Annotated in this window: 54 protein-coding genes, 1 rRNA gene and 1 riboswitch; of the genes, 46 read left to right on the top strand and 9 right to left on the bottom strand. The window is 41.4% G+C overall.

The features are described 5' to 3' along the window. Positions 1 to 75, top strand: a 5S ribosomal RNA gene (gene rrf, locus MM817_RS17685); the annotation flags it as partial. Positions 76 to 225: 150 nt separating this feature from the next. Here the strand turns inward: rrf and MM817_RS12945 are convergent. Together MM817_RS12945 and MM817_RS12940 are read right to left on the bottom strand one after the other, a co-directional pair. Next, a complete protein-coding gene (locus MM817_RS12945) occupies positions 226 to 573 on the bottom strand; it encodes a rhodanese-like domain-containing protein (RefSeq protein ID WP_241715870.1) in 348 nt (115 codons plus the stop codon). 285 nt (positions 574 to 858) lie between these two features. Then, complete coding sequence (locus MM817_RS12940; protein WP_241715867.1) at positions 859 to 2,256, bottom strand: hypothetical protein; 1,398 nt, start codon at positions 2,254 to 2,256, stop codon at positions 859 to 861. Positions 2,257 to 2,555: 299 nt separating this feature from the next. On the opposite strand from MM817_RS12940, the gene MM817_RS12935 reads away from it, so the two are divergent. From MM817_RS12935 to MM817_RS12915, 5 genes are all read left to right on the top strand, one after another. Then, positions 2,556 to 2,975, top strand: a complete 420-nt coding sequence (locus MM817_RS12935; RefSeq protein WP_241715865.1) for an acyl-CoA thioesterase — start codon at positions 2,556 to 2,558, stop codon at positions 2,973 to 2,975. A gap of 63 nt (positions 2,976 to 3,038) precedes the next feature. Then, complete coding sequence (locus MM817_RS12930; protein WP_241715863.1) at positions 3,039 to 3,368, top strand: toprim domain-containing protein; 330 nt, start codon at positions 3,039 to 3,041, stop codon at positions 3,366 to 3,368. Between the two features lie 74 nt (positions 3,369 to 3,442). Next, complete coding sequence (locus MM817_RS17285; RefSeq protein ID WP_241715861.1) at positions 3,443 to 4,087, top strand: GNAT family N-acetyltransferase; 645 nt, start codon at positions 3,443 to 3,445, stop codon at positions 4,085 to 4,087. A gap of 49 nt (positions 4,088 to 4,136) precedes the next feature. Continuing rightward, a complete protein-coding gene (locus tag MM817_RS12920; RefSeq protein ID WP_241715859.1) occupies positions 4,137 to 4,829 on the top strand; it encodes a CoA transferase subunit A in 693 nt (230 codons plus the stop codon). Positions 4,830 to 4,845: 16 nt separating this feature from the next. Further along, a complete protein-coding gene (locus tag MM817_RS12915; protein WP_241715857.1) occupies positions 4,846 to 5,502 on the top strand; it encodes a 3-oxoacid CoA-transferase subunit B in 657 nt (218 codons plus the stop codon). Here the strand turns inward: MM817_RS12915 and MM817_RS12910 are convergent. Further along, positions 5,497 to 6,144 (bottom strand): hypothetical protein, encoded by a 648-nt coding sequence (locus MM817_RS12910; protein ID WP_241715855.1) that lies wholly within the window; start codon positions 6,142 to 6,144, stop codon positions 5,497 to 5,499. The two genes, MM817_RS12915 and MM817_RS12910, sit on opposite strands and share 6 nt — an antisense overlap. Before the next feature lie 91 nt (positions 6,145 to 6,235). Here MM817_RS12910 and MM817_RS12905 point away from each other — a divergent pair, with 91 nt between their 5' ends. From MM817_RS12905 to MM817_RS12825, 17 genes are all read left to right on the top strand, one after another. Next, positions 6,236 to 7,168, top strand: coding sequence for an RluA family pseudouridine synthase (locus MM817_RS12905; RefSeq protein ID WP_241715853.1), 933 nt, complete (start codon positions 6,236 to 6,238; stop codon positions 7,166 to 7,168). A gap of 39 nt (positions 7,169 to 7,207) precedes the next feature. Continuing rightward, on the top strand, positions 7,208 to 8,275 hold the full coding sequence (locus tag MM817_RS12900; RefSeq protein ID WP_241715851.1) for a zinc-binding metallopeptidase family protein: 1,068 nt from the start codon (positions 7,208 to 7,210) through the stop codon (positions 8,273 to 8,275). Next, entirely contained in the window at positions 8,257 to 9,282 is a 1,026-nt protein-coding gene (locus MM817_RS12895) for a M42 family metallopeptidase (RefSeq protein WP_241715849.1), read from the top strand. Before MM817_RS12900 ends, MM817_RS12895 begins: the two co-directional genes overlap by 19 nt. Beyond that, a complete protein-coding gene (locus MM817_RS12890; RefSeq protein ID WP_241715847.1) occupies positions 9,282 to 10,280 on the top strand; it encodes a M42 family metallopeptidase in 999 nt (332 codons plus the stop codon). Before MM817_RS12895 ends, MM817_RS12890 begins: the two co-directional genes overlap by 1 nt. 152 nt (positions 10,281 to 10,432) lie before the next feature. Next, positions 10,433 to 11,605: a chorismate synthase gene (gene aroC, locus MM817_RS12885; RefSeq protein WP_241715834.1), complete on the top strand. Its 1,173-nt coding sequence runs from the start codon at positions 10,433 to 10,435 to the stop codon at positions 11,603 to 11,605. 1 nt (position 11,606) lies between these two features. Continuing rightward, on the top strand, positions 11,607 to 12,722 hold the full coding sequence (gene aroB, locus MM817_RS12880) for a 3-dehydroquinate synthase (RefSeq protein ID WP_241715832.1): 1,116 nt from the start codon (positions 11,607 to 11,609) through the stop codon (positions 12,720 to 12,722). 266 nt (positions 12,723 to 12,988) lie between these two features. Continuing rightward, positions 12,989 to 14,014 (top strand): anthranilate phosphoribosyltransferase, encoded by a 1,026-nt coding sequence (gene trpD / locus MM817_RS12875; protein ID WP_241715830.1) that lies wholly within the window; start codon positions 12,989 to 12,991, stop codon positions 14,012 to 14,014. Continuing rightward, positions 14,011 to 14,808, top strand: a complete 798-nt coding sequence (gene trpC, locus MM817_RS12870) for an indole-3-glycerol phosphate synthase TrpC (RefSeq protein WP_241715829.1) — start codon at positions 14,011 to 14,013, stop codon at positions 14,806 to 14,808. Before trpD ends, trpC begins: the two co-directional genes overlap by 4 nt. Next, positions 14,805 to 15,467 carry a phosphoribosylanthranilate isomerase gene (locus tag MM817_RS12865; protein ID WP_241715827.1) on the top strand — a complete coding sequence of 221 codons (663 nt, stop codon included), beginning with the start codon at positions 14,805 to 14,807 and terminating at the stop codon, positions 15,465 to 15,467. Before trpC ends, MM817_RS12865 begins: the two co-directional genes overlap by 4 nt. Then, positions 15,457 to 16,647: a tryptophan synthase subunit beta gene (gene trpB, locus MM817_RS12860; RefSeq protein ID WP_241715825.1), complete on the top strand. Its 1,191-nt coding sequence runs from the start codon at positions 15,457 to 15,459 to the stop codon at positions 16,645 to 16,647. The genes MM817_RS12865 and trpB overlap by 11 nt, the downstream gene beginning before the upstream one ends. Next, a complete protein-coding gene (gene trpA / locus MM817_RS12855; protein ID WP_241715823.1) occupies positions 16,644 to 17,477 on the top strand; it encodes a tryptophan synthase subunit alpha in 834 nt (277 codons plus the stop codon). Before trpB ends, trpA begins: the two co-directional genes overlap by 4 nt. A gap of 40 nt (positions 17,478 to 17,517) precedes the next feature. Next, positions 17,518 to 18,642 carry a prephenate dehydrogenase gene (locus MM817_RS12850; RefSeq protein WP_241715821.1) on the top strand — a complete coding sequence of 375 codons (1,125 nt, stop codon included), beginning with the start codon at positions 17,518 to 17,520 and terminating at the stop codon, positions 18,640 to 18,642. 207 nt (positions 18,643 to 18,849) lie between these two features. Further along, positions 18,850 to 20,478 carry a helicase-associated domain-containing protein gene (locus MM817_RS12845; protein WP_241715818.1) on the top strand — a complete coding sequence of 543 codons (1,629 nt, stop codon included), beginning with the start codon at positions 18,850 to 18,852 and terminating at the stop codon, positions 20,476 to 20,478. A 178-nt stretch (positions 20,479 to 20,656) separates the two neighbouring features. Continuing rightward, positions 20,657 to 21,211 (top strand): YpiB family protein, encoded by a 555-nt coding sequence (locus tag MM817_RS12840; RefSeq protein WP_241715816.1) that lies wholly within the window; start codon positions 20,657 to 20,659, stop codon positions 21,209 to 21,211. Positions 21,212 to 21,284: 73 nt separating this feature from the next. Further along, positions 21,285 to 21,418: riboswitch (cyclic di-AMP (ydaO/yuaA leader) on the top strand. A gap of 106 nt (positions 21,419 to 21,524) precedes the next feature. Next, the gene (locus MM817_RS12835; protein WP_241715814.1) at positions 21,525 to 22,010 is read left to right on the top strand and encodes a hypothetical protein; all 486 of its coding nucleotides are present in this window, start codon (positions 21,525 to 21,527) and stop codon (positions 22,008 to 22,010) included. 96 nt (positions 22,011 to 22,106) lie between these two features. Beyond that, positions 22,107 to 22,763 carry a creatininase family protein gene (locus MM817_RS12830; protein ID WP_241715812.1) on the top strand — a complete coding sequence of 219 codons (657 nt, stop codon included), beginning with the start codon at positions 22,107 to 22,109 and terminating at the stop codon, positions 22,761 to 22,763. Positions 22,764 to 22,827: 64 nt separating this feature from the next. Continuing rightward, positions 22,828 to 23,451: a DUF1405 domain-containing protein gene (locus MM817_RS12825; RefSeq protein ID WP_241715872.1), complete on the top strand. Its 624-nt coding sequence runs from the start codon at positions 22,828 to 22,830 to the stop codon at positions 23,449 to 23,451. On the opposite strand, the gene MM817_RS12820 is transcribed toward MM817_RS12825, so the two are convergent. Both MM817_RS12820 and MM817_RS12815 read right to left on the bottom strand, forming a co-directional pair. After that, the gene (locus MM817_RS12820; protein ID WP_241715810.1) at positions 23,428 to 24,252 is read right to left on the bottom strand and encodes a YitT family protein; all 825 of its coding nucleotides are present in this window, start codon (positions 24,250 to 24,252) and stop codon (positions 23,428 to 23,430) included. The two genes, MM817_RS12825 and MM817_RS12820, sit on opposite strands and share 24 nt — an antisense overlap. A 40-nt stretch (positions 24,253 to 24,292) precedes the next feature. After that, positions 24,293 to 25,354, bottom strand: coding sequence for a YkvI family membrane protein (locus tag MM817_RS12815; protein ID WP_241715808.1), 1,062 nt, complete (start codon positions 25,352 to 25,354; stop codon positions 24,293 to 24,295). Positions 25,355 to 25,457: 103 nt separating this feature from the next. Here MM817_RS12815 and MM817_RS12810 point away from each other — a divergent pair, with 103 nt between their 5' ends. After that, the gene (locus tag MM817_RS12810) at positions 25,458 to 26,243 is read left to right on the top strand and encodes an undecaprenyl-diphosphate phosphatase (RefSeq protein ID WP_241715806.1); all 786 of its coding nucleotides are present in this window, start codon (positions 25,458 to 25,460) and stop codon (positions 26,241 to 26,243) included. A 128-nt stretch (positions 26,244 to 26,371) separates the two neighbouring features. Here the strand turns inward: MM817_RS12810 and ylbJ are convergent, their stop codons facing one another. Beyond that, positions 26,372 to 27,631 carry a sporulation integral membrane protein YlbJ gene (gene ylbJ / locus MM817_RS12805; RefSeq protein WP_419723397.1) on the bottom strand — a complete coding sequence of 420 codons (1,260 nt, stop codon included), beginning with the start codon at positions 27,629 to 27,631 and terminating at the stop codon, positions 26,372 to 26,374. A 112-nt stretch (positions 27,632 to 27,743) separates the two neighbouring features. Between ylbJ and MM817_RS12800 the strand changes: the two genes are divergently transcribed. The 14 genes from MM817_RS12800 (at position 27,744) to MM817_RS12735 (ending at position 42,340) form a co-directional block, all read left to right on the top strand. Then, the gene (locus tag MM817_RS12800) at positions 27,744 to 28,082 is read left to right on the top strand and encodes a nucleotide pyrophosphohydrolase (RefSeq protein WP_241715802.1); all 339 of its coding nucleotides are present in this window, start codon (positions 27,744 to 27,746) and stop codon (positions 28,080 to 28,082) included. Between the two features lie 28 nt (positions 28,083 to 28,110). Further along, positions 28,111 to 28,854: a 4-hydroxy-tetrahydrodipicolinate reductase gene (gene dapB / locus MM817_RS12795; protein ID WP_241715800.1), complete on the top strand. Its 744-nt coding sequence runs from the start codon at positions 28,111 to 28,113 to the stop codon at positions 28,852 to 28,854. Between the two features lie 75 nt (positions 28,855 to 28,929). Beyond that, complete coding sequence (gene mgsA / locus MM817_RS12790) at positions 28,930 to 29,334, top strand: methylglyoxal synthase (RefSeq protein ID WP_241715798.1); 405 nt, start codon at positions 28,930 to 28,932, stop codon at positions 29,332 to 29,334. A 38-nt stretch (positions 29,335 to 29,372) separates the two neighbouring features. Continuing rightward, a complete protein-coding gene (gene bshB1 / locus MM817_RS12785) occupies positions 29,373 to 30,074 on the top strand; it encodes a bacillithiol biosynthesis deacetylase BshB1 (protein ID WP_241715796.1) in 702 nt (233 codons plus the stop codon). 20 nt (positions 30,075 to 30,094) lie between these two features. Next, the gene (bshA, locus tag MM817_RS12780) at positions 30,095 to 31,240 is read left to right on the top strand and encodes an N-acetyl-alpha-D-glucosaminyl L-malate synthase BshA (RefSeq protein ID WP_241715794.1); all 1,146 of its coding nucleotides are present in this window, start codon (positions 30,095 to 30,097) and stop codon (positions 31,238 to 31,240) included. Then, positions 31,237 to 32,499, top strand: a complete 1,263-nt coding sequence (locus MM817_RS12775) for a tRNA nucleotidyltransferase/poly(A) polymerase-related protein (protein ID WP_241715792.1) — start codon at positions 31,237 to 31,239, stop codon at positions 32,497 to 32,499. The genes bshA and MM817_RS12775 overlap by 4 nt, the downstream gene beginning before the upstream one ends. 6 nt (positions 32,500 to 32,505) lie before the next feature. Further along, positions 32,506 to 33,330, top strand: a complete 825-nt coding sequence (locus MM817_RS12770) for a biotin--[acetyl-CoA-carboxylase] ligase (protein ID WP_241715791.1) — start codon at positions 32,506 to 32,508, stop codon at positions 33,328 to 33,330. A 14-nt stretch (positions 33,331 to 33,344) separates the two neighbouring features. After that, positions 33,345 to 34,220: a 3-methyl-2-oxobutanoate hydroxymethyltransferase gene (gene panB / locus MM817_RS12765; RefSeq protein WP_241715789.1), complete on the top strand. Its 876-nt coding sequence runs from the start codon at positions 33,345 to 33,347 to the stop codon at positions 34,218 to 34,220. Further along, on the top strand, positions 34,217 to 35,086 hold the full coding sequence (gene panC / locus MM817_RS12760) for a pantoate--beta-alanine ligase (protein ID WP_241715786.1): 870 nt from the start codon (positions 34,217 to 34,219) through the stop codon (positions 35,084 to 35,086). The genes panB and panC overlap by 4 nt, the downstream gene beginning before the upstream one ends. A 50-nt stretch (positions 35,087 to 35,136) precedes the next feature. Continuing rightward, positions 35,137 to 36,642, top strand: a complete 1,506-nt coding sequence (locus tag MM817_RS12755) for a tetratricopeptide repeat protein (protein WP_241715784.1) — start codon at positions 35,137 to 35,139, stop codon at positions 36,640 to 36,642. Positions 36,643 to 36,678: 36 nt separating this feature from the next. Further along, positions 36,679 to 39,498, top strand: a complete 2,820-nt coding sequence (locus MM817_RS12750) for an ATP-dependent DNA helicase (RefSeq protein WP_241715782.1) — start codon at positions 36,679 to 36,681, stop codon at positions 39,496 to 39,498. A 37-nt stretch (positions 39,499 to 39,535) separates the two neighbouring features. Beyond that, the gene (locus MM817_RS12745; RefSeq protein WP_241715780.1) at positions 39,536 to 40,168 is read left to right on the top strand and encodes a redox-sensing transcriptional repressor Rex; all 633 of its coding nucleotides are present in this window, start codon (positions 39,536 to 39,538) and stop codon (positions 40,166 to 40,168) included. A 46-nt stretch (positions 40,169 to 40,214) separates the two neighbouring features. Then, positions 40,215 to 40,997, top strand: a complete 783-nt coding sequence (gene mtnP, locus MM817_RS12740) for an S-methyl-5'-thioadenosine phosphorylase (protein ID WP_241715778.1) — start codon at positions 40,215 to 40,217, stop codon at positions 40,995 to 40,997. 35 nt (positions 40,998 to 41,032) lie between these two features. Continuing rightward, entirely contained in the window at positions 41,033 to 42,340 is a 1,308-nt protein-coding gene (locus tag MM817_RS12735; protein WP_241715776.1) for an amidohydrolase, read from the top strand. On the opposite strand, the gene MM817_RS12730 is transcribed toward MM817_RS12735, so the two are convergent. Continuing rightward, complete coding sequence (locus MM817_RS12730; protein WP_241715774.1) at positions 42,322 to 42,474, bottom strand: hypothetical protein; 153 nt, start codon at positions 42,472 to 42,474, stop codon at positions 42,322 to 42,324. The genes MM817_RS12735 and MM817_RS12730 overlap by 19 nt on opposite strands. Before the next feature lie 88 nt (positions 42,475 to 42,562). Here MM817_RS12730 and surE point away from each other — a divergent pair, with 88 nt between their 5' ends. From surE to MM817_RS12690, 8 genes are all read left to right on the top strand, one after another. Then, a complete protein-coding gene (gene surE / locus MM817_RS12725) occupies positions 42,563 to 43,318 on the top strand; it encodes a 5'/3'-nucleotidase SurE (protein ID WP_241715772.1) in 756 nt (251 codons plus the stop codon). A gap of 19 nt (positions 43,319 to 43,337) precedes the next feature. After that, positions 43,338 to 43,511 carry a YpmA family protein gene (locus MM817_RS12720; RefSeq protein WP_241715770.1) on the top strand — a complete coding sequence of 58 codons (174 nt, stop codon included), beginning with the start codon at positions 43,338 to 43,340 and terminating at the stop codon, positions 43,509 to 43,511. After that, on the top strand, positions 43,508 to 44,044 hold the full coding sequence (locus MM817_RS12715) for a cell wall elongation regulator TseB-like domain-containing protein (RefSeq protein WP_241715768.1): 537 nt from the start codon (positions 43,508 to 43,510) through the stop codon (positions 44,042 to 44,044). The genes MM817_RS12720 and MM817_RS12715 overlap by 4 nt, the downstream gene beginning before the upstream one ends. A 108-nt stretch (positions 44,045 to 44,152) precedes the next feature. Continuing rightward, positions 44,153 to 44,680 carry a hypothetical protein gene (locus tag MM817_RS12710; RefSeq protein WP_241715766.1) on the top strand — a complete coding sequence of 176 codons (528 nt, stop codon included), beginning with the start codon at positions 44,153 to 44,155 and terminating at the stop codon, positions 44,678 to 44,680. After that, the gene (locus MM817_RS12705) at positions 44,677 to 46,236 is read left to right on the top strand and encodes an AAA family ATPase (protein ID WP_241715764.1); all 1,560 of its coding nucleotides are present in this window, start codon (positions 44,677 to 44,679) and stop codon (positions 46,234 to 46,236) included. The genes MM817_RS12710 and MM817_RS12705 overlap by 4 nt, the downstream gene beginning before the upstream one ends. Positions 46,237 to 46,375: 139 nt before the next feature. Continuing rightward, positions 46,376 to 47,671, top strand: coding sequence for an asparagine--tRNA ligase (asnS, locus tag MM817_RS12700; protein ID WP_241715762.1), 1,296 nt, complete (start codon positions 46,376 to 46,378; stop codon positions 47,669 to 47,671). A 128-nt stretch (positions 47,672 to 47,799) separates the two neighbouring features. Then, the gene (locus tag MM817_RS12695; protein WP_241715760.1) at positions 47,800 to 48,579 is read left to right on the top strand and encodes a DnaD domain protein; all 780 of its coding nucleotides are present in this window, start codon (positions 47,800 to 47,802) and stop codon (positions 48,577 to 48,579) included. A gap of 522 nt (positions 48,580 to 49,101) precedes the next feature. Further along, positions 49,102 to 49,794: a polysaccharide deacetylase family protein gene (locus tag MM817_RS12690; RefSeq protein ID WP_241715759.1), complete on the top strand. Its 693-nt coding sequence runs from the start codon at positions 49,102 to 49,104 to the stop codon at positions 49,792 to 49,794. A gap of 15 nt (positions 49,795 to 49,809) precedes the next feature. Here the strand turns inward: MM817_RS12690 and MM817_RS12685 are convergent, their stop codons facing one another. Both MM817_RS12685 and MM817_RS12680 read right to left on the bottom strand, forming a co-directional pair. Then, a complete protein-coding gene (locus MM817_RS12685; protein ID WP_241715757.1) occupies positions 49,810 to 50,556 on the bottom strand; it encodes a flagellar motor protein MotB in 747 nt (248 codons plus the stop codon). Positions 50,557 to 50,712: 156 nt separating this feature from the next. Further along, a complete protein-coding gene (locus MM817_RS12680) occupies positions 50,713 to 51,894 on the bottom strand; it encodes a G1 family glutamic endopeptidase (protein WP_241715755.1) in 1,182 nt (393 codons plus the stop codon). Positions 51,895 to 52,027 lie beyond the last annotated feature (133 nt).

The following is a 52,027-nucleotide window of genomic DNA, read 5'->3' as shown; positions in this document are numbered from 1 at the left end:
AACACGAAGGTTAAGCCCTCCAGCGCCGATGGTACTTGGACCGCAGGGTCCTGGGAGAGTAGGTCGTTGCCAGGCAAGTGCACGATACGAGAACGAGAGAGTCTAAGGTTATGAAGCCCTAGACTCTGTCGTTCTTTTTTGCATGGGTATGAATCTTACTTTCAATTAGGTAAAAACCATCACCATATCATCTATGGGATGGTTGTTACTCAATTGTTTCATTTATTATTCTTTTCTCACAGGTTTTTCCTCGCGTTTCCACTTGTCCATTCCACCTTTTAGATGGGATACATGAATAAATCCAAGTTTAAATAATTCATTTGCTGCTGCTTGACTGCGATGGCCAGTTTTACAAATAAGAATTATATGATCTTCTTTTGAAAAATGGTTAAGAATTTCATGTTCTTGACCTAAAGGATAATGTTGTGCACCATCAATATGTCCAGATTGATACTCACCTTTAGAACGAACATCTATGATATAAGATGCTCCGTGAACAGATTTATTTTGAACTTCTTGCGGTGTTAGATCTATTAATTGATTTGGGTGACGAAATAAATTTAATAAATTCAAATGAACTCCACCTTTATAGGTTAACCTAAGCAATATTACAATAATAATATTATGTTAACTTAGATCAACATCATTATTTGTTTTCATCCCCATATTACTTTTCATTATAGCCGTTATGTATGTAGTATAAAAAATAAGGTGTATTTATGAACCAGTAACACAAAATAGTTGTTACTGGTCATTTAGTATAGGGTTCCCTAAAGCAGAGAATTTATTTGTCCAATAAGGTATTACATGTTGCTTTAATCAATCGTAGAAGTAGGGAGGATTGCATCATAAGATTCTCTACTTCATAAGGGTCTCCATCTCTTGTTTTAGATGAGCATATATTGGACTTGTGGTTGTGATTGCCCAATTTGTTGTATCAGGTGTATACCAACGTATTCCGATCGTGTGTAAAGAACGAACGATATCAGAGTCAGGTATTGGAACTCCATGTATGCTGATCATTGCATCAGATGGGTCTTTTAAAGTAAAGGTGATGCCGTGTAGTTGACTGACAGTTGGTATAAAGTCACCATTTACAGGATCAATAATTTGAGTGATATTAATGTCGGTAGTCCCAGTCGATGCATGATATAGAATTTGATCACGTAATCCTTGTTGCATGAGATTATATTGCAATAAGCGACTAGTACTTGCGACTAGAATCAATCCGTGATCTTGCATATGCGAAAGATGAACTAATGCCTCGATTGTAGAATAATTAAATGGAAATAGATTAGCATTACCCTCTAAATGGGTTGCGATAATAGTGTATCCGCCTGATTGTACTAATGCATTTAGGCGAGAAGAATCTAACTGTTCTCCTAAGTCTGCTGGATTCCACATCGTATCCCAATTGGCAACCTGACCTAGTCCGGGTTCATATGCCACTTTTCGCGTTCCTGTGAAGCGATAAAACCCCCACATTTTCGAGCCGTCTCGCAATGTAATAGGATAAATCATGGACGGATAGCTAAATTGATCGCCAAAGTGATCTGACCATACATAACGAACTCCCTCTTGCTCTAGTAGGTCTGTGATATAATACTTCGATTGTGGGTTATCACCCTCCATATATTGATCAAATGCGGTATATGAACCAAAGTTTGCAACGTTTGATTGATTTCCATGATCAGTGAAAACAGTAATTGGAACCTCGTTTTGCTTCTTTAAAAAATTGAGAGCATTGATTTCGAGTTCTCGCGAAAATATAGTTGTACTTGAGTTGACACGTGAAAAATCGCCTGCACTATGGAAAGTATCAATCCATCCATGGCGAATATAGTACAGTAGTATTGGTGCATCCGCTGATGGAATATTAGATATTCCATCAAACATAGTCATCTCATTTTTTACAGTTTCACCATTGTAATCAATTTTACGTGGTTCATTAGAGCCGTTGTATAGAAAAAACGAGTCCGAAATGTCTAGTCCTAAACCTTGTCCGAGCATCGTTTCGGATTTTGTATTTAAAAATTCATGGATGATATTAAACTTTCTAAGATCGGTGTGGTCCGCATCAGATTCAATAGCAAGCATTGCATGGTAAGGCCATGGAAACTTTCGCTCAGTTACTGTTTGCTTTGGCATCAGGTGTACTTGTGATGCAAATGCATGTTGTTTTATCTGACTTGTACCTACTAGTGACGCCACTACTAAACCCACAACAAGTGTGCCTGTAACGATTTTTTTATTCATCTCATGTTCCTCCGCATACATCTCTTTGTAACCTCAATGTCATCTTACGATATATGCAAGAAGATGAACAGCCCATTTTGTAATGTTTTTGTAATAAAAAATAATGTGTACGTAATATTAACCGCTAAATTAAGGCTTTTCCTTGTCTCTCTGAAAATTATTTTGAGTAACGTTATAATACAGATGAGTTTAGATGTCTCTTTGATTCTTAAACATAGCTGTATGGCTCAAACACAGAGTAGTACATAGTGACAATACGATTATCATTTTCTGTTTCACAACGAAGGAGGAGATTAGCGATGTTTACAAAACAAATAAATGTACGATTTAGTGAGTGCGATGGTTTAGGTCATGTGAATAACACGACATATTATGTGTATATGGAGGAAGCACGAGTTGATCTATTTTCATTATTTATTCCAACACTAGACCTCAACGAATGGAATTTAATTGTAGCTTCAACGAGATGTGACTATTTACGGCAAGTCACATTTGCAGAAACTATTACGGTATACACATGGCTTAGCCGCATTGGTTCATCGAGCATGATGATTGAACACGCATTGCAAAATGCTGATGGTTTATGGGTTGCACGAGGGCAAGCAGTCATGATTAGCTATGATTATAAAGACCAACAGGCTACACCGATTACAGCTGATGTCCGAGAGATTTTATCAAAGCACATGAGTGCCCCAGACGGCGTACCAGACATACGGTAATCACTAAAAAGCAAGTACAATTGCTTGAACTCACTGCGCTTGTACTTAAAGGAGTGTTGCGCTATGCATGAAAATATTATCATCGTAGAAGGCAAACACGACAAAGAACGTTTAGCTTCTTTAATTAAAAGAGATACTTTGGTTCTATGTACTTACGGAATTCCGACACATGAACACTTAATGCAACTAAAAAATGCGATTGGTGATGCAAAGGTGTATGTATTTACTGATCAAGATCAAGCGGGCAGAAGAATAAGAGGGATACTCACTGAAGAAATTCCAGATGCCATCCATTTACACACGAAGGCTGAATATGGAGGTGTGGAAAAAACTCCAATTGTTTATCTCATGCACATTTTAGAGCGATATGAACTTTTGTCAGAAATCAGCTGACGATACACATGTGCCCAAGCTCCCTTGCGTAAAATCCAACAATACCGCAAATTACGTTAAGGGAGCGAAAGCATGTGCCGCGTAAAGCATATCCAAAAACACAGAAGAAAACTCAGAGACATCAATTAACCAAAAACAAGAAAACTCCTCAGACAACGACGAAAATCTCATTACAACCAGTCCATACAACGACTTATGTTGCGCGACCATTTCAATTTATGCGCGACCGCGAACGCGTTGAACAATACCACACGGAGATTGTTGTATTACAAAATGACATGTGGAGAAAAATGGCTTTATTACCACACGATGCACAAGAAACGAGGCGTATGTTACGCAATCGTCAAGAGGCAGCCACATTCGTTTCTCAGATCAATCGAATGATGACTCAAAATGAAGGACTAGCGCTGATGATTGAAACTGCTTCTGGTGAAAATGTCGGGTATGTCTTTATTACAGAGTCTTTAGATCCACTTAGCATGGAGAGGATCGGAATCATTGGTGAAATGTATATGGAAGAAACATGGCGTGGGCAGGGAGCCGGAACCTTTGCACTACAAGAATCTGAAAAATGGCTATCTAACCGCGGAACTCGCGCCTTTCAAATTTTCGTAACAAAAACGAATGTCGACGCAGTTCAATTATATCAAAAAAATGGATACGCAATTGTTGACTATCGCATGATAAAAAGATCACCTATTACAAGCACTAGCACATGACGGACTGTCTCTTGATATGATAGTATGATGAAGAGAGGAGGAGTGATTCTTGGATAAGGTTTACCCATCAGCATTAGCAGCTATAGCCGATATAAAACCAGGTAGCACACTATTAGTTGGGGGATTTGGTCTAGTTGGGATCCCGGAAAATTTAATTGCAGCTATTCAAGAAAGCGGTATCAGTGATCTTACGTGCATTAGTAATAATTGCGGTGTCGATGATTTCGGACTTGGTCTCCTGCTACAAAACAAGCAAATTAAAAAAATGGTTTCTTCTTATGTAGGAGAAAATAAAACGTTTGAACGTCAGTATTTGAGTGGTGAACTAGAAGTTGAACTGGTACCACAAGGTACACTTGCAGAAAGAATTCGTGCAGGTGGAGCAGGTATTGGCGGATTTTATACACCTGCAGGAGTAGGGACGCCGATTGCAAAAGGAAAAGAAACACGCGAAATAAACGGTAAAGAATACTTGCTGGAATATCATATCACCGCGGATTTTGCATTAATTAAAGCATGGAAAGCAGATCGTTTAGGTAATTTAATCTTTCACGAAACAGCTCAAAACTTTAATCCTATGATGGCTACAGCGGGTAAAATTACCATTGTCGAAGTCGAAGAAATTGTAGAGACAGGCGAATTGGATCCGGCTCAGATTCACACACCAAGTATTTACGTACAACGCGTCATAGTAGGTGAACATTATGAAAAGCGAATTGAACGACGGACAATTCGGGCTTAGAGGAGAGTAAACTTACATGGCACTTACACGTGAACAAATTGTACAACGTGCAGCAAAAGAAATCCCTAAAGGCTCTTATGTTAATCTTGGCATCGGTATGCCTACGCTTGTTGCAAACTACATACCTAGTGATGCAGATGTAATTTTGCATTCGGAAAATGGACTACTTGGTATTGGTCCCTATCCGACAGATAATCAAGTTGATCCGGATTTGATTAACGCAGGGAAGGAAACAGTCACTATTGTAAAAGGCTCATCCTTTTTTTCTAGTGCAGAGTCTTTCGCAATGATTCGTGGTGGGCATATCGATGTAGCCATTTTAGGTGCTATGGAGGTATCTGAAACAGGTGATCTTGCCAATTGGATGATTCCAGGTAAGATGGTAAAAGGCATGGGGGGAGCTATGGACCTAGTACATGGCGCAAAGCGACTCATCGTCACTATGGACCATGTCAGCAAAAATGGCGACCCGAAGATTCTTAAAACCTGTGCGCTACCGTTAACAGGGAAAGGTGTAGTGAATCGCATTATTACTGATTTAGCAGTTATCGATGTAACATCTGAAGGGTTAGTACTTCTTGAAATTGCACCAGGACATACAGAACAAGAAGTGAGGAACCTTACAGGTGCCCCACTGCTCGTTGTTCATCCAATAACAGAGATGGCTTTATAGAGCGACTTGTCCTCTTGCAGCATGTTCTACAGTTTGTACTGGAAGCGATATAATCAAATCTTGCGATTGCGCATCGTATCCTACCAGACGGTATTCACCAAACGTTTTTTCAATATAAAGTGCATCTTTATGGCTACTTACATGTACGCCATATTGTGCACCCTCATCAGAGATAGCTGTGAGTAACCACGGAGTAGGAACCGGTAATCCGTCAACAGAACCATGTACTTGACTAAGCATAAAATAACCATGGTACACATTGGGGACCCCTTGAATGGATACTGCAACTTGTACAGGAAATTGGGTAAAAGGATGAACGTTTAAATGGATAGAAACTTCATCGCCAACCATCCCTAGTTGTAGTTTACTAGACGAACGCCACGAGAGAAACTTGTCCAATGGAAAGTAAAGTTGTACCCTGCTATTATTTGATCCTTGGTCAGGAGCAATTGCAAAAACAGAAGTTTGCTGAGCCTTTTGCTCTAAATAACGAAGAGTACCTACAGCAAATAGAACAAGAGTAACTAATACAATCAGTATTCCTGTAAAAAAACCTGCTACGAAACTTTTTTTCGTAATACTTGCAACTTGTTTTTTTTCATAATCACGTGATTGATTGATGTTTGGATTTCTTGAATTCATGTGTAACACCTCGCAAAAGCTAGTCATGAATAGGCATTTGTACAAGTATACACACGAGTGGACAACACATGCCATAAAGGCGGTTCGTTTAGTGCTTTATTTCGAAAAAATTGTGACTGCAGATGAAGATGGTCTGATGGTCAAAAATGTACTTAGCCACCTTGCTTTAAGCAAAAGGCTACGCCGCGATCTACTCAATGCTGGGCATATTCAGTTAAATGGGAAGCCCATATTTTTAACAAGTCGAATTCATACTCATGACAAAATCACAGTATTACAGGTGGATGAAATAGAAGTACATTTTCCACCTGAACCAATTGCTTTAGATATCGCATATGAAGATGAGCACCTTCTTGTCGTCAATAAACAAGCTGGCTTGCTTGTTCATCCTACAAGTCGAGAACGAACGGGAACACTTGCCTCCGCCGTTGCATTTCACATGTGCAGTCGAGGAGAATCGTATCGTTTTCGTCCTGTGCATCGCCTCGATCGCAATACATCAGGATTGCTCATGATCGCTAAGCATAAACTTGCCCATGAAAGGCTATCTCGTGCTCTACGCAAGCGGGATATTCACCGCGAATATCTTTCTTTCGTGTATGGCCTTATGGAAAATGATGATTTGACTATCGATACACCAATTGGAATAGCGCAAGACCAAACGGTAAAACGCATAGTGGATGTAACTGGTGATCTTCCATCTGCCAAACCTGCAGTGACACATGTTAAAGTCTTATGTAGATATGAACAGGGATACGCAACAAAAGTACGTGTGATATTAGAAACAGGGCGAACTCATCAGATTAGAGTGCACCTTTCTTCCGTAGGGCATTCAGTTCTAGGGGATACTCTATATGGCGAGGAGATCTCTTCTATTCCATTTATATCTAGACAGGCTTTGCATGCTTATCAGCTTACCTTTGTACACCCTGTTACAAAAGAGTACATTGTATGCGTTAGTGAATTACCTGATGACTTACAACAACTCGAAAAAAAACTAGCACATCAAGTACATGAATCATAACTGACCGCTGCAAATATGCAGCATATGGAGGGTATCAACTTGCTGGATGGCAAACAACTGCTGATCCGCTTGACAGAAACAGCAGGTGGTTCAGGAGACGAGGCGCGCGTCACTCGTGTCTTAGAGGAGGCAACACACGCTTTAGTCAATGAGAGCACCACAGATTCAGTGGGTAATCTTACACTCCTTGTAAAAGGTGAAGGGGAATCTATACACCCGCGTGTCATGATTGCTGCACATACAGATGAAATCACCCTGATGGTTTCTAAAATTGAAAAAGGCGGTTTTTTGCGAGTAGCACAAGTTGGAGGTTTTGATCCGCGAACACTACTCGGGCAAGAAGTAGTTGTTCATGGAAGGGATTCTCTCATCGGCATTATAGGCTCAAAGCCACCACATCTTTCGACATTAGAAGAAAGACAAAAATCAATTCCGCTACATGAACTATTTATTGATCTTGGTATGAGTGAGGAGCATGTTTTAGAAGTGGTAACGGTTGGTGATCGTATTACAATGCATCGTAATACGATGCAACTTCTTGGGGATCGCATGAGTGGTAAAGCGATGGATAACCGTGCTAGTGTTACGGCTATGGCTATATGCCTTGATGAATTGCGTAAACTTCGTCATACGGCTGATGTATTTGCAGTCGGTACAATGCAGGAAGAAATCGGTAGCAAAGGGGCGCAGACAGCTGCTTTTGGCCTCATGCCTGATATAGCTGTAGCAATTGATGTTTGTCACGGGGAAACGCCAGGTGTCACATCCGATCTAGCTAAGAAACTTGGGGCAGGACCTGTTTTAACACTTGGACCACGCATTCATCCGAAACTTTTTACCGCGTTAAAAGAGATCGCACAATTAGAAAACATCCCATTACAAATTGAAGTGAGTCAAGGTCCTACATGGACGGATGCAGATCCTATGCAAATTGTTCAAGTGGGCATTCCTACTGCACTTCTGTCTATCCCACTTCGCTATATGCATACATCAGTAGAAACGCTTGATTTTGAGGACGTACGGCTTACCGGTGTTTTACTAGCACGCTTTATTGCGAAAATTGACGCTGCGTTTGTGGAGGGGCTCACATGTTACTTAAACGATTAACAGAGGCATCCGGACCCTCTGGATTTGAAGATGAGATTCGTCAAGTCATCTATGAAGAGGTCAAATCATACAGCGAAAACATCTACACAGACGCATTAGGTACATTAATTGTAGAGACTAATCCCAAAGCAAAAGGACCTAAGATTTTACTTGCAGCACATATGGACGAAGTTGGATTTATGATTGTAGACATCGATGATCATGGTTTATTGCGCTTTCGTCCGTTGGGTGGCGTAGATCCGCGCATCTTAGTGTCTAAACCTGTACTAGTTGGTAAAAAAAGAATGTTTGGCGTGATTGGATCAAAAGCTGTGCATTTACAACAGCCACAAGAACGCGAACACCCACTAGAATTGAATCAATTGTATATCGACATTGGAGCTCACTCACGAGAAGAAGCGGAAAAATATGTGGCACCAGGTGATCTTGCTATATTTGCTACTACGTATGAGGAAGTGGGAGATCGTCGTGCGAAATCCAAATCCTTCGATGATCGAGTGGGATGTGCTGTACTTGTCGAGACGTTAAAGAAACAATTTGACTTGCCTATCGTTTACGCCTTTACCGTTCAAGAAGAAACAGGTTTACGTGGCGCGGGTCCTGTGGCTTATCGGGTACAGCCTGATCTTTCAATTGTTATTGAAGGCACAGTTTGTTTTGATGTTATCGAGACACCTTCACATGGTCAATCAACGATTCAAGGAGCAGGCCCAGCAGTTTCGGTAGTTGACGCCCGCACGATCGGACATCGTGCGTTTAGAGAGCACATTATAAAGGTTGGTAAGCAAGCAGGTATTCCCGTACAGCTACGCAGAACAGTAGGTGGTGCAAACGATATTGGAGCCATTCATCTCACGGGGATGGGAATAGTCAGTGCGGCTATTAGTGTACCTACTCGCTATATTCATGCACCATCGCAAATGATTAGCCTTGACGATTATGATCATACTGTAGAACTTTTAGAAGCTGTACTTCGCAGCATTGAACAAGGAGGTTTTACTGCATAATGAAAGATCTCATTCATACACTTACTATTCCATCAGGTCCATCCGGGTATGAACTCCCTGTAAAAAATGTGATTGAAGAACTTATTCGTCCTTTTGTAGATGAATGCTATGAAGATGTACTTGGCAATCTCTACGCAATTAAAAAGGGATCATCGAGTACACATGAAAAAACAGTCATGATCGTGGCACATATGGATGAACCGGCTCTTAGTGTGATCGACATTGATGATGTAGGTTTTTTGAGAATATCTCCGCTAGGACCGTTGCGTCCCTCGGCTCTCGTTGGGGCACGCGTGGTATTTGCACGCACGGGAAGAAGAGGTATTGTTGGTGCGGAGCACGGAATTGCTATGAAGGATTTAGAGTTTTCACATCTTTTTGTGGATATTGGAGCCAATAGCCAATCAACTGCGCAAGAGTTTGTTGAGATAGGAGATGCTGCAACGTTCGCCTATGGTTTTGACGAAGTTTCTGAGCAACTTTTGGTTGGTCATGCACTCGATAACCGCGTAGGATGCGCGTTATTAATCGATGCCTTGCAACATGCACAGAGTAACCACACAATTGTAGGTGTATTTTCTGTACAAAAAGAAGTAGGGTCACGTGGGGCGAAAGTTGCTGGGCATCGTATTCACCCATCTGTTGCTGTAGTTCTTGATGTAAGTCCTACTGGTGATACACCTAAATCCGAGAGACTAGCACTTTCCTTAGGTCAAGGTGTTGGTATTAAAGTTCTTGATGCAGGAATGGTCGTAGCTCCAAAATGGCGTGATCAGTTAGTAGATGCAGCGAAAGCAGTCGAAGCTTCTTATCAAATTGAGGTGTCACCGCGAACGACAAGCGATGCAGGTGCTATTTTTCTTACTCAAGATGGCATTCCTACTTGTGGCTTAGTTGTTCCCGCACGTTATGTCGGGACGCCATCGCAAATGGTGCACTTAGAGGACGTCACAAGCGCTAAAAAAGTATTAGGGAGCTTTTTAGGTCGACTTTCTTAACCTATATGTGTTTCTGAGTACACGTACACGGGAGGGGATGTATGCAACCTCCTGTGTAGTTCAATCTCATTTCTTCATGTATCTAGGTAAAGTACATCACAATGATCGTAGTTTGTAGTATAATGTGACAAATCCCAAAAGGAGGGCCAGCGATGTTACGCTACTTAACTGCCGGAGAATCTCATGGCCCTGCACTCATGGCCATCATTGAAGGGCTACCAGCCTACTTATCTATAGATAATGAACAAGTCAATTATGAATTATGGCGTCGCCAGCAAGGATATGGTCGTGGATATCGAATGAAAATCGAAACAGATCAAGTTGAATTTACGTCTGGTTTACGGTTTGGTAAAACACGTGGTTCACCGCTTTCTTTTACTATTGCGAATCGCGATTATAAAAACTGGGGACCACGGATGTCTCCTACTGGGCTACCGCCAAATGACTTGCAAGTTGTTACAAAACCTCGACCTGGGCATGCAGACCTAGCGGCTGCTTTGAAGTACGATTATTCAGATATACGAGATGCTCTAGAACGGGCGAGTGCGCGCAATACAGCAACACTTGTCGCAGTTGGAGCGATTGCACGACAATTACTGGCTGCTTTTCATATCCATCTGTTCTCCCATATCATCCAAATCGGACATGAATCCGTGAATACAGAGACTCTTCATACCATGACGATGGAAGAAATGGCGCGACTTGCAGAACAGTCCCCTGTACGCACAGCTGATCCAGAGGCTGAAAAAAGGATGATGGCCGCCATTGATGCTGCTAAAGAGCAGGGGAATACAGTGGGTGGTATTTTCGAAGTGATTGTAACTGGAGTGCCGGTAGGACTTGGTAGTTATGCGATGCCGGATCGAAGATTAGATGGACGTATAGCCGGTATGTTGATGGGCGTTCAAGCGATTAAAGGTGTCGAGATAGGATCCGGGTTTGAGTCTGCCCGTCAACTTGGATCTACCGTGCATGATGCTATTTACTATGAAACGCAACGTGGCTTTTATCGTACGACAAATGGTGCAGGTGGTATTGAAGGTGGTATATCAAACGGCGAAGCTATTGTCATACGTGCGGCTATGAAGCCGATCCCTACTCTCTACAAACCTCTTCCAAGCGTTGATATGGTAACAAAAGAACCCTATCTTGCCACTATAGAGAGATCGGATGCATGTGCGGCACCAGCTGCAGCCGTTGTGGGTGAAAATGCGGTTGCGTGGGTAATCGCCGAAGCTTTTATGGAGAAGTTTGGTGGAGATTCGATAAAAGAAGTGAAACGGAACTTTGAAAGCTATCTTTTACAATTAAAGGAGCGCTCCTGACGTGCAGTCTCATCTTGAACAAGAGCCAAAACAACTTCATATACAAGCGCAGCAAGGGGATTATGATGTTTTGATTGGTGTGCACCTTTTGGAGAATGCACACCGATTTTTAGCGCCAGTATTAGATCCAACAGCCAGTGTGATGATTGTTTACGATGAGGCATTAGCTAAACTAGGTTATGTCGATCGTATGGTTAAAGGTCTTGCCCCTATGCAGTCTAACGTATATACAACAGCTGTACAGTCAGGAGAAGCATCTAAGTCATTAGCATGTGCAGAAGAGCTATATCGAGCTTTTATTGCAGCAGGCCTTGATCGCAGATCGACAATTATTGCTCTTGGGGGCGGAGTCATAGGAGATGTAGCTGGCTTTGCTGCAGCAACATTTATGCGTGGTATTCCATTTGTACAAGTGCCCACCACACTTTTAGCACATGATGCGAGTATTGGTGGAAAAGTAGCAGTGAATCTGCCTGAGGGGAAAAACTTAGTTGGCGCTTTTCATGCGCCAAGACTTGTTCTCTATGATGTATCTACACTGGAAAGTCTGCCTTTATACGAACGAGCTAGTGGATTGGCGGAAGCCATTAAACACGGGGTAATTTATGATAAGGAATTATTTGTATTCATCGAGGAACATATCGATCATATTGTAGCGGGAGATACGGAACTTCTTACAACCTTACTATACCGTTCATGTAAAGTTAAAGCGGCTATTGTGAGTTTAGATGAACGCGAGGCGGGTATTCGTGCCATTTTAAATTTTGGACATACGATCGGTCACGCGATAGAAGCTGTACAGTATGGTGTATATACACACGGTGCAGCTGTTGCCATTGGTATGGTGTATGAAACACAGATTGCTCGCGCTCTAGGAATGGTCGAAGAAGAATTGGCAGATCGGTTACTTATACTTCTTGAAAAAGCCCAACTTCCTACAAAATTACCTGCTGTTCAACGGACAGAGGAAGCGATCTCTACATTACTAGAGCATATGCGTCGCGATAAAAAAGCACGTTCGCGCAGTCTTTCGTTCATTTTACCGCAGCATTTAGGCTCTGTCATATTGAATGAGTCAGTAGATGAAGATCTTGTCAAAAGGGTATTAGCGGATTGACCAGTCATACATTTCGTAGTACGATGAAATCTGTTACTAGATGTACTACGCACAACCGTATGAGGCGGTAGTGGTAGTGATAGAAGAGTAGATAGACGAGATGATCGTCTTAGTCCGTGAGCGGAGTAGAGCTGAGCAAAGGTATGAGTTCGTATAAGAGATATTGGAGACGATCTCTTTGCGTATGAGCAGCGACGTTCACGAGAACTAAGGGATATCCTTGGTTCTTATTTATATTGTCACGGCTTTTACAAGGGGAGATTAACATGAAGGAAATTCTACTAAAATTGGCAAACGGAAATCATTTAACTGAATATGAAGCAGAGCAAACGATGAATACGATCATGGCTGGGTCTGCATCACCTGCACAAATTGCAGCATATCTTACGCTTTTACAAGCGCGTGGTGAGACCATAGCAGAACTATTAGGCAGTGCCCGAGCGATGCGCGATCATGCACTGCCACTTACAGTTCAAGGTACGATTGTCGATACGTGTGGAACGGGTGGAGATGGTGCTGGGACGTTCAATATTTCAACGGCTGCTGCACTCGTCGCATCCGCAGGTGGTGTGTCGATTGTAAAACATGGCAATCGTGCGGCTTCAAGTTTGGCCGGAAGTGCGGATGTGCTAGCTGCTTTAGGCGTAACTATTGATATGAACCCACGAGCTGCTGAAAAATGTGTAGAAGAGATTGGTATTTGTTTTCTTTTTGCTCAAGCCTACCATCCTGCAATGAAACATGTGGCACCCATTAGAAAAGAACTCGGATACCGCACCATGTTTAATATTTTAGGCCCATTGACTAATCCAGCTCGTCCTAAACGACAGGTATTAGGCACACCAAATACAGAAATCGCTAGAAAGATGGCTCATGTACTTGCTTTACTTGGTTCCGAGCACGCGCTTGTGGTGACATCTGAGGAAGGATTAGACGAGATCTCTATATCTGGCATGACCTATCTTTTTGAAGTCAAAGATCATAGTGTACGAGAATCTACACTTCGCCCTTCTGACGTACATTTATCTGAATATCCTCTTGAAGGGATTCGCGGAGGAACGCCCGACCATAATGCGCAGATCATTGAAGCCATTTTTGCAGGTGAACGTGGTCCTACACGCGATGTGGTTGTTATCAATGCAGCTGCAGCATTTTATGTAGCTGGAAAGGTCACTACATTAGATGATGGAGCAAGACTCGCAGAGAAAATGATTGATTCTGGTGCAGCATCCCGTAAACTTCGGGAACTCATTGAATGTAGTTTGAGGTTAGAAAGTGACGTGAGCGCATGACTTTTTTAGATCGTATATTAGAGACCAAGAAACAGGAAGTTAAGAAATTACGCTCTATGATCCCATACTCCGTGTGGGAGGAAAAAATGGCTCTTATGCCACAGCCTAACTCTTTTGTTCAAGCTCTATCTAATCAATCGCCATTGGCACTCATTGCGGAAATAAAAAAAGCATCGCCTTCTAAAGGCGTCATAGCGTCGGATTTTGACCCGATCGCTATGGCTAAAAGTTACGAGGCAGGCGGTGCCCATGCTTTATCCGTGCTGACAGATGAGCAGTATTTTCAGGGCTCTACCGCGATTTTACAAAGTGTTCGCGCAGTTACGGATTTACCAATTTTACGAAAAGACTTTATCATAGATGAATGGCAGATATACGAGGCAAGAGCTATCGGAGCAGATGCGGTATTGCTCATTGTCGCAGCACTTACGGATGATCAATTAGTATCCTTATATAGGACTGTACAAAGTATAGGTCTAGAGGCATTGATTGAAGTTCATTCACTAGAAGAATGGGAACGCATTCGCCCGCTTCATCCCCGTATTGTTGGAGTAAACCATCGCAATTTGCATACTTTTGAAGTTGATCTAAGTATGACAGAGCGGCTTAGTCAGGTAATTGATGAGGATATCCTACTCATTAGCGAAAGTGGTATAAGAGATCATAGTGACGTTATGCGAGTAAAAGATTTTGGAGCAAAAGGCATATTGGTTGGCGAAACGCTCATGCGTTATGGATCTGAGCACGTTAAACAAGGTATTGCTCATTTGTTATTTGGTGCAAATTACAAATGACTAAAATAAAACTTTGTGGACTACGTTCGATAGAAGATGTGATGGTTGCAACAGATGCGCGGGCAGATTATATAGGATTTGTTCTTGCAAAAAGTAAGCGTCAAGTAACATTACAACAAGTGCAATACATGCTTTCGTTACTACGCGATCAATACGTTGTCGTTCCTGAACCGGTTCTTGTTTTAGTTGATCAAAGTGAAGAAGAAATTGCTACAATTTGTGCAACACTTGGTGTAAGTCATGTACAGTTATGCGGTGCAGAGACTCCTGAGATGTGTTCGCGTTTACGCACACAACATGGCCTTACTGTATGGAAAGCATGGGGTGTGCGCGGTACAAATGAAGATCATGAACTAGCACGATATGTAGGAAATGTAGATGCAATTCTCCTTGATACTTATAAAACAGGAACACATGGTGGAACAGGTCATCCTTTTCAGTGGACAGCGATCGATGATGTGCGATACGTAGTCGACAATACTCCATTGATTATTGCAGGTGGATTACAAGTTGGAACAGTGACTTCGCTTATATCTCAGTATCATCCTTTTGCCGTAGATGTCTCTTCAGGGATAGAAACGGAAATGACAGGGGAAAAAGACCCCATAAAAATGCATGCGTTTGTAAAAGCCGCGAGGAGTGAATCTCATGTATCCTGATGCACAAGGACGTTTTGGCGATTTTGGTGGTAAATACGTCCCAGAAACACTCATGTCAGCACTCACCACATTAGAGGCAGATTACTATCGTTTGGTCAAGGACCCGGAGTTTCAAAAACAACTACAGCATTATCTGACTGATTATTCTGGTCGACCTACTCCGCTTTATTTTGCGCGTCATCTTACAGAATATTGCGGTGGTGCAAAGATTTATTTGAAGCGAGAAGATCTAAATCACACAGGTGCACACAAAATTAACAACACACTCGGACAAGGACTTCTTGCAAAAATGACAGGCAAAAAACGCATTATTGCAGAAACAGGAGCAGGGCAACATGGTGTCGCCTCAGCTACTGTTGCCGCTTTGCTCGGCCTTGAGTGTACAGTATTTATGGGTGAAGAAGATATGGAGCGACAAGCATTAAATGTATTTCGCATGCGACTCCTAGGTACTGAAGTAGTTCCCGCTACATCAGGAACTAAAACGCTAAAAGATGCAACAAATGAAGCGATTCGACATTGGGTTGAGCATGTGACAGACACCTATTACATTATCGGATCGGTGGTTGGGCCGCATCCTTATCCTATGATTGTGCGTGACTTTCAAAGAGTCATTGGCGATGAAACAAAATTACAGATCATAGAACAAGAAGGTCGTTTACCAGATACAATTATTGCATGTGTCGGAGGCGGAAGTAACGCCATGGGGATATTTTATCCTTTTGTTGAAGATGAGCAAGTTACATTGATCGGTATAGAGGCAGCTGGTGAAGGGATGGACACTGAACGTCATGCAGCATCCATTGCTAAAGGAACGAGGGGCGTTTTACACGGTTCAATGACTTTACTTTTGCAAGATGAATACGGGCAAGTACAACCTGCCCACTCGATCTCAGCTGGATTAGACTATCCTGGAATTGGACCGGAGCATGCCCATCTTTTTGAGAGTAAACGTGCAACGTATGAACCAATCACCGATCAAGAAGCACTAGATGCATTCGTTACTTTATCGCGAGTGGAAGGTATTATTCCAGCACTAGAATCAGCACACGCAGTGGCCTATGCTATCAATTACGCCAAAACGCTTCCTAAAGACGCCGTGATCGTCATCAACCTCTCTGGACGCGGCGATAAAGATGTGCACACTGTGGAGCATGTATTAGGGGGGAATCTATCTTGACTACAAGAGGAAAAGTAGCCATTTTGCGCAGTTTGCAAAACAGGGGAGACCGTGTTGCATTTATTCCATTTGTTTCTGCAGGCGATCCAAATGAGGAGTATAGCTATCAGCTGATTGTTGAACTCGCTCAGTTTTCTGATGTCATTGAGATTGGCATACCATACTCTGACCCTCTTGCAGACGGACCGGTCATTCAAGCAGGTTCACTACGAGCACTAAAAGGTGGTATGAGCTTTCCAAAAGCGCTAGCTCTCATTGCGCGAGTCCGAGCTGTGACAGATGTTCCAATCATAGTTTTTACTTATGTCAATCCTGTTCTTCAGTTTGGAATTGAAGAACTTATGAAAGCATGCAATGAAGTAGGTGCAGATGGTCTCATCATACCCGATCTTCCTTATGAGGAAAGTGCGGAAGTAAGAGGCATAGCAGATCAATACGGGCTTGCATTTATCCCACTACTTGCTTTAACAAGTCACGATCGCATAAAAAAAATCGCATCAAGTGCTACAGGTTTTGCTTATTGTGTTTCTTCCCTTGGCGTTACAGGGGAGCGTAGTGCATTTTCTGATGAACTTGAGCAGTTTGTACTTGCAGTAAAAGAAGAGAGTCCTGTTCCTGTGGCTGTTGGTTTTGGTGTGAGTCGACCCGAACACATACGAACACTATCAGCATACGCTGATGCTGTCATTGTTGGTAGTGCACTTGTCAGACGGTGTGCAGATATTGATCAGGCACTTTTACAACACGATAGTGAATTAGCAAAACAGATATTTAATGATCTCATAGCATTTGCTCGCACGCTATCCCTTGCGGGAACACACGCAGTATGATGCGAGTATATGCATGCAGTGTAAAAAGGAGCAGTCATACTTGCTAGAATCAACACGACCATTTAAACGACTATGTCTGATTGGGTGCGGATTGATTGGGGGATCCGTAGCCCTAGCGTTAAAAGCCACTGGACAGATTGAACATAGTATAGGTGTGGATATTGATGATACCATTCTCGATATGGCTGTACAGCTTGGCGTTGTGGATGAAGCAACAACAGATGTACAACTTGGTGTATCTCAAGCAGATCTCATCGTAATAGCTACCCCCATATCAGTCACTCAGGCCATGATCGAGAAGATTGCTACATTAGAAGATACATTAGGTGATCGGGCGATCATCACCGACGTCGCAGGAATTAAATCAACGATGGTTGACATTGCTGATCACAAATTTACAAGAGCAGCTTTCATTGGAGGCCATCCGATGGCAGGTTCCGAAAAGTCAGGCATTACTGCCGCAAATGCGTTGTTGCTGGAAAATGCAGTCTACGTGCTCACGCCGTCATCAGCGACTTCTACTGAACGCCTACATGAGTTAATGGCTCTTTTACAAGCTACAGGTGCACGAATAAAAATATTAACACCAGAAACACATGATCGCGTTGTTGCGGCTATTAGTCACGTTCCACATATCATTGCTTCCTTACTAGTCAATCAAGTAGAAAAGCGAGCGGTCAGTGAGCCGCTTTACATCGAATTAGCAGCTGGGGGATTTCGTGACATTACGCGCATTGCATCAAGTGATCCGAAATTGTGGAGAGATACATGTCTAGAGAATCACAAAGAGATTGTACCTTTATTAGAAGAGTGGATTGAAAATATACAATCTTTAACTGACATGATTAAAAAGCGTGAACCTGTAAGTATTGAATCCTTGTTTGCAAAATCACGCGACTTTCGCGATGCATTGCCTGTAAAATCAACAGGCGCAATACGCGCGGTATACTCAGTCATGGTCGTTGTAAAGGATGTTCCTGGTCTCATCGGCCAAATCACTACATTATTAGGAGAATCCTCTATTAGCATTCGCAATATTGGTATTTTAGAAAGTCGTGAAGGTGACGATGGACAGTTGTTGCTTCAATTTGATACATCTGACTTTGCTGATAGAGCTTTTCTTATGCTGCAACAAAATAATTATCATGTGATTGCACAACAATGAAAACGTATTCTTTGTCCTGTTGACTTCTTGTAAATCTGTCGAGTATGATAAATAAGGATGTGTAATGTAGTTTCTCTCCACTCCTATCATCTCTCTTTTGGCTCGCGTGAACGATTATGCGAGTCCTTTTTATGAATAAAATGTATATTATATAAAAATATACACATAATACAATTCGTCAGGAGCAAAACCTATTGAGGTGATCCTATGCGACTTGTAGAATGTCTTAATCAAAGTGACATCGGGAATCTGCGTAAAATTGCTATTCGTCACACGATAGCATGTCCTCTATATTCTAAAAACACGTTACTTCAAGAAATATTAAACCGATTTAGTGATCCACAGTATGTAATTGAAAGAATGGCTACTTTATCTCCCATTCTTCGCCAAGCTCTCGAAGAGATTGCGTTAGAAGGGAGAAACCAATTTGCAAAATCCGAGCTACTCACGATATTGAGAAGACAACGGTCGGCAACTACAAAAAATGAACAAACTTCAGTATCTATGATTTTAAATGAGCTACTTGAAGAGGGCATTCTCTTTGAAACAGGAACTCCCTCACAGAGAACATATCGTTGTCCAACAGAGATATTAAAATATATTGTACATTATGAAACGCAGCAGTTGCGCCAATCTGTTCAGACGAGTATGTATGAACCTAAATGGATACGAACAGATCAAGGTACTCTTGCACGTGACGCTGTTACCTTTTTGCTGTTTCTAGCACGACACGAAGTAAAGCTGACTCAAGAAGGTGTCATTTTTAAACGCCAACAAATGCAAATTTTTCAGTTATTTGAAGTGCAAGAAGAACCACTCTCTGTGCATGTTGGATTTCGCTTTGGATATGGGCGTAGATTTCATGATTATCCAGATCGTTTTGCTATGATTTATGATCACCTATATGAAGAAGGATGCATTATTGAAGACGACTCAGGTTCTCTTATCATAGATGAAGTTAAAAGTGGTATTTATATGACGGAATCAGAAGAAAGCCGTGCAAAGAAGTTATTTCAGTTTTATATGCGGACATACCGCATATCAATACCAACGCTTGGACGGATTGTATCGAGAATTGCTAAATTTTCATCCAAAGCATGGGTATTTAAACAATCACTTGAGGATGAACTTTTGCATTTTATTGATAACTTTTATTATGAGTCAAAAGAGATTGTTTATCGACAACGCATCTTACAAATGCTTGTATATCTTGGATTTCTTGCAGAGGGTCGTGATCTTTCTCAAGATCTTTTATACCAATTAACGCCTCTAGGCGAACGCTTTGTGCATTCTTCCGACATACTAGATGATGGACTCTCAGGTGAAGAATCTTTTATTCTCAAAAAAGCAGTTATTGAACCTACTTTTGATATTTTAGTACCCAAAGAGGCTGATAGCACATACGCTTTTGAACTGCAGAAAATTGCGGAACCAATTAGTCGAGATCGTATGAACGTATATCGACTTACGCGAGAGAGTATTTATCACGCCCTGCTAAGTGGTTGGGATATGGAGAAAATGTATGAATTTCTTCGCACAATTAGCGGTGCTGAGATCCCTGCAAATGTGCAGCGCTCCATACGTGATTGGTGTCAGGAGTATGGAAAGGTTAAGCTTCACATATCGTGCGTAATCTCATGTCATGATCCATTGGTGTCAAACACCATTGAGCAACTTCAACCTATTGCAAAGAGGATGCCACAGCGGTTAAGTGAGCATCATTTAGCTTTTTTACCAGACGATGCTCCTGACTTACTTGCCTTACTATTGAAACTTGGATATCTGGTGTCTTATCCTCCGGAAATGGAGCAAATAGTAAAAAAAAGAAGTCGTTAGCTATTAATAGTGTATTTTAACTTTTATATTCTAAAAAATGCCATACCATCGGCATTTTTTTTCGTTTATAAGCACATTGCAGGAAAGCGACAAGGCATTGGCGAATACAACAATATAAAGAAGTAAACATTCAAACTCTTATGCTTATTGTGGGAAGGTCAACGGGAGGCGAACCATCATGAAAAGTGTGATAACGGTCGCAGATAAAAAGCAATTCATCAAATGGTTTTTAGAACGATATGAATTGCGTAACCCTGAAGCAGAATGGCTACTTCAATATTTGGCATCTAATGATCAGCTACTTGCCAAAGTTCATTTTACTGAACAATTTAAAAATGTTCACAAATCATTGTTGATGTCGACAACTTGCGTACAAATGACAGGATTTAAATTTTATAAAAATAAACGTGTGACATCTGACGTAGAAAAGGCTTTTCTTGATGTTCATAGTCATCCAGAAGAAGATGTGTATATCACACTCTATTATCGTCAACGGAGTGATTGTGTACACTATCTACAAGTAATAGAATCTGTTCAGGAGCCAGTTCGAAAAACAACACCCACAGATATTCTAATGGAATTGCAAGTAGACTTATTGCTAGATCACATTGAAAACATCCATTATACGAAACAATTGAAGATTGCGATTGATCAGGCTTTGGATGAAGGTGATCGTGAAACATTTATGAAACTAAGTGCAAACTATCAAGCGATTGTCTGCAATGTTCATTAACGAGACTCAATTACCCATTGTCGTTTAACTAAAAGAGATGTATGATATGAAATGTAGTATTCTTTTTCAGTTTCATATTGTAGCGCTCAATTCCGAACTTCGGAAGCGGGGGAACCAGTTTCTTGGGGTGAATCGAATCTTTTGATTCGTAGGGCGGCTCTCAGCCCGAATCCGACAGCTAACCTCGTAAGCGGAAAGAGAGGTGGATGGTTATGCCGATAACCACTTCCTTTTTACTCGCGCTTCCGTGACCGATTGATCGTCACGGTTTTTGTTTTGTTTATGCGTGTAAATACGAAAAGGGGAGATTGACATGACTTTATTACATGACATTCAAGAAGGTGTAAGGCACGGCATTGAACTAGAAGGAACATCTTCAGAAACTTGTATTTGCTCTGTTGTTACTCACGAAGTGACTATGTATTGCAATACAATGTCAAGGGCAGAAGATGTAGTACGAGAGATTTCCTCTATCGCGCAACACGCTATTATGGGCGTTCTTTCTAGCTTAGTTCCTTTGCACAGTTTTGCCGTATCTGAAACCACACGCGGTGTACTGCATGGTCTGGTCTGTGCAGGACTTGATGTCTCGTATGTGACACGTTCAGTTAGCCAAGGTATTCGAGAGGCTCTTTCTATGAACGATCGCTATTCACCTGAGATGGAGCAAGCTATACACCAAGGGATTCGTCAAACTCTACATGATCTTGGCATGAAACGCTTAGAGGATGATCGGGCTCTTGATTTACCAGGTTATTTTGTTAACCAATCGGCAACTTTCGGTGAGGCTAGATTTTAACTGCACTTTAGTCAGAAGTTAATAGATGAATAAGGGTAGGAGCGCAATATTAAGGCTCCTATTTTTTATGAGATGATGAATGAAGGAGAAAGCGATATGCGTTTTGAAGAATTTTCACTAAGCCAGATCGAAGAAAATTACCGGCATCTTGACACTGTGCTATTGACAGTAGGTGGCTTGACATGGCGCCCATCTCATCTACCTGTAGGCACTACATGGTATATATTAAGGAAGCTACGCGACGAGGTAGAGATGGCAAAAGGAGATCGAATTCTTACTCTTCCTTTGCAATCCATTGATACCACATTTGATGATACTGCGGTTGTTCAGTTGCAAAAAGAAGCTTTTAGTCAAATCATCCATCGTTATATCCATGAATTAACACGTCATTTTCAATTTCGTCGATTGATCCTATTGACAGATAGTCTTTATAAAGAACAACTAGTGATGCAAACCCTTCTTACAGCAGATAGTCAATTAGACATGATGTCCTTTATATGGTGGCGTGACGGACAATTACAAGAGGCATTGTCATCTACTTCATATAAAAATGTTTCTAAAGAATTTTATCCTTCTGGTGAATGGGAAACATCGCTCATGATGGCGCTCGCTGACCATCTGGTTGTTCGCGATCCAGCTAGCCTCACGCGCTATCTGGCACAGGGTTCAAATGCTAAGCTAGGATCCATGATGTGGGGTCACTTATCGCAGCAACTAAGTGAAAAGGTTGGTCAATTTATCGCTCTTGCATGATGCACGTCTGCATGACACCCTACCCTCTTTGGAACACTAGAGGGCAGGGGTGACTATAGTGCAAATGATAGTAGATTCGATTCTAAGGATTCTTCATAAGCGCTCTGTATGGAAAGGTATTGGTGCACTTAATGCTATTGGTACTGTGTTTGGTTTCATGTGGTACCGTGGACAGGTAGACCACACCTTATTTTATTTGCGAATCTTCGTTCCAGATAGTCCTGTCGCTGCGTTGTTCTTTACTTTAGCCATATGTGGCATCCTTTGGCCACCGGCTTCCCATCTATTGAGAGAGGCGATTACATTTCTATTTGCGTTAGGAGTTACTTCACTCTTTCAATATGGTCTATGGGCTGTTATTGTGTTAACCGATGGTTTTTTTTATTTGCATAGTTTACCACTTGAGGGTGTAGGTTTATGGTTTGCACATGCAGGGATGTTAATTGAAGCGCTCGTATTTACGAAGCTTGTACCGCTTTGCACATATAAACCACGACATATCGCCACTGCTTTTGTATGGTTGTTTTTCAACGACTATGCGGATTACGTGTATGGAGTATTTCCATATTTACCGCGATTTTCATTACTCTCAGTGATCACTGTAGTCACGCCGCTACTATCAGTGGTTACTTTGTTTGTTTTTTGGCCATCCACAATGTCCAAATTATCGCGTAAAACCTTCTCCTAAAACATCATTTACATCATTTAAAACCACAAATGCTCGATCGTCCACATCGTGAACAAGTTGCTGTAAACGCACCACTTCATCGCGGCTGACAACACAATAAACGACTAATTTTTGATCCCTGGTATAACCGCCTTGACCATGTAGAAGAGTTGTACCTCGTCCCATGTCATTATGAATGCGATCTGCGATCTGTTCCGGTTGATCACTAATAATCATAGCTGCTCGCGATGCAGAGAATCCTTCAATCACTGAATCGATCATGCGGCTAGCTACATAGAGTGCTACAAGGGAATACATAGCTGTCTCCATATTGATAACGATGGCAACAAGTGCAATGACGACAACATCAGAAGCAAACATGAGGCGGCCCATCGAGTGGTTAAAGTAATGCCGCGCAATTCGCGCTAAAATATCAACGCCACCCGTTGTTCCACCACTTCGAAAAATAATACCAAGACCAGCACCGCAAATAACACCGCCATAGAGTGCGGCGAGCAGGCGATCGTTCACATGTACTGCAAAATGTTGCGTTATGACGGTGAATAGCGATACGGCTAAAACACCTAAGATGGTTTTTATACTGAATTCACGTCCAAAAAAGCGCCATCCCAGGATTAAAACAGGTATGTTTAAAACGAGAAAAGATGCTCCAATGGGTATAGACAACTTATACAATAGGACGATGGAAATCCCGACAAACCCACCTTCTGCCAGCTGATTTCCCACAATAAATGCATTTAATCCTACCGAATAAATGAGGCTTCCCACAATAATGAGCAAATAGGGTAAACTGCGTTTCACAAATCACACTCCTCACATATAAAACACCACTTGGCTATCATTATAACCTGATTATGCGGCGTTCACTAAGGAGAATGACAAAGAGAATAAAAAGACCTAGATATCCGAAAATAGGATACGTTACACTCACGATTCGCGCAAATCCCACTTGGCAGACCATCATCGCCGCAAAAAGGATAACGATGACCCAACGAAAATACGAGTGTTTTGCATGTCGCGATAATTCGCTAGCAATACCATATACATTTCCAAGTAGTGTAGAAAATATTTCTGCCCATAAAATAAAGACAAAACCATAGCGCATCATAGGCGGTAAGCTTTTAGCTAAATAACCCATGGGTACTTCATAATGAATCCCTGCTGGATATATGCTGACTAATAACAGATGCAAAAGTAATAATAAAAGACCAAGCCCACATGCACCAAGTAATGCTCCTATGACTAATATTTTTTTGCGATCAGCCACTTGTCCTAGCGGAACGAGCACTGTTAGCGAGAGTCCGACATTAAATCCGGCATAAGTAAATGCAGACAGCAATAAAGCCCATATGGTATTAGGAGTTTGTACAAGTGGAATAGCACTGTGAATGACTGTTCCTTGAGTTGTTGACCACACATATGCAAATAACGAGATGACAAATGTAATTAAGATTGGAACAATAATGGAGTTTACTGACATCATACCACGAATGCCAAGTAATAGTGTAAGAGCTGTAATTACTCCCGTTAGTAATGCACTTATCCCAAATGACCAGTGAAATTGTTCAGATAATAAAGCACCACTTCCAGCCATCATCGCTATAGTGACACCAAATAAGAGCAAAAGTAACAAAAAACTTATCACACGGCTGCTTGTCTTAGTCATAACGAGATCTGAAACTTCAGAAAAAGTATGTACGCCATGTAAGCGCCCGAGTGACATTGCATACAATCCTAAAATAAAAAATAAAAGTGTAGTGGACAAGATGCCTATGATAGCAAAGGTACCATAGCGCGTAAAGAATTGGAGTACTTCTTGACCAGAAGCAAAACCTGCTCCTACGACAGTGCCGATATAGGTTGCAGCAATTTGTAAGGCAGTTAAGAAATCTTTACGACGCACAGCATCCACCCCCATACAGGTGTATTCAATAAATGATAAAAACATGCTAGCTTGTACTTCAAACAGCACGTCCACCATACAATGAGGCAGGGGGGTGCTGCCTATGAGTTTATTTCACGCATTATTGCTTGGTGCTGTCCAGGGATTAACTGAATTTTTACCGATCAGTAGCTCTGGCCATTTAGTATTGGTACAACATTTACTTCATCTTCAAGGAGACTCGCTTTCATTTGATGTTTTATTGCATTTTGGAACATTACTCGCGGTCGTTGTCGCGTTGCGACGTGATCTTATACACTTACTGACAAGACCGTTTGATCGACTCGTGGGGTTGCTCATCATATCAACCATCCCTACTGTAGCGATTGGGTTAATTTTTGAAAAAACCTTTGAGTCTATTTTTCATTCGGGAGCAACGCTTGGCATTGAATTCATCATCACAGGTACCATGCTTCTTTATGTGGAATCACTTGCACATCATGAACGTCCAGTACTTGCACGCGAGATGAAATATCACAGTGCGTTTTGGATTGGCATGGCACAAGGTGCAGCTATTTTACCTGCTTTATCTCGCTCCGGTCTCACGCTTTGTACTGCACTAGGAGCTGGAATCGAACGTAAAGATGCTGTAAGGTATTCTTTTTTGCTCTCTGTGCCAATCATTCTTGGTGCAACTGTATTTGAATTAAAAGATATCCCACAATCGCAATTTGTTTTAAACCCTATTTTGTTAGCCGGAATGGCGGTAAGTGGCATTACCGGATACATAGCTATCCGCTTCCTGTTACGAATGATCGAACGAGCTAGTTTGCGGCCATTTGGTTACTATACTTTAGTACTTGGGGCTCTCATCTTAGGTGATCAACTTGTTTTTCACGCTTTCTTTTAATGATGATTGCGTACCATAAGAAATGTTGTAGCACCAAAAAGCGACGGGTGGATTGGCTCCCGTCGCTTTTTGGTTTGTACACATGTACTGATCGTGCAATGTCTTAGTGGATGGAGTATTGATTTACATCACAAACCTTTTGAATAAAAGAAAGCCAATTTAAACTTTCTAACAAAATAAATGAGAAGTGAAATGGCAATAGCAATGGCTAACAATGCAGCCCAAGCAGTAATTTCAGAAAGAGAGTCTGAAAATGAGGATAACCCTCCTGTGAGTGGTGCCATAGCTGAAATGGCATGTGGAATCATAGCAAAACGAGTGCCAACACCCATCTTAAAGAAAACAAAGGTAAGAATAGCTGCAACAACTGCTTGATAAATCCGCGCAACAAGATAGGGACGAAAGCGGATATCCGTATCAGTCAGTACACTAGCAACCTGTGCGTGAACTGCTAAACCACTCCACGCAATAATTGCGCTAGCGATGCTCAATTTTTCAATGAGTGGGGCAGATGCTGTAGCCGTGGCTGCAGTGCCGATGTCAATTTCAAACATTCCTTTAATGAGTGGTGAAATTAATGTAGGATTGAGATGAATCATTTGAAACACTGCAGCAACTGGCAATGCAAAAAATCCAACAATACCCACCTGTGTCATCACACGCAGAAGTACGGCAAAGAAAATAATAAAACCGCCTATCATCAACAAAGTTTTAACTGAGTCTGTGACAGCGTCACCAAGCAATTTACCAAATGGGCGGTTGTCTTCGTCACGTGCGATCATCATTTCACGATAAGCGCGTTTCCACATAGGTGCACCTTCATGTTGTGTGAGGCGTTGTGGCCTTTCATACTGTTCTTCTTTGCGTCCATAGAATCTGAAGGTAATGCCTACTATGAACGCTGACAAATAATGCGCAAGCGCAAGTAATACTCCTAATGCAGGTGATTTAAACATACCCACAGCTACCGCACCAAACATGAATAGGGGGTCGGCAGTGTTAGTAAAGGCGAGCAATCTTTCACCTTCTACGCGGGTACATGCACCCGTGCGTCTAAACTTCGCTGCAATAACCGCATCCATTGGATATCCTGCGGCAAGACCCATGGATAGTGCAAACGCACCTACACCTGGAACATTAAATACAGGGCGCATCAGTGGTTCAAGAAAGACGCCAAGCGCATTCACTACACCCAATCCGAGTAAAAGTTCGGATAAAATAAAAAATGGGAGTAGAGAAGGGAAGACTACGTCCCAAAATACTTTGAGCCCTTCAATACCTGTTTCAAAACCTTGCTCGGGATATACGACTAGGGACGCTGTAAATAAAATAGCGACAGTCGCCAGCAAAATCGTCCCGATCTGTTTGCGACGCCTTTGCAAGCAGATCCCCCTCCGTTTTTGGTACATGCTATCACTGTTAAAACTATGATGGCTGTCCACTGGTTATGAGGATATAATACGAAATGAGCCTAATTGATGGATGAAATGAGGTCGAAGAGTGGATAAAACGTTAGCAAACCTGCAAAATGATGTAGATGAATACATATCACAATTTGAAATTGGATATTTTCAACCGATGACCTTGATTGTTCGACTTACAGAAGAATTGGGCGAATTAGCTCGTGAAGTCAATCACACATATGGAGAAAAACCTAAAAAATCTTCTGAACCTAATGGAGATCTTGCACTTGAACTAGGGGATTTACTCTTTGTGATTATTTGTCTCGCTAATTCTTTAGGAATTGATCTCACCAAAGCGCATCAAGATGTACTAGAAAAATTTCAAACACGGGATCGCGATCGATTTGCACGCAAATCGCAAAATCCATCAAGTTGATGTTGAACGTATAAAAGGAGTAGAGCATATGGAACCTATTCGCGTTGTGATTGCAGGAATTCAGGGGAAAATGGGGAGAGAAACGGTACGTGCAACAATGAGTGCCCCAGATATCATAGTGGTTGGGGGGATTGATCGAAAACGTAAAGATACCGCTATACAAGATACGGAGTTTCCTTTTCCAATTTACACCGAACCGAATCTATGTTTTTTAGAGACAAGGCCTGATGTATACGTTGATTTCACTGATGCATTGGGTGCACAGATAAACGCATCTGCAGCTATAGAGACAGGTGTTAGACCGATCATCGGATCAACTGGTCTTTCTAGTGATTTTTTGAAGAGTCTTGATCAAGAATTACGCTCTGCACAAAGTGGTGGGTTGTTTGCACCTAATTTTGCAATTGGAGCATTGTTGATGATGAAGATGGCTAATCTTATCGCGCCTTACCTTCCGGATATTGAGATTATAGAGTATCATCATGCAGAAAAGAAAGATGCTCCTTCCGGAACAGCTAAAAAAACGGCTGAAGGCATTCGTAAGTCCTTGTTGGAGAAATCAAATGTAGTTAAGGAGATCCCTATTCATAGTGTACGGTTGCCAGGGTATGTAGCACACCAAGAAATTCTTTTTGGTGGGGATGGAGAACATGTAACGATCCGTCATGATTCAATGTCTCGCACCAGTTTTATGCCAGGTGTTTTACTGGGCATTCGAAAGGTTATTCATGTTGTTGGACTGACAGAAGGACTAGAGCATTATCTATTTTAAACGAGGTGTATACTAAAGAATGTGAGAGAAAAAATTGCTGTGCAGTATATGTAGAACAACGGAGAGGGGATTCCTATGCAAATTGCACTTGTAGCCCATGATGCAAAGAAAGAAGATCTGGTTAACTTTTCAATTGCCTATCAAGCTTTATTTGCAAGTCATGATCTCTATGCGACAGGGACGACTGGACTACGAATCATGGAAGCAACAAAACTTAAGATTCACCGCTATCAAAGTGGACCGCTTGGTGGCGATCAACAAATTGGTGCATTGATTGCTGAAAATCGCCTAGATTTGCTCATTTTTTTGCGTGATCCACTTATGGCTCAGCCTCATGAACCAGATATAACTGCACTATTGCGATTATGTGATGTACATAATGTACCTGTTGCCACGAACATGGCATCTGCAGAATTATTGCTAAGGGGGATATGGCGAGGAGATCTCGACTGGCGTCACAGCGAATCATCTGATGAATAATCACAAGAGGAACCAAGTGTTGTCGGGAGGTAAACAGCATGGCGGAAACTTTTATTCTTGCGTTTGGCGCTCATCCTGATGATGTGGAGTTAGGAGCAGGTGCAACTTGTGCTTTACATGCTAAGGATGGCGTGGTCATCTGTGATTTAACAGCTGCCGAAATGTCGTCAAATGGGAACCCGGAATTGCGCTGGAAAGAGGCGACCATAGCTTCAGAAGAACTCGGGGTAGGGGCGCGCATTTGTCTTGGGTTACAGGATCGTGGATTATTTGTAACAGCTGATACTATTTCTGCGCTAGTTAAGGTGATACGTACATTTCAACCTCACATTATTTTAGCACCACACGCTTCTGATCGGCATCCTGATCATGGGCAATGTGCCAATTTGGTTCGGGAAGCTCTCTTTTCGTCTGGACTTAGGAAACACGAAGATGGATTAACTCCATATCGGCCCAGTGCTTTTTATCATTATTTTATTAACGGTATGGAAAAAGCTACTTTTGCAGTTGATGTATCATCAGTATATGAGAAGAAACGAGCAGCATTGGCAGCCTATTCATCACAGTTTTATCCAAGCAGTGGTGTGCATACCGCCCTCACTCGAAGTTCATTTTTACCCATGATTGAAGGGCGCGATCGAATATTTGGACAGGCCATTGGGAGTGATTTTGGGGAAGGATTCTGGCAAGCAGATCCTCTTTATGCTTCATCACTTAAGGCGAATATACGTTCTTTTTAATGAGGAGAAGGTGACAGTCTGTGAAAATTGGAATTAGTTGTTATGCCACACTAGGTGGATCAGGTGCTGTTGCCACTGAACTTGGTAAAGCACTTGCAGCGCGCGGTCATGAAGTTCATTTTATTGTGTCAGGAACACCCTTTCGTTTAGGCTATCTCGGTTATTTTATGGACAATATCTATATTCATGAAGTGGAGACGACTTCTTATCCAGTTTTGCAATCGTCTCCTTATGACTTAGCACTATCTGCAAAAATGGCGGATGTGATTAGCCACTACGATTTGGATATTATCCACGCGCATTACGCTATTCCTTATGCGGTCTGTGCATTTTTAGCTCGCGAAATGCTCGGAACACATAAGGTGCGCATCGTAACTACACTACATGGCACGGATATTACTGTGCTTGCACAAGATCCGCTTTTGAGGGATGTTATACGGCTTGGCATCGAAAAAAGTCATGCTGTCACGGCAGTCTCTCAAAGTCTTATTGATCAAACCAACGAATTATTTGAGCCTGCATGTCCCATTATGAAGATACATAATTTTGTCGATGTGAAACAATACCGTCGTTTAGAAAGTCCAACATTAAAGCTTCGCATTGCACCAAACAATGAAAAAGTCATTTTGCATATGTCAAATTTTAGAGCGGTTAAACGTATACCAGATGTCATTGAGACATTTAGACTTATCCATCAAGCTATGCCTGCAAAATTACTAATGGTTGGAGAAGGACCAGAACTTGATGCTGCACGTAAATTAACATGCAAAATGGGTATTGAAGATGACGTATTATTTCTTGGGCAACAAGATGAAGTGGCACAGTTGCTTTCTTTAGCAGATTTATTACTTTTGCCATCGCAAAAAGAAAGTTTTGGTCTTGTTGCATTAGAGGCCATGGCCTGCGGTGTACCAGTCGTAGGTTCGAATGCAGGAGGAATACCGGAAGTAGTCGAACATGGAAAATCAGGTTATCTTGCGCCAGTCGGTGATACCGAATCCATGGGCGCCTATGCAGTGTCTATTCTTAGCAATATTGAAAAGTGGCATGCTTTTTCAGAAGCTGCTATGCAACGCGCAAAACTTTTTACTATGGAGGAAAAGGTTTCTCAGTATGAAGAATTGTACAAGCGTCTCATTCACTACCCATTAGAGTGTCAGTCGTGACTACTTACTACACTATTCCTGACACTAACCTTTTTCAGCATGCAAAAGAACTTATGTACTTTTTACATGAAAATGGGTGCGAAGCGTATATTGTTGGAGGTGCAGTTCGGGATCTTTTGCTAAATAGAGCCATTCACGATGTGGATATCGCAACAAATGCGACTCCTACTAAACTGTTGGAAATTTTCCCGGATGCAAAGAAAACAGGCATCGCACATGGTACTATTGCTGTTTTGTCGGGAAGTTATACGTTTGAGGTCACTACATTTCGTTCGGAAGGGCCTTATGGAGATTTGCGTCATCCAGACTTCGTAAACTTTGAGACAACACTTGATAAAGATCTTAGTCGTCGTGATTTTACGATTAATGCGATGGCACTAGATGTACATGGAGTGCTATATGATCCATATGATGGCTTAGGTGATCTAACGCAGCGACTCATTCGAGCTGTAGGGACTCCCTCTTTACGCTTTATGGAAGATGGTTTACGTGTAGCAAGAGCCTATCGAATTGCGTCTGTTCTGCACTTCTCACTAGAACAAGACACGGCTAATGCACTTGTGCAAAACTGTGAAATGCTTGGGAAAGTGTCGATTGAACGTCGTCGTGATGAATGGACAAAATGGTTAGATGCCGCGACAGAAACGACATGTAAAACATTACCTAAAGACATGATAACTCCATGGATTGGGCGAGCAGTCGATCATTTTTGTACTATCTGTCCTTTGTTTTCAATGGTTATTGGATATCTGGATCGACTAGCCTTGTTAGTGTGGTTATCTGGTTCTTCAGTTCCGTTTTCATCTACAGTGGAACCTTCGATGGATTTGTTATTTAATTTGCGGTACTCACGTAAAGAAATACAAGAGGTACGTGACCTGTTGGTCATTGCACGCACTTGTGTCATCGGTCTTCCTGATTATCTACCCTATGATTGGCTTGCTATTTACCAAAGAATTGGATATAACGGACTTGTGCGAGCTGTTGTACTGGCATATGCAGTGCAAGATACCACTGCTCGTGTCGATGTGATCAACATCAGTAAAAAAAAGGTGGATACTCTTCTAGAAAGTAGCTTGTTGCTTAAACTACAAGATCTAGCCATCTCAGGATATGAACTTGCTTTAGCTTGTGATTTGCAGCAACAAGAGATAGGACACGCTCTGCATCTCTTATACGATCTTGTTTCTACTCATATCATTGACAATCAACCTAGCGAGTTGGTGGCATATATAAGAACGTGGAAGAGTAAGGGGTGAAAAGTTTTGTGCGAAACGCATGAATTATCAAGTCTATCTATTGATTCATATCTCTTGGATCGCAGTGCACATGTACCGATCTATCTATTTGATCAAGTCGAATCCACCAATGATTTAGCGTACGGTTATTTATCAAATCCAGCTATAGATATGGTTGCAGTTCTTGCTGAAACGCAAACATCAGGGCGTGGGAGACGTGGCAGGGCGTGGACCTCTCCGAAGGGGGCGGGATTACTCATGTCTATTGGTCTTTCATATGAGTCCTCTCCTGCTCTCCATTATGAAGAATGGCCACTGCTAGCATCATGGGCTTTACATCGAGCACTAACGCGTGTAATTCATGAAAATGTGCATATCAAATGGCCCAACGATATTGTGCTTAATGAAAAAAAACTTGCAGGTATTTTAACAGAGCTTAGTTCTTCTGCAAAAAGGCGGAATTTGATTATTGGATTTGGCATTAATGTCAATTTACGTCTTGAAGATTTACCTGAAGAGTTGCGTAAAAAAGCGACTTCAATGTTTGTAGAAACAGGTCAAATGTATAATCGCAATAAGCTGGCTGCGCTTATTATTGATGAGGTTCAACAATTGCGCAAAGATGTTAGTCATGGCCTTAGATTCTCAGATATTCATGAAGAATGGGTTGCACATTGTCAAACGATCGGTCGACACGTACGCATTGTTCAAGGTAGAGATCTAATAGAAGGTGTTGCCAGTAGCATCGATCATTCAGGAATACTTACTGTAATTGATGACACAGGTACACATCATCGCATTGCGAGTGGTGAAATCATTGAAACTAGTCCATTGGGACAATTATCTGTATAAGGAATGATGATTAAGTGGACAAAGAAGCACGATTCAAGCAAACAACGCGCTCTGTACAAGTTATGAAAGAACGATCGGAGCCTATTGTCATGGTGACGGCATATGATTCAACTCAAGCTGCACACGCACAAGCGGCAGGTGTAGATATGATTCTTGTAGGCGATTCACTTGGGATGGTTATGTTAGGTTATGATACTACCGTACCTGTTACCATTGAAGACATGATTCACCATGCAAAAGCGGTGCGCCGCGGTGCAAAAGACACGATGGTTATCGTAGATATGCCTTTTGCAACCTATCATCAAAGTGTCGCTGATACGGTTCGCTATGCCAGTCGGATCATGCAAGAATCCTATGTGGATGGACTCAAACTAGAAGGTGGAATTGAAATTGTTCCGCATGTACAAGCTCTCGTACAAGCGGGAATACCAGTCTGTGGTCATCTTGGACTTACCCCGCAATCGGTATTGCAATTTGGGGGTTTTCGTGTTCAAGCTAGGGAACTACATGCGGCTCAAAAACTGCTAAACGATGCTATAGCTTTGCAAGCTGCAGGGTCTTTTATGGTCGTGCTAGAATGTATTCCAAGCGCATTAGGAACACTGGTTACTGAAACAATCACGATTCCAACGATCGGTATTGGGGCTGGAGATGCATGTTCAGGACAAGTTCTTGTATACCATGATCTGCTCGGACTTGGAGTGGATTCCCGTAGAGCAAAGTTTGTGAAAACCTATGCACAGCTAGGGGAGTCTGCAATTGCAGCCATTAAATCGTATAGGGATGAGGTAAAACAGCATGAGTTCCCTAATCAAGAGTATCGATACGATATTGCTGTAGAGGCCATTTCCTCGGTTAAAAAACATGTTCAAGAGGAGGAAAAGGCATGATTGTGTGTACAACTATCGATGGCATTCGCAGTAATATTCGCTGGTTACGAGCAGAGCGAAAGATAGGCGAATTATCTCCACGCATAGGTTTTGTACCAACAATGGGTTTTCTTCATGAAGGGCACGCCTCACTCATTCAAAAAGCGCGAGCTGAAAATGAGATTGTTATTGTGTCTATTTTCATCAATCCAAAGCAATTTGGGCCAAATGAAGATATTAATCGCTATCCGCGTTCACCGCAAGAGGATCAATTACTTTGTGAACAACTTGGTGTGGATGCTTTATTCACTCCATCGGTAGAGGAGATGTATGGTAAATCCGATATCTATACACATGTGCATGTGGATCTATTAGGAAACTTTTTATGCGGCAAATCGCGACCAGGACATTTTGATGGTGTGTGCACTGTAGTATCGAAATTATTTCATATCATCACACCAGACGCTGCTTACTTTGGTCAAAAGGATGCACAACAACTGCGCATCATCGAACAAATGGTCCATGATCTTTCTATGCCAATTGAAATTGTGTCTTGTCCTATTGTAAGAGAAGCGGATGGACTAGCAAAAAGTTCACGCAATGCGTACCTTTCAAAAGAAGAGCGTGCACTTGCACCAGAAATTTTTAACACAATGAAATGGATGAAGCAACAAATAATCTTGGAAGAAAACGACGTTCGACAAGTCAGAGTAGAAGCGATTCATCGACTAGAGGGATATCCTGGATTTAAAGTTGATTACGTGTCGATTGTTGATAAAAAAACGTTAGCTCCAGTAGATCATATAGATCATGTGTCCGGTACCTTACTAGCGGTTGCTGTCTATGTAGGAAATACGCGCCTTATTGATAATATAAATATTGCATAAGCAAGTTGCCAGGTAGGCAAACTAACAAAAAACCAGCGGCGGTGCTTGCTATGCTCTTTCATGAACCTTTTGAACGTTTAATGCGTGCAGTCTCCCGAATTGCCAAACAATTAGAGACAGCTGATGTACAACAACGGCAGTATCTCATCCAGGAACTAGAAGAATTACGAACTCTGTGTAATCCTTTTTTTGAAATGTGGTTAAGTTTTGAAGATCAAATTGAGGCTCTATATGAGCAATATGCACTTCCCCCCGAAGAAGGGGAGGAGTATGTTAAGCCAAAGCAGGTATTGCAGGGCAAAGACTCAACAGCTCACACGTCTGAATCTGCAAAACCATCACAAGAATTTATGGTGGAATTAGGCTCTACACTCCTATCTGAACAAGGTCATCAATTGTTTAGACGAGGACTAGGATACTTTGATTTGCTCATGTTTCCAGAATCAATTGTAGAATTTAAGAAAATTATTGAGATGGATCCTCACATGGTTATAGCACGTTTGTATCTTGCCATTAATTATATTGCTACAGAGCAATATGAAGAGGCGCATGTACATTTGTCGTTTGTTCAACAAGTGGCACAAGATCATCTTCTACGTGCTGCTGTGCACGATGCACGAGCGCAAATGTACATGCGACAAAATAATTACGAGCAAGCATTAGACGAACTTACCAGCTTGTTATCCATCAATCCATCATATAGTGACGCTTATTTTAATCATGCTGTATGTGCCTATCACACTGGAAACTTTACATTAGCGCAAGATAGTGCGAAAAAGGTACTTACAGAAAATTCAATGGATGTGGATGCTTGGAGAATCTACGGTTCAGCATTATTTGCAATAGGTAATATCCAATCCGCGTTAGCTGTATATGCAAAAATACGCAAATGGGTTCCGAAAAATCCGCAAATTGCCATTGAATTAGCAAAAATTTATGTTAGTTTGAAACGTATTCAAGAGGCTGAAACACTATTACATGAAGTAGAAAAGCATAGTCAAGTTCGTTCTGCCTACTATGGTTTACAAGGCGATATTGCTTTGTATAAAGGATTATCTAAAGAAGCAGTTGCTCTTTTTAAAAAGCAGGCTAGTCTCACACGTGCACCTATCTCCACACAAAGATTAGCATGGGCTTTATATGCGGATCAGAGATTTGATGAGGCTAGGCACTATTTTGAACAACATTATGAGCAGCATAAAGACTCCATATCAAGTGTAGTAGGGCTTGCACGAATAGCGAGCTATCAAGGTAATTCGGCTACTGCACGAGGATATCTGCAACAATTAATACGAGATAAAAGGTCGAAAGTACGGGCTATAGGATTATCTGAACTTGGTAGAATGTATCTTGAACATCAAGATATTGAACGAGCTAAACGATTTCTTTACAGTTCGCTTGCCATTGATCGCACCCAGGAAACAGCAATTGCTTTGCTTGGTTTGGCTATGCGACTTAGTGCCAATGATGCTACGTACAAGTCAAGTGAATCACTATCTACAAATAGCAGTGCTATATCTGGGATTGACAGTACGGCGTCACTCTCCGATACTTAAGTAACTACGGAGCTTAAGTTGAAAAGAGGAAATCATTTGCAGTACATCGTTCTAGACTTTAGTTTGCAAGATAAAGATCCAACTATTTCAATAGGAGAACTATCACTCTATCAATTGGATAGTCATCATGTAGACGGGAAACTATTGTTGACAGTTTCAATGCTACCCTCCGGTTTGTACGAAGTACAATTTAAAGATCGTGTAGAGATTGTGGAAACATTTGGACAAGTGTGGATTCATTGTCTACAACAGATAGCCAATCACATTGTTATTCTTTTAGATCAAAAACATAAACATCATCTCGATGTACTTGTTGAGCAGAGTGGATACATCCCGCTAGAGGATCAATCTATTTTATTCGTATCCTGGTTAAGTCAGCTTATTTTACCGCAAATCGCGCAACGCGAACCCAGTGCTATGTATCAAGCGCTTTATCCACATAACGAATCACACCATTCTAATAATGAAATGATAGTTGCAGTATTGAAGGGCCTTTTATCAAAATTAGCTGTACTTCCTGATATCACTTTACGCTCTATTTCCACATCAAAACCAGAATCGACTATATCTCGTGTTATACAAGCTGTACTTGCGGATCGTACACTTGAAAGAACGCCTAAAACACAGCACAAGGTCATTGAAGATATTGCATTTACTGTGGCACCAGAAGACATCATGGATGAAGAGGATAAAGTTCCTGCAGATTCGACAACTGAATCATTAGCACAGCAAAGCTTAACTACGTTGCGCACTCATTTTAAAGCGATAGGTGATTTTCCATATGAGAGCCGACAAGGTCAGGAACACATGATGGAACTAGTAGCTAATGCACTTGATACACGCACTCATTTGATCGTTGAAGCTGGAACAGGTACGGGAAAATCACTAGCCTATCTATTGCCAAGTGCCCTATTTACACATGCGGAACACGAAAAAGTAGTCGTTGCAACACATACCATTGCACTTCAAGAACAACTGTATAAGCACGACGTACCCCTTGTGTTAGAACCTTTAATGCAGGGAATAAGAACAGCTGTACTAAAAGGACGAAATAACTATATTTGCATGCGTAAATTGAGCCAAAATATTCATGAAATACAAGCATTAGCTTCGGATGAAAGAGATTATGATCTGCGACTAGCGGTATGGTTAACGCAAACTGAAACAGGTGATCGTGAAGAAATTGCATTCACTGAGCACGAAGAAGGGTACTGGAGAGATGTAGCAAGTGAAACGAATTCGTGTATTGCAAAACACTGTCCTTTTTTTAAGGATTGCTATTATTTTCGCGCGCGTCACAAAGCGGCTAGAGCTGATTTAATACTAACGAATCATTCACTTGTACTTTCTGATATTAAAGCTGATTCACGTGTGCTTCCAGCATATGATCGACTGATAATCGATGAGGCACACCAACTTGAAGATGTCGCGACAAAGCAATTTGGAGCGCAAATTGCAGAGGGGGATCTTCAAAGATTGCTTGAGCGTTTACTCAATGCAAGAAACGGTTTGCTACACGATGCAGAACGCTCTATCCAAGTAGATGTACAAAAAGGAATGGTAGATGGGCAAGTTTTTGCAACAGTTCTCACAAAACTTGGACGTGCACTATTGCGTACATCGCAAGATATACGTACACTATTTAGTGCCATCGCCATGTACACAGACTCTCTTGGCAATCTTTCGGGAGAGTTTAGATTGACTCCAGATCGTACAAACGCCCCTGCATACGAAGCTGTTATTCGCGCGGCTTCTGATATCGATGTATGCCGATCACTTCTGACTGAGTCTCTCACAGCATACGCCGTCCTTTCTGAAGAAACGGAGTTGCCTGATGCACTAAATCGTAAATTGGCTGATGTTTTTGGTTATGCTCGTGAGTTGCAACAGGGATTGACCATTTGTGCTGATGTCTTACTTTTGCGCCTATCTGCTGATCAATTTGTCGGTTGGATCGCGATTAATGGAAGACGGGTGTCACGTAAGATTTCTCTACACTTAGCTCCTCTGAGTGTCTCAGAAGTTTTATTACAGGAGTTATTTCGTAAGAAGCAATCCGTTATTCTTACATCGGCCACTCTTGCTGTAGCCAACTCTTTTCATTATTTTTTAGAACGAATTGGTATGAAGACCTTGGTAGAAGAAGGTAAGGCCAAAACAGAAATTGTTACATCACCATTTAATTATAAAAAACAATCGTTGTTATGTGTTGTCTCTGATCTTCCAGATAGTAAACAACAAGAAGAATTTCAAACTGAAGTGGGCAAGGCCATTACAAAAATAGCAACTGTAGCTCATGGAAGAACGCTTGTATTATTTACATCTCATCAAATGTTAGCGCAAACGTACGTCACTGAGCGCGATTCATTGCAAAAAAAAGGAATCACAGTCTTAGCGCAAGGATTTGACGACCATCGGAAAACTTATTTGATTGAAACGTTTCGTAAAGAGCCTCGAGCCGTTTTATTTGGCGTGAATAGTTTTTGGGAAGGAATTGATATTCGCGGTGATGATCTATCTTGTCTCATCATTGTTAAACTTCCTTTTGCGGTTCCAACACATCCGATCGTTGAAGCGCGCAGTGAGTTATTAACAAGACTTGGCAAGCGTCCATTTATTGATTATAGTGTCCCATCAGCAGCTATTCGATTCACTCAAGGATTTGGACGTCTTATTCGTTCAAAAACAGATCGAGGGGTGGTGTTTGTGTTGGATAAAAGGATTACTCAAACAAAGTATGGACGTATGTTTATTCGTTCGCTTCCAGATCCAGATGTCTATGAGGGAACATTGAATGATACATGTGCAAAAGCAATGGGTTTCTTGGATTCCACACAACAAGTTTATTCTCATTGATGTAGCAGGTATAGACTAAAGTAAAGAAGGTTATGGGATGAGAAATAAAATCACGAGTATATCACCTTCTATTATTCGCCGTTTGCCTATCTATTTACGGTTAGTTCAAGAGTTAAAAGAACAGTCTATACTCACTGTGTCATCTCAAGAAATGGGCGATCATTTAGATTTAAACCCTGCACAAATCCGGAAAGATTTAGCTTCATTTGGAGAGTTTGGACGTAAAGGAGTGGGTTACGATATATCGTATCTCGACTGGAAATTAAGGCAACTACTCAATCTTGATCGGCATATTGGGGTTGCACTCATTGGCGCTGGGCATTTGGGGATTGCCCTTTCTAATTATGCGCGCTTTCAATTAGAAAGAATAACCATTGCAGCTGTGTTTGATCGGGATCCACAAAAAATCGGAATGCAAATAGGTACATTAACTGTTGCTGATTTTAACGATCTCACAGTTATTTGTCAAAAGCAAGATTTACAGATGGGTATTATCGCAGTTCCTGCTTCCTCAGCTCAAGAAGTGTGTGATGCATTGGTTTCTGCTGGAATAAGGACTATTTTAAATTTTGCACCTGTTAATCTTAGGATTGGTCCAAATGTCCATCTGCGTAATACGGATGTTACAACGGAATTGCAAGCACTCGCATACTACTTAGATCAAAAATAAACGGTATAATAATAAAATAACGAATCGAAGGGAGTCAATCATACATATGATTCACGCAGACTATGCAATTATCGGGGGTACTGGGGTTTATGATCCGGCCCTACTAACTAATGCTCATGAAGAACAAATTGAGACGCATTACGGCATGGCAAATTGTACAATTGGAGAATTCAAAGGTAAATCCATTGCTTTTATGCCAAGACACGGGAAAGCCCATCATGTGCCACCACACCAAGTAAACTACAAAGCAAATATTCAAGCGCTAGTCGATATTGGTGTCAAACAGGTGTTTGCAACTGCGGCTGTTGGTAGTATGCGTCAAACCTTACCGCCGGGTGCTTTGGTTATTGTAGATCAATTTCTTGATTTTACAAAAAATCGACCATTGACTTTTTTTGAAGATGGAGAACCAGTGACACATACGGATATGACAGACCCGTATTGTGGTCGATTGCGACGACATCTTTCTAAAACCGCACAACAGTTAGGTATTGTTGCTGCTCCCGGTGGAACTTATGTATGTACAGAAGGACCACGTTTTGAATCACCTGCTGAAATTCGCATGTTTGCACAACTTGGGGGAGATGTTGTTGGTATGACATCGATTCCAGAAACTGTTTTAGCTAAAGAACGAGGATTATGTTATAGCACAGTAGCGATGGTGACCAATTACTGTTCTGGTATGACTGGAGCTCCGCTAACCCATCAAGAAGTATTAGATGAAATGGCGAAAAATGTTCATCAGATACGGACACTATTTTTTGAAGCCATTGCAACTCTAGACACAACCGTTGCATGTGCATGTGAGAGTGCTTCTGGGGCGATGTAATTGACTATCTGAATGGAAAAAAGGAGATAAGCAATATGAAATGGTTGATTGAAGATGTCGCCTATCTTGATGGTGTTCACAACACTTTCGTAGAACGAGGTTACATGGTGGTCAAAGATGCAATCATTGAAGACTTGGGTGCAGGAGATAGCCCGAGTTATGACGAATCTTACAAACGTATAAGTGGTAAAAATCGCTTATTGTTACCGGGATTTATTAATACGCACGGCCATGCGGCCATGTCACTGTTACGTGGCTATGCGGATGATTTACCGTTGCATGAATGGTTAAACGATGTGATATGGCCTGCAGAGGAGCTTCTAACTGCAGATGATATCGAGATTGGTACTCAATTAGCCATGTTGGAAATGATTGAAACAGGAACGACGACATTTACAGATATGTATGCGTCAATGGATCGAGTCGCGGAGGCTGTCATTGCCTCTGGCATGCGTGCAGTGCTTGGGCGAGGAATTATTGGGTTAGATGATCCATCCCTTGATAAATTAAAAGAAACAGAAGCATTTATTCGGACCTACGAAGGAGCGGGGGATGGTCGCATTAAGACGACCATTGCTCCCCATGCACCCTATACGTGTCCACCAGATTACCTTACCCATGTGATTAACCTCGCTGAGAAGGTTTCTGTTCCATTGCAAATTCACATTGCAGAGACTTCAAAAGAAGTAGCAGATTCGCTCTCCATGTACAACGCCACACCAGTGGAATCATTATATACTAGCGGGTTATTCCAATTTAAAGTAATTGGAGCACATTGCGTCCATTTGACAGATCATGATATGGACTTGCTTGCGCAGCACGATGTTCATGTAGCGCATAATCCAGGGAGTAATTTAAAACTTGGCAGTGGGATCGCACCACTTACAAAACTTTTACAACGGGGCATTGTTGTGGGCCTTGGGACAGATGGCGCTGCAAGTAACAATAAACTTGACTTGTACGAAGAGTTGCGCTTAGTTGCGCTGTTGCATAAAGGTGTAGAACAAGATGCCACTGCTATTGATGCTTTCACAGCACTGCGGCTTGCTACGAGTGAGGGTGCCAAAGCATTATTTTTAGAGTCTGGATTAGGTACTCTTACTAAAGGAGCACCAGCAGATTTTCAAATGATCGATAGTAGCGGACCCCGTTATTATCCGCGTCATAATTTGTTATCTCACGTCGTTTATAGTTCACATGCAGGTGATGTAACAGATGTCTTTGTCGCAGGGAAACCTTTGATGCGCAATCGTGAATTTCTAACCATTGATCAAGAAAAAGTATGTTATGAGGTCGGTCGTATTGTACAAAAATTTCCTCGCTATCAACGTGTGAACGTCTGATCAAACATAAATCGGTACAAAGATTTCACGTCACTAATTAGTTGTTCATACTCCATCGAAAGGAGTAGATCAGGCATTTTTTGAAGCAAATCGCGATCTGCTTGCGAAGAATTGTTTGGGATACTATGTGCCATTGAGCTTCACCTCCTGCCCATAGTATCACCTTCCGCTGCCCATAGCATGAGACGTAGGTTATGCCAACACAGAAAGGACTCCATACAAATGCGTGTATTAATTACAAATGATGATGGAATCCACGCTTCTGGCATTCAATCATTGGCAAAGCATTTTTCTTCTTTTTCAACAGTTACTGTCGTAGCACCAGACCGTCAACAAAGTGCCACTAGTCACTCCATTACTTTGCATAAACCACTACATGTAGATGAAGTTCGCATGGGGGCAAACATTCGTGCCTTTCAGGTTAACGGCACTCCAGCTGATTGCGTAAAATTAGCACTCGGAGCGCTTTGTAATGAACCTCCAGATCTTGTATTAAGCGGTGTCAATAGTGGCGCCAATCTGGGATTAGATATTGTCTATTCAGGGACTGCATCTGCTGCCGGGGAGGCAGTGTTACAAGGGTATCCAGCCATTGCACTCTCAGTGACAAAACCTCCATTTGACTATACAGCGAGCGTACAGATAGCGACTATATTGGCCCATAAACTCATGCAGCACGGAGTGCCATCAGACACGTATTTAAATGTGAATGTACCACCGTTACCCTATGAAGAATTACAGGGAATCGTGATCACTCGAATTGGTGTTCGCAAGTATAAAAATGCATATGAGCAACGAATAGATCCTTTAGGAAGAACTTATTATTGGCAAGCTGGACAAATTGTTAAAGTGCATAATGAACCTGACACAGACGTTCACGCCATTGAGGCTGGCAAAGTAAGTGTCACTCCTGTTCATTTTGATTTTACAAACGGGCAAAGCCTTGTTACACTAAACTCGTGGCAACTCACCCTATGAGGAGAGACGAAAACTATTTATGGATCAGATAAATCGTGTTCTCGCAGTTAAGGAAGTGGAAGGATCAGCTGAGCTTTATGTCTTAATTGATTTTTTAAATCGCAACCTAAAAGATAAAGATGTAATTTTTGGACTTGCAAAAGCAGATCATCCTGGGAAATACACAGTAACCATCTATAGGACGGACGTATGAGAAATAAAATTGCTTACACTGTCATGAGCGTTAGCGTTATTTTTATTTGTGTGGTTGTTCTACTGCTTGTGTGGCTACTGCCACTGCTTACAGCTACTAATAACACTCTGTCAACAGCTACAGAGTTTGCACTTGATCATACACCATTGCAGCATGTAGAAGACTCGCAAATTTATACAGGTGATCCTTCTGATGTGACTGTAACAGGAACAGATTCACTTGGAAGGACCTTATATGTGTTTGTTCGACATCACGAAGCTACTATTGTCTATCAAGATCAAACAGTATCTGAATCTCGTGCAATCGATGCAGTCCATGCATTGCATCTGCCTATTGCTTCGATTGTGTCAGTCATACCTGGACTTATCGACAAAAATTTAGATACGCCTTTATCCAATAAAGCGAGTGGTAACGCAGTGTGGCAAGTGACAGCACGACTTGCAGATGGAGGCTTTTTATTTGCTTATGTAGATATGTATACAGGAAAGCTTTTTTATGATTTTCAAACGAATCATATTCCTCAAGTGGAATAATCCGCGCAACAAAGGAATTTCTATGTCTTCTTGGTCTACTTTGCGGGCTGCTCTTCCCATTGATAAATGGTATACTCTTACTAGATCATTTGAGGGAGAGTGGTTCATTTGTCGAGGATTCGCATGTTACCGGCACTTGCTGCACTTCTTCTAACATTGATTGTGCTATTTGGAGGTCTCCAAGTCTATCGCACATATGATGTTATTCAACCACTAGAAGATCATCTTTCGCACATTCCAGAAGTTCATGATGTACAGGTGAACGAAACTTCTCAGACTCCGTCTGTCACAGTTTCCTTAGGTCCTGTACAAGATTTACAAACCACTTATATGCAAATTCAATCGGATGTGGCGTCTAGTTTAGGCGGCCCCATTAATATCATATTAAAAGATCATCCATCAAAAGTCCTCACGAATGTATTTGAAAACATACAACCCATCTTAAATCAAGGGATTGCTCAAGGCATGTATGTATCTATGATTAAAGAACTAGATGCATCAGCTAAAGAACAGCATGTACAATGTACAGTTACTATGAACAGTCAAGATATTTTTATTCAACTCACTCAAAATAAAAATTACTTGTACAGTATTGTGCCTTATACCAATAAGGCACTAGGGGGGGATGGACAGTGAGGGATTGGCTCATTGGATTTGCTGTTGCCTTAGTCATCTTCTTAGCGGTCATTGGGATTAATGTATTGCCTGTACTATTGCTGATAGCTGTTGGATTTGCCATATATACGCTCATGGAGCGACGTCAAATGATGGCACCTACTGGTTCCAAAGAGACAGCTGTGCGACATGCAATTAATTTTGATCATATCGGTGGTCAAGATCATGCTAAACGCGAGTTAATGGAAGCACTTGATTTTTTGCGTTATCGAGAAAAGATACGATCATTAGGTATTCGACCATTAAAGGGAATCTTATTGACAGGGCCTCCAGGCACAGGTAAGACATTAATGGCAAAAGCGGCTGCCACATATACTGATTCAGCCTTTATCTCGGCTTCTGGTAGTGAATTTGTGGAGATGTACGTTGGTGTTGGAGCTCAGCGTGTTCGCGATATTTTTCGTCGTGCAAGGCAAAGTGCTCGCAAAGAAGGTAAAGATAGTGCAATCGTTTTTATTGATGAAATTGACGTAGTGGGCGGAAAGCGTGGTGGTCATAGCCACCAAGAATACGATCAAACATTAAATCAATTACTGACTGAAATGGATGGCATGCAGACGACGCAAAGTCCCATGGTTCTTGTCATAGCAGCTACTAATCGCTCGGATATTCTAGATAGTGCACTTCTTAGACCAGGTAGATTTGATAGGCAGATTCGTGTAGACCTACCTGATAAGGATGGTCGATTGCATATTCTACGCATTCAAACTAAAGATAAACCACTTGCTAGTGATGTGGATTTAGAGCACATCGCTCGTGAATCTTACGGGTTTTCTGGTGCGCAATTAGAAAGTTTATGCAATGAAGCGGCTATTATTGCTTTACGTGATAATTCCACACAAATTACTCAAGCTTATTTTCGCGATGCGGTCGATAAAGTGTTGATGGGAGAGAAGACAGGCAGGCATCCAACTTCTGATGAATTATTTCGAGTTGCAGTTCATGAACTCGGTCATGCTATTGCATCTGAAATGATGCGCCCATTTTCTGTATCGCATATTACGATTGCGCCACGTGGTAACGCGTTAGGGTTTGTGCGACAAATCCCTGAAACAGACGGTTATCTGTATACAAAAGAACAATTGGATCAGCAAGTCGTCGTAGCTCTAGGTGGTGCAATGGCTGAAAGCCTAGTGTTTAATAACCGCTCAACAGGAGCACAAAATGATTTTTTACAAGCCAGTCGTATAGCTAGAACAGAAGTGATGTGTGGCCTCAGTCGCATGGGGATCGTAGCTGAAGAGCACTTGCCAGACGGTATTTTAGACGAAGAAGTGCGTTTTATTCTCTCTGAGATTGAGCAGCGGACAAGAGAAGTACTTACCCCGTTTGCACAAGATCTTCATGATTATGCACAATATGTTGTGGCGACGGAAAGTATTGATGGAACTGAATTTCGCGAATGGTTGACAGAGTGTAAAGATCGCTTCGTTTCAACATCATTACCTGAAACGTACTCAGTCACGACTTCGGAACAGTTGGTGGAACCCAGTGAAATAACGCGCCTAGCTAACTAATGATTTGTCAAGAATTATATAAACTCCTGCGATGATTTGCATTGTAGGAGTTTTCTTTTTAGAATATGTACAGTTACTCTATGATGAAACTGATTTTTTATAGCCAATAGATCATAACTATCTTATGGAGGTTTACTACATGGTTCAAACGGTTCTTATTAAACATTTACCAGAACATATTGATCAAACAGTTGTTATTCAAGGTTGGTTACACACTAAACGGTCATCAGGGAAAGTGGCCTTTCTCCAATTGCGCGATGGCAGCGGATTTGTGCAAGGCGTTGTAACGAAAGCAGATGTTACTGAAGAGGTATTTCACAATGCAGTATCACTTACTCAAGAGAGTTCAGTACAGATTCAAGGAGTAGTTGTTCGTGATGAACGAGCACCTTCTGGAGTAGAGTTGCAAGTTTCAAATGTAGAAATCATTCATGAGACACACGATTATCCGATCACTCCTAAAGAACACGGCGTAGATTTTTTACTGGATCATCGTCATCTTTGGATTCGCGCTCCTAGGCAAAGAGCGATTTTGAAAATTCGCGCAGAAATTATAAAAGCTATTCGCGCCTTTCTTGATGAAAATGAGTTCACGCAAGTAGATCCGCCTATTTTAACGCCATCTTCATGTGAAGGAACAACCAATCTATTTCATACAGAGTATTTTGATCGCGATGCTTTTCTTACTCAAAGTGGTCAGTTATACATGGAAGCTGCAGCATTAGCATTTGGCAGAGTGTATTCGTTTGGCCCTACTTTTCGTGCAGAAAAATCTAAAACAAGGCGTCATTTAATTGAATTTTGGATGATTGAACCGGAAATGGTTTTTACTACTCATGAAGAAAGCTTAATCGTACAAGAACAATTGGTGTCTCATATTATTCAACACGTACTGACTAATTGCTCGGTTGAACTAAAAGCCATTGGACGCGACACCTCGATTTTACAGAAGTATGTGGCGCCATTTCCTAGAATCACATACGATGATGCCATTGCATTATTGCAAAAAGATGGGCATGACATTACTTGGGGAGAAGATTTTGGAGCACCACATGAAGCAGCTATTGTAGAACATTTTGAACGTCCTGTCTTTATAGAAAAATTCCCGACATCCATTAAGGCTTTTTACATGAAACCCGATCCAGAGCGTCCAGAGGTCGTTTTATGTGCTGATTTACTTGCGCCAGAAGGGTACGGTGAGATCATTGGTGGATCCCAACGTATTGATGATCCCGAACTTCTTTTGGCACGTTTTAAAGAACATGATCTGTCTGAAGAAGATTATGCGTGGTATATGGATCTTAGAAAATATGGATCTGTGCCACATGCGGGCTTTGGGCTAGGGTTAGAACGGACCGTAGCATGGATATGTGGACTGGAGCATGTTCGTGAAACCATTCCCTTCCCACGCCTGTTATATCGCCTCTATCCATAGGACAGTACACGTCATATGGGGAGGATATTTTCTGGAAGTATAGACCCTCCAGAAAATATCCTCCCCATAAAAATTCCCCTATTAGCGTTCATAGGAGAATGGTATACTGATAGCGGAGGTGGTACCTCGTGACCAATAAACCCCTCGACCAAGCATTAGATGCGTTAGAGGAAAGTTATGCTACATTCCCATATATTTTATTTCAGCGTTATCATTCGATAGGGTTAAGTGATGAGGAATTTCTCGTTATCATTCATATTATTGCATCACAACAAGTGGAACATTCCTTTCCAAGATTAGATGACTTAGCTTTGCGCATGACCTTATCTAAAGAACGCATAGCTGTTATTATTCAAGGATTAATGGGGCAGGGGCTGTTGTTACATCAACATGAACGTGTGAGTTTACGGCCATTGATAGAACGCCTTCTGGGACTAGAAAATCGCTCAAATACAGTTGCTCTCATTTACAATCGCTTTGAAGAAGAATTTGGAAGATTGTTATCTCCACTTGAATACGAACAAATTATGCAATGGATTGATGAGGATCAATATCCACAATGGTTAATTATTGAAGCGCTAAGAGAGTCGGTATTGGCTGGCGTTTATAATTTTCGCTATGTAGATACTGTATTGACAGATTGGTCTAGAGCTAATCTGAAATCTGAGCAACAATTACAAGAGTACAGACAAAATTATCGTGCTCGTTCAGGTGATCGAACGAATAAACGTTTGAACACAAAAACGAATGGGCAACGTTCAAAAACAGATTTTAGTCAGGACAAAGCACGTATTGGGGACGCTAATAAAGAACAAATTGTTCCTGCTGTACAACCGGGGAAATACGAACGATTTTATGAAGTATTTCGAAAAAAGGATGGTTCAGAGCAAAGAGAGACATCACCATAACACATGTTGACAATAAGGGCGCAAGTCCTTTATTTTTTTATAAACTAGTTAACATAATGTATATTATCGGACGTTGATTTAGTGCCATCACATATTGACGGAAAGTTTCGCGTATTGTGCTCTCGTCGCTATTCGACAAACTAAGACATCGTTCGCTATTTACAGGCATCTGACGACATTGTTTAATAAGGGATGTCATATTCATTCGTTTATATTACTCGTATAGGAGCCAAACCTACTTATGCACTCAAACGATCAAAATTATTGCAAAGCATCATCAGAAAATGCTAATGAATATTGTCATCACATATGTGGCGCTTATGGTTCAGCACTTTGTCCAAGTTGCCCTATCGAAAAAATGAGACAAGAATTTGTCCTAGAACAAATGAAAAACCTCATGCAACAACGACTACTTCGTGAGGTGTGTTTGATCGAACAAAATTCCTTGCATACGACTGAGTTTATTTGTTTAGACTAAATATACCATAACAAGTCGTTTAGTAGCAGACAGGAGACGCGTTCGTGATCTACCCAGCCATAGTGAAATTGATGATCGTCAGTCAGTTGTTTTTTACTTTATCAGCATCACAAACCGAATTTTCCGATCCTGAACTATTGCATAGAGTTGAAACGACACAGAAAATAGTTGCCTTTACTTTTGATGACGGACCAGATCCCCTATACACAAAGCAAATCGTACAACAATTAACTAGTCATCATGCACATGCTACTTTTTTTGTCATTGGACGTAAAGTTGCACAATATCCAAATATTATAAAATATGAAGTTGAAAAAGGAAATGAAGTTGGTAATCATTCTTTTTCACATGACCTACATTGGAGTTCACCAAGTGCTGTTCAAGAGATCAAATTAACTCAAGAACAAGTATACCGTGCCACAGGGATCTATCCAAAGTACTTTCGACCTCCAATGGGGATCATCAATCCACTCATAAGGCAAGCTGCTAAACAGGCTCATTTGCGCATCGTGCTTTGGGCATGGGATCAAGATACAAGAGACTGGAATGGACGTATCGCCTCCTCTATTACTCAACACGTATTAGATCATATACACCCAGGGGATATCATCTTATTCCATGATGGAGCTAGCAAACAAACTAATACTGTGCAAGCGTTAAAGGTTCTTTTACCGGCCTTAGAACGTAAACAATATAGAGTGGTTACAATTAGCGAACTTTTACAATTATCAAAGTAACAATTCATGGTATTTTTAATACCAACTGTGCAATAAAACAATATCTACTCGACGGTTGGATTGTCTTCCTGCCGCAGTTGCATTCGTAGCTATAGGACGATATTTGCTAAATCCTTGGGCGGATAACCGAGTTGGATTTACGCCTCTTGTAATGAGATAAGAAACTACACCTGCCGCACGGTCGGTTGATAGATACCAATTGGAAGGAAATTGTTGCGTTCTAATGGGGACACTATCTGTGTATCCGTTGACTTGAATGCTTGTTGTCACTTTATTTAAAAATGGAACAACCCCTTGTAGAATCTCTAATGCTTGTGGCCGTAATTGATCTGATCCATTGTCAAATAAAACATCAGAATGAATGGCTATCCTTATACCTTTAGGTTCATCTACTGCTTGCACGCTAGCTTGTAAATGATGCGCTGATATGTACTGCTCTAACTCCCTATAGATATCAGAAAATAAGTGATTTTCTTTTATAATCGCAGCGATCTGATCTTGTTGCGCTACAGTGAGTGAGGTATTTTGTAATAGACTTTTATTAGCACCTTCTGAACTAAAAGTGATCGGATTACTCGAACCAGAAAGTGCATCATGAAGTGATTCTGCTAACTGTTGAAATTTACCTTGATTTAAACTTGCAATACTATACATGATGATAAAAAAAGCCAATAATAAAGTGATTAAATCTGAATAGGTTAGCAACCAACGTTCTGAATTTTCCTTTTTAATCTTTGGACCTCTTGAACGACGCGAACTCATCTATGTAGTTCTCCCTTTAGCACTATGCCCATAATTTCGATCTGTAAAGACCTTCATTAATTAATTCCACTTATCTTGCTGAATTCCTGCCAAAAAAATAGGTTTAGTAGCAGTAAACAGCCACTAAACCTATTTTTATATAGTTGTATGATAACGTTAACGGTTAAAGGAAGTAAATGTAAGACTAAAACCAGTTGGCCATACTTGAATTTGCGGTTGTTGTGTTTGTTGGAATTGTTCTTGTATTTGTTGGGTTTGTTGATTGATCCATTGTTGCCACTGCTGTAGCATTTGAATGCCTTGCGTAGCAGACGGAAAGTTAACTGCGCTTGGCCATGAGTTGCTATTACCCCAACTAAATCCATTGCCTTGTCCAAATCCATTTCCGAATCCATTGCCAAATCCATTAATACCACTAATTGTTCCAATACCAGGAATGATGAAGGTTCCTCCCCCACTCCCATCTCCACTAACGCTTTGTAGACCATTTTGAGAAAAATTCTTCATAACAGTACTAAAACTCTCACCATTTCCTGTTAATTGCGTAGGTAAAACTTCAGGTAATCCCATGCCACCAACCATTTCTAATGGTTCAACTTGGTGATCACTAGCAGAGATGGCCTGACCATTGACAGTCGCATCTTGATAGGTAATTGTCCCCATATCACCAAGTGGCAATAAGGTATGACTTTGATTGGAAGGATCTTCACTAATCCACTCGGCTGAGGATCCAACTCCATTTGCATAAGAGGAACTTAAATGCACGGTTACCGATCTAGAATACGGTTGACCATTTTGTGGTGTCACTGTAACGACAAGTTTCCATGTATTTTGCCCAATAGGCTCAATTTGCGAAGACACTTGATCACCAGCAGATACAGGAACCATTTGCCTTGCTGCTCCAGGTAATTTCTCCCAAAAAACATAGGATGTTTGTTGTCCGTTTTGCATTTGTTCAACTGTGCCCATCTGCAATAAATCATGACTAGATACGCCACCTAGACCTATCCATTGTGCGTCATTTCCATTTGGATTACCTGATATCTCAGGCACTGTCCAACTACCAGTTACACTGTTTTCACCATTAGATTGCGGTGTGGGTTGTACAACATATCCCGCCCAGTTTTGAGAAGTACCTGTTTGTAATGGGAATGACATCTGATCTGAGGAAAGTTGGTTTACAGTAGCTCTACTCGTTTGTACGTGTTTCACCGTAACCCCGGGAAAAATCCAGGGATTATTTAGATGACTTACATTTCCCAAAAGAGAAAATGCTCCGATTCCTGCAATACCCATCACTACTAATGTACCAATTCGTTTAGGTTTTCTCGAATTCATTGTTTATTCCTCCTAGTATATTAATGTCACGTACTCCAAAGAGTTTTGAGATAAAATTCTCGTAGTGGTCGGGGTACTACGAATTCCTCCTTGGGACCATTGGTTCTCGATCTTGAGAGTGTAGTCCCCGCCT

It is taken from the genome of Sulfoacidibacillus ferrooxidans, assembly GCF_022606465.1.
GTDB lineage: Bacteria > Bacillota > Bacilli > Alicyclobacillales > SLC66 > Sulfoacidibacillus > Sulfoacidibacillus ferrooxidans.
This window is presented reverse-complemented; position numbering and strand designations above follow the sequence as displayed.

Bases quoted from the DNA above. Each gene is read 5' to 3' on its own strand.
- trpD (WP_241715830.1), top strand. From the start codon at position 12,989: ATGAAGGAAATTCTACTAAAATTGGCAAACGGAAATCATTTAACTGAA.
- MM817_RS12720 (WP_241715770.1), top strand. From the start codon at position 43,338: ATGGATCAGATAAATCGTGTTCTCGCAGTTAAGGAAGTGGAAGGATCA.
- MM817_RS12730 (WP_241715774.1), bottom strand. From the start codon at position 42,474: ATGGCACATAGTATCCCAAACAATTCTTCGCAAGCAGATCGCGATTTG.
- MM817_RS12715 (WP_241715768.1), top strand. From the start codon at position 43,508: ATGAGAAATAAAATTGCTTACACTGTCATGAGCGTTAGCGTTATTTTT.
- MM817_RS12895 (WP_241715849.1), top strand. From the start codon at position 8,257: ATGTTACTTAAACGATTAACAGAGGCATCCGGACCCTCTGGATTTGAA.
- mgsA (WP_241715798.1), top strand. From the start codon at position 28,930: ATGCAAATTGCACTTGTAGCCCATGATGCAAAGAAAGAAGATCTGGTT.
- MM817_RS12680 (WP_241715755.1), bottom strand. From the start codon at position 51,894: ATGAATTCGAGAAAACCTAAACGAATTGGTACATTAGTAGTGATGGGT.
- MM817_RS12890 (WP_241715847.1), top strand. From the start codon at position 9,282: ATGAAAGATCTCATTCATACACTTACTATTCCATCAGGTCCATCCGGG.
- MM817_RS12810 (WP_241715806.1), top strand. From the start codon at position 25,458: ATGAGTTTATTTCACGCATTATTGCTTGGTGCTGTCCAGGGATTAACT.
- surE (WP_241715772.1), top strand. From the start codon at position 42,563: ATGCGTGTATTAATTACAAATGATGATGGAATCCACGCTTCTGGCATT.
- MM817_RS12865 (WP_241715827.1), top strand. From the start codon at position 14,805: ATGACTAAAATAAAACTTTGTGGACTACGTTCGATAGAAGATGTGATG.
- MM817_RS12940 (WP_241715867.1), bottom strand. From the start codon at position 2,256: ATGAATAAAAAAATCGTTACAGGCACACTTGTTGTGGGTTTAGTAGTG.
- aroC (WP_241715834.1), top strand. From the start codon at position 10,433: ATGTTACGCTACTTAACTGCCGGAGAATCTCATGGCCCTGCACTCATG.
- MM817_RS12935 (WP_241715865.1), top strand. From the start codon at position 2,556: ATGTTTACAAAACAAATAAATGTACGATTTAGTGAGTGCGATGGTTTA.
- MM817_RS12735 (WP_241715776.1), top strand. From the start codon at position 41,033: ATGAAATGGTTGATTGAAGATGTCGCCTATCTTGATGGTGTTCACAAC.
- trpC (WP_241715829.1), top strand. From the start codon at position 14,011: ATGACTTTTTTAGATCGTATATTAGAGACCAAGAAACAGGAAGTTAAG.
- MM817_RS12825 (WP_241715872.1), top strand. From the start codon at position 22,828: ATGATAGTAGATTCGATTCTAAGGATTCTTCATAAGCGCTCTGTATGG.
- asnS (WP_241715762.1), top strand. From the start codon at position 46,376: ATGGTTCAAACGGTTCTTATTAAACATTTACCAGAACATATTGATCAA.
- bshB1 (WP_241715796.1), top strand. From the start codon at position 29,373: ATGGCGGAAACTTTTATTCTTGCGTTTGGCGCTCATCCTGATGATGTG.
- MM817_RS12930 (WP_241715863.1), top strand. From the start codon at position 3,039: ATGCATGAAAATATTATCATCGTAGAAGGCAAACACGACAAAGAACGT.
- MM817_RS12830 (WP_241715812.1), top strand. From the start codon at position 22,107: ATGCGTTTTGAAGAATTTTCACTAAGCCAGATCGAAGAAAATTACCGG.
- MM817_RS12745 (WP_241715780.1), top strand. From the start codon at position 39,536: ATGAGAAATAAAATCACGAGTATATCACCTTCTATTATTCGCCGTTTG.
- mtnP (WP_241715778.1), top strand. From the start codon at position 40,215: ATGATTCACGCAGACTATGCAATTATCGGGGGTACTGGGGTTTATGAT.
- panC (WP_241715786.1), top strand. From the start codon at position 34,217: ATGATTGTGTGTACAACTATCGATGGCATTCGCAGTAATATTCGCTGG.
- MM817_RS12845 (WP_241715818.1), top strand. From the start codon at position 18,850: ATGCGACTTGTAGAATGTCTTAATCAAAGTGACATCGGGAATCTGCGT.
- MM817_RS12840 (WP_241715816.1), top strand. From the start codon at position 20,657: ATGAAAAGTGTGATAACGGTCGCAGATAAAAAGCAATTCATCAAATGG.
- MM817_RS12755 (WP_241715784.1), top strand. From the start codon at position 35,137: ATGCTCTTTCATGAACCTTTTGAACGTTTAATGCGTGCAGTCTCCCGA.
- MM817_RS12685 (WP_241715757.1), bottom strand. From the start codon at position 50,556: ATGAGTTCGCGTCGTTCAAGAGGTCCAAAGATTAAAAAGGAAAATTCA.
- MM817_RS12910 (WP_241715855.1), bottom strand. From the start codon at position 6,144: ATGAATTCAAGAAATCCAAACATCAATCAATCACGTGATTATGAAAAA.
- MM817_RS12835 (WP_241715814.1), top strand. From the start codon at position 21,525: ATGACTTTATTACATGACATTCAAGAAGGTGTAAGGCACGGCATTGAA.
- MM817_RS12915 (WP_241715857.1), top strand. From the start codon at position 4,846: ATGGCACTTACACGTGAACAAATTGTACAACGTGCAGCAAAAGAAATC.
- trpB (WP_241715825.1), top strand. From the start codon at position 15,457: ATGTATCCTGATGCACAAGGACGTTTTGGCGATTTTGGTGGTAAATAC.
- dapB (WP_241715800.1), top strand. From the start codon at position 28,111: ATGGAACCTATTCGCGTTGTGATTGCAGGAATTCAGGGGAAAATGGGG.